The organism is Streptomyces sp. H27-D2 (assembly GCF_035828615.1).
Lineage (GTDB): Bacteria > Actinomycetota > Actinomycetes > Streptomycetales > Streptomycetaceae > Streptomyces.
Genome location: NZ_JAYMZR010000015.1, coordinates 9,489 through 64,257 on the forward strand (window position 1 = coordinate 9,489; position 54,769 = coordinate 64,257).

At 71.2% G+C, this 54,769-nt stretch carries 60 protein-coding genes and 2 pseudogenes (1 of these 62 running past the window's edge); 32 read left to right on the forward strand and 30 right to left on the reverse strand.

The features are described from left to right. Positions 1-20 precede the first annotated feature (20 nt). The 8 genes from QMK28_RS08755 to QMK28_RS08790 form a co-directional block, all read right to left on the reverse strand. Positions 21-281, reverse strand: a complete 261-nt coding sequence (locus QMK28_RS08755) for a hypothetical protein (protein ID WP_326436464.1) — start codon at positions 279-281, stop codon at positions 21-23. Positions 282-283: 2 nt separating this feature from the next. Further along, on the reverse strand, positions 284-505 hold the full coding sequence (locus QMK28_RS08760; RefSeq protein ID WP_326436465.1) for a hypothetical protein: 222 nt from the start codon (positions 503-505) through the stop codon (positions 284-286). A 12-nt stretch (positions 506-517) separates the two neighbouring features. After that, a complete protein-coding gene (locus tag QMK28_RS08765; protein ID WP_326436466.1) occupies positions 518-1,366 on the reverse strand; it encodes a peptidoglycan-binding protein in 849 nt (282 codons plus the stop codon). Positions 1,367-1,475: 109 nt separating this feature from the next. Then, on the reverse strand, positions 1,476-2,090 hold the full coding sequence (locus tag QMK28_RS08770; protein ID WP_326436467.1) for a hypothetical protein: 615 nt from the start codon (positions 2,088-2,090) through the stop codon (positions 1,476-1,478). Next, positions 2,090-4,513 carry a hypothetical protein gene (locus tag QMK28_RS08775; RefSeq protein ID WP_326436468.1) on the reverse strand — a complete coding sequence of 808 codons (2,424 nt, stop codon included), beginning with the start codon at positions 4,511-4,513 and terminating at the stop codon, positions 2,090-2,092. The genes QMK28_RS08770 and QMK28_RS08775 overlap by 1 nt, the downstream gene beginning before the upstream one ends. Further along, positions 4,500-5,354 (reverse strand): hypothetical protein, encoded by an 855-nt coding sequence (locus QMK28_RS08780; RefSeq protein WP_326436469.1) that lies wholly within the window; start codon positions 5,352-5,354, stop codon positions 4,500-4,502. Before QMK28_RS08780 ends, QMK28_RS08775 begins: the two co-directional genes overlap by 14 nt. A gap of 4 nt (positions 5,355-5,358) precedes the next feature. Next, positions 5,359-6,603 (reverse strand): hypothetical protein, encoded by a 1,245-nt coding sequence (locus tag QMK28_RS08785; protein WP_326436470.1) that lies wholly within the window; start codon positions 6,601-6,603, stop codon positions 5,359-5,361. 32 nt (positions 6,604-6,635) lie between these two features. Next, positions 6,636-7,379: a hypothetical protein gene (locus tag QMK28_RS08790; RefSeq protein WP_326436471.1), complete on the reverse strand. Its 744-nt coding sequence runs from the start codon at positions 7,377-7,379 to the stop codon at positions 6,636-6,638. Positions 7,380-7,460: 81 nt separating this feature from the next. Between QMK28_RS08790 and QMK28_RS08795 the strand changes: the two genes are divergently transcribed. After that, on the forward strand, positions 7,461-7,868 hold the full coding sequence (locus QMK28_RS08795) for a hypothetical protein (RefSeq protein ID WP_326436472.1): 408 nt from the start codon (positions 7,461-7,463) through the stop codon (positions 7,866-7,868). A 27-nt stretch (positions 7,869-7,895) separates the two neighbouring features. Here the strand turns inward: QMK28_RS08795 and QMK28_RS08800 are convergent, their stop codons facing one another. From QMK28_RS08800 to QMK28_RS08830, 7 genes are all read right to left on the reverse strand, one after another. Then, positions 7,896-8,234 (reverse strand): hypothetical protein, encoded by a 339-nt coding sequence (locus QMK28_RS08800; RefSeq protein ID WP_326436473.1) that lies wholly within the window; start codon positions 8,232-8,234, stop codon positions 7,896-7,898. A gap of 47 nt (positions 8,235-8,281) precedes the next feature. Continuing rightward, positions 8,282-8,590, reverse strand: coding sequence for a hypothetical protein (locus tag QMK28_RS08805; protein WP_326436474.1), 309 nt, complete (start codon positions 8,588-8,590; stop codon positions 8,282-8,284). A 77-nt stretch (positions 8,591-8,667) separates the two neighbouring features. Then, positions 8,668-9,237 (reverse strand): phage tail tube protein, encoded by a 570-nt coding sequence (locus tag QMK28_RS08810; protein WP_326436475.1) that lies wholly within the window; start codon positions 9,235-9,237, stop codon positions 8,668-8,670. A gap of 94 nt (positions 9,238-9,331) precedes the next feature. Next, complete coding sequence (locus QMK28_RS08815; protein ID WP_326436476.1) at positions 9,332-9,733, reverse strand: hypothetical protein; 402 nt, start codon at positions 9,731-9,733, stop codon at positions 9,332-9,334. Positions 9,734-9,947: 214 nt separating this feature from the next. Then, positions 9,948-10,130, reverse strand: a complete 183-nt coding sequence (locus QMK28_RS08820) for a hypothetical protein (RefSeq protein WP_326436477.1) — start codon at positions 10,128-10,130, stop codon at positions 9,948-9,950. An 8-nt stretch (positions 10,131-10,138) separates the two neighbouring features. Further along, positions 10,139-10,810, reverse strand: a complete 672-nt coding sequence (locus QMK28_RS08825; RefSeq protein WP_326436478.1) for a hypothetical protein — start codon at positions 10,808-10,810, stop codon at positions 10,139-10,141. After that, positions 10,807-11,142, reverse strand: a complete 336-nt coding sequence (locus tag QMK28_RS08830; RefSeq protein ID WP_326436479.1) for a WhiB family transcriptional regulator — start codon at positions 11,140-11,142, stop codon at positions 10,807-10,809. The genes QMK28_RS08825 and QMK28_RS08830 overlap by 4 nt, the downstream gene beginning before the upstream one ends. A 238-nt stretch (positions 11,143-11,380) precedes the next feature. Between QMK28_RS08830 and QMK28_RS08835 the strand changes: the two genes are divergently transcribed. The 3 genes from QMK28_RS08835 (at position 11,381) to QMK28_RS08845 (ending at position 12,991) form a co-directional block, all read left to right on the forward strand. Next, a complete protein-coding gene (locus QMK28_RS08835; RefSeq protein WP_326436480.1) occupies positions 11,381-11,845 on the forward strand; it encodes a helix-turn-helix transcriptional regulator in 465 nt (154 codons plus the stop codon). A 43-nt stretch (positions 11,846-11,888) separates the two neighbouring features. Further along, positions 11,889-12,254 carry a hypothetical protein gene (locus tag QMK28_RS08840; RefSeq protein WP_326436481.1) on the forward strand — a complete coding sequence of 122 codons (366 nt, stop codon included), beginning with the start codon at positions 11,889-11,891 and terminating at the stop codon, positions 12,252-12,254. Between the two features lie 215 nt (positions 12,255-12,469). Next, positions 12,470-12,991: an FBP domain-containing protein gene (locus QMK28_RS08845; protein WP_326436482.1), complete on the forward strand. Its 522-nt coding sequence runs from the start codon at positions 12,470-12,472 to the stop codon at positions 12,989-12,991. Positions 12,992-13,015: 24 nt separating this feature from the next. On the opposite strand, the pseudogene QMK28_RS08850 reads toward QMK28_RS08845, so the two are convergent. The 3 genes and pseudogenes from QMK28_RS08850 to QMK28_RS08860 form a co-directional block, all read right to left on the reverse strand. Beyond that, positions 13,016-13,147, reverse strand: a pseudogene (locus QMK28_RS08850) (threonine synthase); the annotation flags it as partial. Next, on the reverse strand, positions 13,143-13,343 hold the full coding sequence (locus tag QMK28_RS08855; RefSeq protein WP_326436483.1) for a DUF397 domain-containing protein: 201 nt from the start codon (positions 13,341-13,343) through the stop codon (positions 13,143-13,145). The gene QMK28_RS08855 and the pseudogene QMK28_RS08850, both read right to left, overlap by 5 nt. A gap of 2 nt (positions 13,344-13,345) precedes the next feature. Continuing rightward, positions 13,346-13,660: a Scr1 family TA system antitoxin-like transcriptional regulator gene (locus QMK28_RS08860; protein WP_326436484.1), complete on the reverse strand. Its 315-nt coding sequence runs from the start codon at positions 13,658-13,660 to the stop codon at positions 13,346-13,348. A gap of 44 nt (positions 13,661-13,704) precedes the next feature. Here QMK28_RS08860 and QMK28_RS08865 point away from each other — a divergent pair, with 44 nt between their 5' ends. After that, entirely contained in the window at positions 13,705-13,998 is a 294-nt protein-coding gene (locus tag QMK28_RS08865; protein WP_326436485.1) for an ATP-binding protein, read from the forward strand. 138 nt (positions 13,999-14,136) lie between these two features. Then, positions 14,137-14,760 (forward strand): Uma2 family endonuclease, encoded by a 624-nt coding sequence (locus QMK28_RS08870; protein ID WP_326436486.1) that lies wholly within the window; start codon positions 14,137-14,139, stop codon positions 14,758-14,760. Between the two features lie 33 nt (positions 14,761-14,793). Here the strand turns inward: QMK28_RS08870 and QMK28_RS08875 are convergent, their stop codons facing one another. Both QMK28_RS08875 and QMK28_RS08880 read right to left on the reverse strand, forming a co-directional pair. Further along, complete coding sequence (locus tag QMK28_RS08875) at positions 14,794-15,366, reverse strand: Uma2 family endonuclease (protein WP_326436539.1); 573 nt, start codon at positions 15,364-15,366, stop codon at positions 14,794-14,796. Positions 15,367-15,665: 299 nt separating this feature from the next. Further along, positions 15,666-16,070 carry a pyridoxamine 5'-phosphate oxidase family protein gene (locus QMK28_RS08880; RefSeq protein ID WP_326436487.1) on the reverse strand — a complete coding sequence of 135 codons (405 nt, stop codon included), beginning with the start codon at positions 16,068-16,070 and terminating at the stop codon, positions 15,666-15,668. 268 nt (positions 16,071-16,338) lie between these two features. Between QMK28_RS08880 and clpB the strand changes: the two genes are divergently transcribed. From clpB to QMK28_RS08895, 3 genes are all read left to right on the forward strand, one after another. Next, positions 16,339-18,990, forward strand: a complete 2,652-nt coding sequence (gene clpB / locus QMK28_RS08885; protein ID WP_326436488.1) for an ATP-dependent chaperone ClpB — start codon at positions 16,339-16,341, stop codon at positions 18,988-18,990. Between the two features lie 108 nt (positions 18,991-19,098). Beyond that, a complete protein-coding gene (locus QMK28_RS08890; RefSeq protein WP_326436489.1) occupies positions 19,099-19,641 on the forward strand; it encodes a YbjN domain-containing protein in 543 nt (180 codons plus the stop codon). 266 nt (positions 19,642-19,907) lie between these two features. Further along, a complete protein-coding gene (locus QMK28_RS08895; protein ID WP_443050587.1) occupies positions 19,908-21,116 on the forward strand; it encodes an aminotransferase class I/II-fold pyridoxal phosphate-dependent enzyme in 1,209 nt (402 codons plus the stop codon). A 46-nt stretch (positions 21,117-21,162) separates the two neighbouring features. On the opposite strand, the gene QMK28_RS08900 is transcribed toward QMK28_RS08895, so the two are convergent. Then, complete coding sequence (locus QMK28_RS08900) at positions 21,163-21,294, reverse strand: hypothetical protein (protein WP_443050588.1); 132 nt, start codon at positions 21,292-21,294, stop codon at positions 21,163-21,165. 63 nt (positions 21,295-21,357) lie between these two features. Between QMK28_RS08900 and QMK28_RS08905 the strand changes: the two genes are divergently transcribed. The 9 genes from QMK28_RS08905 (at position 21,358) to QMK28_RS08945 (ending at position 31,651) form a co-directional block, all read left to right on the forward strand. Beyond that, positions 21,358-21,546, forward strand: a complete 189-nt coding sequence (locus QMK28_RS08905) for a hypothetical protein (protein WP_326436548.1) — start codon at positions 21,358-21,360, stop codon at positions 21,544-21,546. Between the two features lie 953 nt (positions 21,547-22,499). Next, positions 22,500-23,018 carry a DUF2617 family protein gene (locus QMK28_RS08910; protein WP_326436490.1) on the forward strand — a complete coding sequence of 173 codons (519 nt, stop codon included), beginning with the start codon at positions 22,500-22,502 and terminating at the stop codon, positions 23,016-23,018. A gap of 673 nt (positions 23,019-23,691) precedes the next feature. Beyond that, positions 23,692-25,359 carry a polyamine aminopropyltransferase gene (locus QMK28_RS08915; protein WP_326436541.1) on the forward strand — a complete coding sequence of 556 codons (1,668 nt, stop codon included), beginning with the start codon at positions 23,692-23,694 and terminating at the stop codon, positions 25,357-25,359. 183 nt (positions 25,360-25,542) lie between these two features. After that, complete coding sequence (locus QMK28_RS08920) at positions 25,543-25,980, forward strand: STAS domain-containing protein (protein ID WP_326436491.1); 438 nt, start codon at positions 25,543-25,545, stop codon at positions 25,978-25,980. Continuing rightward, the gene (locus tag QMK28_RS08925; protein WP_326436492.1) at positions 25,970-26,989 is read left to right on the forward strand and encodes an SRPBCC domain-containing protein; all 1,020 of its coding nucleotides are present in this window, start codon (positions 25,970-25,972) and stop codon (positions 26,987-26,989) included. Before QMK28_RS08920 ends, QMK28_RS08925 begins: the two co-directional genes overlap by 11 nt. Before the next feature lie 116 nt (positions 26,990-27,105). Beyond that, positions 27,106-27,978: an aldose epimerase family protein gene (locus QMK28_RS08930; protein ID WP_443050589.1), complete on the forward strand. Its 873-nt coding sequence runs from the start codon at positions 27,106-27,108 to the stop codon at positions 27,976-27,978. A 201-nt stretch (positions 27,979-28,179) separates the two neighbouring features. Then, complete coding sequence (pyrE, locus tag QMK28_RS08935) at positions 28,180-28,719, forward strand: orotate phosphoribosyltransferase (protein ID WP_326436493.1); 540 nt, start codon at positions 28,180-28,182, stop codon at positions 28,717-28,719. 252 nt (positions 28,720-28,971) lie between these two features. After that, a complete protein-coding gene (gene fbaA / locus QMK28_RS08940; RefSeq protein WP_326436494.1) occupies positions 28,972-29,994 on the forward strand; it encodes a class II fructose-bisphosphate aldolase in 1,023 nt (340 codons plus the stop codon). A gap of 106 nt (positions 29,995-30,100) precedes the next feature. Then, positions 30,101-31,651, forward strand: a complete 1,551-nt coding sequence (locus QMK28_RS08945; protein ID WP_326436495.1) for an MFS transporter — start codon at positions 30,101-30,103, stop codon at positions 31,649-31,651. On the opposite strand, the gene QMK28_RS08950 is transcribed toward QMK28_RS08945, so the two are convergent. Continuing rightward, the gene (locus tag QMK28_RS08950) at positions 31,648-32,088 is read right to left on the reverse strand and encodes a PIN domain-containing protein (RefSeq protein WP_326436496.1); all 441 of its coding nucleotides are present in this window, start codon (positions 32,086-32,088) and stop codon (positions 31,648-31,650) included. The genes QMK28_RS08945 and QMK28_RS08950 overlap by 4 nt on opposite strands. Further along, the gene (locus QMK28_RS08955) at positions 32,085-32,339 is read right to left on the reverse strand and encodes a type II toxin-antitoxin system Phd/YefM family antitoxin (protein WP_326436497.1); all 255 of its coding nucleotides are present in this window, start codon (positions 32,337-32,339) and stop codon (positions 32,085-32,087) included. The genes QMK28_RS08950 and QMK28_RS08955 overlap by 4 nt, the downstream gene beginning before the upstream one ends. A 105-nt stretch (positions 32,340-32,444) precedes the next feature. On the opposite strand from QMK28_RS08955, the gene QMK28_RS08960 reads away from it, so the two are divergent. From QMK28_RS08960 to QMK28_RS08995, 8 genes are all read left to right on the forward strand, one after another. Next, positions 32,445-32,858: a DUF3151 domain-containing protein gene (locus tag QMK28_RS08960; protein ID WP_326436498.1), complete on the forward strand. Its 414-nt coding sequence runs from the start codon at positions 32,445-32,447 to the stop codon at positions 32,856-32,858. A gap of 290 nt (positions 32,859-33,148) precedes the next feature. Further along, complete coding sequence (locus QMK28_RS08965) at positions 33,149-34,006, forward strand: tryptophan 2,3-dioxygenase family protein (protein ID WP_443050591.1); 858 nt, start codon at positions 33,149-33,151, stop codon at positions 34,004-34,006. After that, on the forward strand, positions 33,999-35,396 hold the full coding sequence (locus tag QMK28_RS08970) for a kynureninase (protein WP_326436500.1): 1,398 nt from the start codon (positions 33,999-34,001) through the stop codon (positions 35,394-35,396). The genes QMK28_RS08965 and QMK28_RS08970 overlap by 8 nt, the downstream gene beginning before the upstream one ends. Before the next feature lie 154 nt (positions 35,397-35,550). Next, on the forward strand, positions 35,551-36,477 hold the full coding sequence (locus QMK28_RS08975) for an alpha/beta hydrolase family protein (protein WP_443050599.1): 927 nt from the start codon (positions 35,551-35,553) through the stop codon (positions 36,475-36,477). A gap of 252 nt (positions 36,478-36,729) precedes the next feature. After that, positions 36,730-38,169: a sensor histidine kinase gene (locus QMK28_RS08980; RefSeq protein ID WP_326436501.1), complete on the forward strand. Its 1,440-nt coding sequence runs from the start codon at positions 36,730-36,732 to the stop codon at positions 38,167-38,169. Continuing rightward, positions 38,166-38,864 (forward strand): response regulator transcription factor, encoded by a 699-nt coding sequence (locus QMK28_RS08985; protein WP_326436502.1) that lies wholly within the window; start codon positions 38,166-38,168, stop codon positions 38,862-38,864. Before QMK28_RS08980 ends, QMK28_RS08985 begins: the two co-directional genes overlap by 4 nt. A 270-nt stretch (positions 38,865-39,134) precedes the next feature. Further along, a complete protein-coding gene (locus QMK28_RS08990) occupies positions 39,135-40,949 on the forward strand; it encodes a hypothetical protein (RefSeq protein WP_326436504.1) in 1,815 nt (604 codons plus the stop codon). Positions 40,950-41,350: 401 nt separating this feature from the next. Next, complete coding sequence (locus QMK28_RS08995) at positions 41,351-41,551, forward strand: hypothetical protein (RefSeq protein WP_326436505.1); 201 nt, start codon at positions 41,351-41,353, stop codon at positions 41,549-41,551. A gap of 69 nt (positions 41,552-41,620) precedes the next feature. Here QMK28_RS08995 and QMK28_RS09000 read toward each other — a convergent pair whose 3' ends face one another. Then, positions 41,621-42,691, reverse strand: a complete 1,071-nt coding sequence (locus QMK28_RS09000) for a hypothetical protein (RefSeq protein ID WP_443050592.1) — start codon at positions 42,689-42,691, stop codon at positions 41,621-41,623. Between the two features lie 175 nt (positions 42,692-42,866). Between QMK28_RS09000 and QMK28_RS09005 the strand changes: the two genes are divergently transcribed. Beyond that, on the forward strand, positions 42,867-44,150 hold the full coding sequence (locus tag QMK28_RS09005) for an adenylosuccinate synthase (protein ID WP_326436507.1): 1,284 nt from the start codon (positions 42,867-42,869) through the stop codon (positions 44,148-44,150). A 271-nt stretch (positions 44,151-44,421) separates the two neighbouring features. Here the strand turns inward: QMK28_RS09005 and QMK28_RS09010 are convergent, their stop codons facing one another. Next, entirely contained in the window at positions 44,422-46,365 is a 1,944-nt protein-coding gene (locus tag QMK28_RS09010; RefSeq protein ID WP_326436508.1) for a protein kinase domain-containing protein, read from the reverse strand. A gap of 733 nt (positions 46,366-47,098) precedes the next feature. On the opposite strand from QMK28_RS09010, the gene QMK28_RS09015 reads away from it, so the two are divergent. Next, entirely contained in the window at positions 47,099-48,349 is a 1,251-nt protein-coding gene (locus tag QMK28_RS09015; protein WP_326436509.1) for a hypothetical protein, read from the forward strand. A 417-nt stretch (positions 48,350-48,766) separates the two neighbouring features. Here QMK28_RS09015 and QMK28_RS09020 read toward each other — a convergent pair whose 3' ends face one another. From QMK28_RS09020 to QMK28_RS34230, 4 genes are all read right to left on the reverse strand, one after another. Next, positions 48,767-49,732 (reverse strand): alpha/beta fold hydrolase, encoded by a 966-nt coding sequence (locus QMK28_RS09020; RefSeq protein WP_326436510.1) that lies wholly within the window; start codon positions 49,730-49,732, stop codon positions 48,767-48,769. A gap of 70 nt (positions 49,733-49,802) precedes the next feature. Next, positions 49,803-50,372: a MarR family winged helix-turn-helix transcriptional regulator gene (locus tag QMK28_RS09025; RefSeq protein ID WP_443050594.1), complete on the reverse strand. Its 570-nt coding sequence runs from the start codon at positions 50,370-50,372 to the stop codon at positions 49,803-49,805. Between the two features lie 50 nt (positions 50,373-50,422). Next, the gene (locus QMK28_RS09030) at positions 50,423-51,061 is read right to left on the reverse strand and encodes a DJ-1/PfpI family protein (protein WP_326436512.1); all 639 of its coding nucleotides are present in this window, start codon (positions 51,059-51,061) and stop codon (positions 50,423-50,425) included. Beyond that, on the reverse strand, positions 51,058-51,687 hold the full coding sequence (locus QMK28_RS34230; RefSeq protein WP_443050595.1) for a DUF7848 domain-containing protein: 630 nt from the start codon (positions 51,685-51,687) through the stop codon (positions 51,058-51,060). Before QMK28_RS34230 ends, QMK28_RS09030 begins: the two co-directional genes overlap by 4 nt. On the opposite strand from QMK28_RS34230, the pseudogene QMK28_RS09035 reads away from it, so the two are divergent. Then, positions 51,665-52,030 (forward strand): annotated as a pseudogene (locus QMK28_RS09035) (VOC family protein); the annotation flags it as partial. The gene QMK28_RS34230 and the pseudogene QMK28_RS09035 overlap by 23 nt on opposite strands. 39 nt (positions 52,031-52,069) lie before the next feature. Here the strand turns inward: QMK28_RS09035 and QMK28_RS09040 are convergent. Then, a complete protein-coding gene (locus QMK28_RS09040; RefSeq protein ID WP_326436514.1) occupies positions 52,070-52,312 on the reverse strand; it encodes a hypothetical protein in 243 nt (80 codons plus the stop codon). Positions 52,313-52,424: 112 nt separating this feature from the next. Between QMK28_RS09040 and QMK28_RS09045 the strand changes: the two genes are divergently transcribed. From QMK28_RS09045 to QMK28_RS09055, 3 genes are all read left to right on the forward strand, one after another. Next, positions 52,425-52,622 (forward strand): hypothetical protein, encoded by a 198-nt coding sequence (locus tag QMK28_RS09045; protein WP_326436515.1) that lies wholly within the window; start codon positions 52,425-52,427, stop codon positions 52,620-52,622. Between the two features lie 219 nt (positions 52,623-52,841). Then, on the forward strand, positions 52,842-54,206 hold the full coding sequence (locus QMK28_RS09050; RefSeq protein WP_326436545.1) for an aspartate aminotransferase family protein: 1,365 nt from the start codon (positions 52,842-52,844) through the stop codon (positions 54,204-54,206). Positions 54,207-54,388: 182 nt separating this feature from the next. Next, positions 54,389-54,769 carry the 5' portion of a GntR family transcriptional regulator gene (locus tag QMK28_RS09055; RefSeq protein WP_326436517.1) on the forward strand. The gene runs 324 nt beyond the window's last position, so the window shows 381 of its 705 coding nt (coding positions 1-381); the start codon lies at positions 54,389-54,391; the stop codon falls past the right edge of the window.

Genomic DNA, 54,769 nt, shown 5'->3' on the forward strand with positions numbered 1-54,769 from the left:
CGCCCCCACGCCGCTTTCGGTCACCCTCCCGAGGACTGCCACAGCGCGACGCCTAGCGCCGCGCACGATGTGACCGCCGCGATCGACGGCAGTGGCCAGCGGGTGCGCTCCAGGGTGTCGAGGCGTTCCTCGTGCTCGCCGAGGATCTTGTCGGTCTGGTCGGCACGCTGGAGCAGCAGTGCCAGATCCCCGCGGGTCGTGGCGAATCCGACGTCCACGGACCGGCGCAGCCGCTCCAGCTCAAGGGCGACGCCGCCCGCTCCCTCCAGTTCCCTTGTCATCCCTATCCTTCCCGTCGCAGCCAGGAGGGCAGTACGCGCTCCACCGCCGGTGCGGACATCAGCCGGCTGAGCGCGGCGGCCACGGCCACCATCGCCGCCAGCGCGGGCACATCGGCCACGCCCGGCTCGTCGGCCAGCAGCGGCAGCGCGGCGAGCAGCGCGAATACGGTCTGTAGGGCGGTGCGCAGCAACCTGCGCGTCGGTTCCTTCACTGGTTCCCTCATCGGTCGTTCCTTTCACGCGCGCGGGACGCGCAGCTTGTCCCAGCTGGCCTGTCCCGGTATGCCGTCGGCGTCGTCCCCCCGATAGCCGAGCTTGCGCTGCCAGGCGGCGTACGAGGTCTGGTCGGCCTGTGTCCAGACTGGTCCAGGGCCCTGCGTGTACCGGCCGCAGCCCTCGGCGGCCAGCCGCTTGCCGACGGCGGTGACCAGGCCGCTGCGGCGCCCTGCGGCGAAGAACGCGGCTCCGGGGAACGGCTCGTACCCAGGCTGCGGCTGCGGCCGGGTGCCCAGCCGCTGGGCTATCCGGGACCGCATGCCCGGCATCGAGAACGACGGGTCGGGCTTGCGCCGGGTCCATTCCTTGTGGCCGATGACGCTGCCCGAACCCCAGCCGTGCGCCCGGCAGATCGCGGCCGAGACGCGCTCAGCGGCGTCGAGCTGGGCCGATGGGTAGGGGTCACCGGCGTCGCCGGTGTTCTCGATCTCGAAGCCGTAGAAGCGCGCGTTCCCGTCGATGGCGTCGGGGCCGGGACTGGCCGGCAGGGCGGATTCGGCGAGGACCGCGTGGTAGACGGCCTGCGAGCCATTGCCCGCATGGTTCGTGCGGCCGTAGCCGATCAGATGGACCCGGCCGTGCTTGGTGAGCACGCCGATGCACAGCGGACCCGGCAGCTCGGTGTAGCCGGCGCGGCAGAAGTCGACGCTGCTGGTCCCGGCGGTGTGGTGCAGCATCACACCACCGACCGGGCCCCAGGGGCCCTTGTGGTTGCGGTTGTGCGTACGCCAGTTGTCGTGCTCGACGACCTGGACGCCTTCGGCGCGCAGGGCGCGGACGAACGCGTCCGCGGATAGCGGAGTGGCCATGGTGAGGTGCCTCCTCGGCAGGGGTACGGGATGGTTCGAGGGCAGTGAGAAGCCCCGGGCCGCTGGAGTGCGGCCCGGGGCTCGGTGGTGTTCTTCCTCTGGCAGTCGGTCAGTCGAGGAGGAAGAACGCGTTGTCCGGCAGCCCGATGTGGGTGTATCCGGCGACGGTGTTCTGGCCGAGGTTTTTCACCAGCCCGGTGGAGGTGATCTCCAGTCGGGTGGTGCCGTGCTCGTTGTAGTTGGCGGTTGTGGCGTCCTGGCAGACCGCGGCGAAACTGACCGTGGCCGGCGGGCGGAAGCCGGCCGGCAGGGTGAGGATCGTGGTGGAGCGGGGGATGACGGTGGCCGCAGTACCGTGCGAGACCCAGCCGCGCAGGTGGACCCGGTTATCGATCCTCCGGTACTGCGGTAGGGCCGAAGCCACGCCGGTGATCCCGCCCACGTACCCGGTCGACGGGGTGAGGGGGAGCCAGCCGGTGTCGGTGGGTGAATGGACACTGACCCAGGCGCTGCCGTTGTAGACGGTCAGCACGCCGGGAACCACGAGGTAGGCGACCATGCCGGCTTGCGGCGAGACCACCTTCGCCGTCCGGTCGGCGGCGTCGGCGAAGCGCAGCACGGTGCGGCCGTCCACCGCTGTCGCCAGTGACCGCAGATGGGACGGCAGGTCGGCGGAGTCGGTCGACTGTGGGTAGGGCAGCGCGCCGAGCGGGGTGGTGAGCATCAGACGTACTCCTTCAGGGCGCGATAGGTGATGGTGGCGAGTTCCTCGAGCGTGGAATGGCCGGCGGTGACCTCCGCGTACGTGCGCGAGCGGCTGCAGTCCGGGTCGGTCGGCGGGTCCGTGCTGAGCCAGTAACCGAGCGGCACGCCGTTGGGCTCGTAGCCGCGCAGGGTCAGGCTCTGCTGCACATCGCCGCCAGCCCCGGCGGTGGTTCGGATGCCGATCACCCAGGTGAGGGTGTCCAGGGCGGCGCCGGTGGTGTCCACCACTCTGACGACATCACCGAGTTGGATGCGTGGGTCGTACAGCACCTCGACATCGGACAGGACGGGGACCGGGAACTTGCCCGCCTGGAGCAGCACATCGGCCAACTGACCGGCGACGGCCGCGCTCTGCACCCATTCACCGGACTGCGCGACGTACTGCTGCAGTCCGTAGTACTTCTGGCTCTCGGTGTCCCACTTGGCCTTGCTGGGCTGCGCTGGGGCTTCGAACACCTTGAGCGGTGCGACGACGATGGACGGCTTTCCGTCCTTGGTCGTGGTGTAGAGCGTTTTGGTGCCGCGGTTGGTGAAGCGCAGCACCATCTCGGTAGCGACGCGGCGGACCGAGACGAGCACAGCGCCTTTGACCGCGGTGCCACCCGATACGTCCTTCACCCAGGCGTCGCCGAAGCGGACGCGGCTGCCACCGCTCAGCGGGGCCGCATCGTCGTAGGGGGTCGGCGGTCCGACCTCGAACCCCTCGTCGGGGATGGGATAACTGACCTCCTTGCTCTGTCCCGCGGGGATCTCGATGACTCCGGCGGGGGTGAACTCGCCGGTGAGGTCGAAGAGCCGCTTCCTCCAGTCCAGATACGGCTGTTCGCAGTAGTTGCGGCAGGCGTCGATCTCCTCGGAGACGGTGAGGGCGGCGATTTCCCGGCGTGACGTGACGATGAGATCCGCGGCCACCGGCCGTTGCTGGAAGCGCCGGAAGCTCCGCCAGCGGAAGACGCCCCGCTCGTCGAACTCGGCCGTGGAGATGCTCGCACGGGCCATCTCGCTGATGACGTCCCACTGGGAGCCGGAGACCTTGGGGATCGTACGGAGCGGCAGGACCGGGTCTCCGAGCTCCACGGCCTTGGCGCGCTTTCCGTGCTCCGCGAAGTCGTTGAGGGTGAAGAACGGTGAGACGCGAGTGGTGACCTGCAATGCCTCCACGGCGATATCGGTGGTCAGCTGGATGGTGTTCAGTTCGGCTGCGGGCTGGTTCGCCGACGGATCGACGTAGGTACCGATACCTCCGAGCATCCTGGTCCCGTCGGGGGCGACGAGCAGTGGCTGAACGGTGGGCAGCGTGCCACCAGAGGTCCCGGAGGGGGTGACGAGCATGCCGATGTGCCATGCGCCCTTGAGCGCGGCGAGCTTGGGCCACGACCACTTGAAACCCCATGCGGGGCCGCTGTCCATGTCTGCCCCGGTGCCCGAGTAGATGGTTACCCGGCCGGCGGCGAAGTCGACGTTGAGCGAGATGCGTCCCGTTCCGGTGCCGAGCCGGTCCAGCAGGAGTTTGATCTCGACCGTGTTCCCCGGGCCGATCGCGCTGTTCATGTGTGCTTCGGCCAGCCATACGTCGGCGCTGGGGGTCAGGACGCGGCTGCGTGGCATCCAGGCCATCGACAAGCCGCGCGCCTTGGGCACCAGCGCCATGGTGTGCGGGGCTTCTTCGTGCACGTAGCTGTAATCCGCCGGATTCGGGACGGATTCCGGCTGACCGTAAGTCGAGTTCACCCCTCCGTGGAGAGAGGCATACAAGATGGTGAACGCGTCGTAGTCCCCGGCCCCGTCCGGGCCCACCGTGTCCGCTTCGGGTGCGCGCGGCGGCGGGCAGCTGTGCACCCCGCCCTGGCGCAGCAACTCGTCCACGCACCAGACCTCGGAGGCGATCGGATTTCCCGTGCTGAAACCGGTGTACGGATTGTTGAACTGCGCCGGGCCTCGCAATCGCTCCGCTCCGTCGAGCACGCTCACCTTGACGGTGCCGCTCCCGGATGTGGCGGTACGGGACCGGACCGTGCCCCGGAAGGCGGGCAGGTCGTGGCCGTTGATCCCGGCCGAGTGCACGACGGTTTGGCCGGGCCGGACCAGGTCGCCGGTAACACGAGGGGCCCACGGTGAGTAGAGCTGGGGCGCGGGCAACGCGTCCGTACCCGAGATCTCCAGTTCCAACTGGGCCGAGGCGCTGCCCGCGAAGGCCCGCATGGCCCCGGGGAGGTCGGTGTTGTAGGAGCGTTCGACGGACCAGGACTGGAGGCGGGACCCTCGGCTGGTCTCCTCGGACACCACCTCTCCGATGTTGAATCCGCCCAGACGGGTGGTATGTGTGGGGAACCGGTCGCCGGAGGCGAGGGCCTTCGGCAGTTCGGAGTCACCGGATTGCACCGTTCACCTCCACCAGTTCGAGCGAGACATTGCGGTAGGGGAGTCGCGCGGAGGGGACATCGGTGTAGGCGGTGACGGCCATCGGCGGGCAGCCGTCGCCGGGCAGGCCGGCCACGGCGGGCTCGCCGATCGTCAGGCAGGCTTCGTAGAAGCCCGCCTGGGCATCGGCCATTCCGGGAATGCCGACGGGCGTGACGAACGCGGCGCCGAACGGAGCGGTTCCGGTGGCGGTCATGCCCGCAACGGTGGTGCTGGACAGATATCCGCCGGCGCCGTCCTTCCAGTCGAGCCGGGCGACCGGTGCGCTGAACGAGGTCGCCCAGTGCGACGGCAGCAGCCAGGACACCACCATGTCCTTCGCCACCGGCCAGCCGGGCCAGGTGCCGTGCCGCCAGCCGATGGCACTCGTGGCTGTCTTGGCGGTGCCTATGGACCGTTCTTCCCACCGCTCGAAGGTCACTTCGCCGGAGGCCGCGAACCAGCCGCGTTCGACATCGGACGGACCGCAGCGGCCGTCGGACTGGAGGGAGCCGAGGAGGTTCCCGGCAGCGGGGTCGATGAGGGCGATCGGCCCCGGAGCGCTCTGGGAGGCGTCCCACGGGCCGTAGCTGGTGATCCGACGGGCCAGTCCGTCCAGGTGACGGGCGTCCTCCGGCTCCAGCCACTCCCAGGCCAGTTTCGTACGGCGCGGTGTGTAGCGGGTACGCGACAGCGTCACCGTGCCGTCGAGCGACCGGAACTCGGTCACCCCCAGGTCGGCTGTGCGGTCCCAACTCTTGGCGGCCTGTTTGATCTCCCGCAGGTTCCTGCCGGGGGTTCCGATCCAAAGGTTCCTGGTCATACGCTCACCTCCGTGCGAGCTGGCGCTGTCCGACCAGGACAGCGCGGGCGATGGTCTGGGAGTCCACCTGTACGTGGACGGGACGCTCGGCGAGCTTCTCCATGGCCTGAGCCATCCGGTGCAGGGCCGCACCGGATGGGGCGCCGCCCTGGCTGAGAATCCGGTTCAGCTTGCTGAGCGGGATGACGGCCTCGGGCTCGCCGGCCTCGGCGAGCAGCGCCAACTGGCCGCCGTTGCGCGGCTGGACGACGCCGCCTTCGGCGAGCGCCGGGACATTGGGCAGCCTCGGGATGTTGAGCCCGAAGTGCCTGCCGCCGTAGACGGGGACCCAGCCGGGGATGTCCACACTGATGCCGTTGATGCCGCCGATCGCCGCGTTCAACATGCCGATCAGGCCCCGTATCGGGGTGGTGTAGAGGTTGACGATCCCCTTGAGCAGCGGCATCAGGAAGTCCTTGGCGGACGAGGTGGCCGACTTGATGCCCTTCCAGGCGATTTCCATACCCTTCTTGAGGACGGCGGTGACCTTGTCCATATTCACGAACTGCGCGATGAGCGGCGCGAGCAGCGTCATGATCAGCCCGAACGGACTCGCGGCCATCGCCAGGTTGAGCCCCTTCTGCGCCAGGCTCGCCCCCTTGAGTCCCTTCCCGAGCCCGCCCATCGACTTGCCGGTCCCGTCAGCGTTCTTGCCGGCCTTCCCGACGGACTTCTCGACGGCGTCGGCCTGCGACTTCACGTCCTTCAGCGCCGTCTTTGATCCCCCCGCGGCAGCCTTCAACCGGTCCAGCGAAGCCTTGAGCCTGTCCGCCCCGCCCCTGGCCTTCCCGAGCGACCCATCGGTCTGCCCGACCATGCTCTTCATCTGCCCGAGCCCGGTCCCGCCCTGGGACGCGGCGGTCCGCAGTTTCCCGAGGGACGTGCTGACCTTGTCGGTCCCGGTCTTCATCTGCTTCAGCGCCGGGTCGGTCTGCCCGGCCGATGCCTTGATCTTTCCGAGCCCGGTCCCACTCTGCGTAGCCGCTGTACGAAGCTTGCCGAGGGAGGCGCTGGCCTTGTCGGTGCCGGTCCGCATCCGGTTCAGCGCCGGGTCGGTCTGCCCGGCCGATGTTTTGATCTTCCCGACAGCGCTGGCCGTTACGCCACTCGACTGCCCGAGGCGCGCCAAGGTGGAGGTTGTCTGGACGATCGCTCCACGAAATTTGCCCAGTCCGGCGGTCGCGCCATTGAAAGCCTGCTGCAAACCCATTTCGATATCACTCCAAAATCAAGTCCTGAAATTTAAAGCCAGTGCTTGATGGATTTGAGTTCCTTTTCAAAGGAAGACAGTGTGTTCATTGCGTTCGAATAGTCGTCTTTTAGGCGCTTTTCGGAACTGGCGGAAAGTTTGGCGAGGTCTTTGATTCGATCGCGCATGACCTTCGCGTTGCTGGTGTGTTTGGCGATTTCGGCTTCGGCTTTTTCGGCTGATTGGCTAATTTTTTTCAGCTTGGAAAGGTCTTTTTCTGCTTCCTCTTTTGCTGCCGCCAGGCGAGGCGTCAGCATTCTTACGGAGGAATCTCGTTTCAGATTCTCCGCCTTCTTCTTCTTTGATTCCAAATCACGCACAGCCTTATTGGAATCCTTCAGGGATTCCCTGGCCTCTGCGAGTTTAGTTATACGCGCTTCGGCTGCCTGGATCTTCCTGACTGCACGCCGTTCTTCCCGGGCAATCTTTTCTCCGAGGTGCTTTTTTTCGTCAGAGCTCTTCGTTGTGTAGAGCGACTTTCCTCTCCAGGAGATGCCCTTCTCGTCGACCTTGAGGAAGCTGTAGTCGACCTTTATGAAGTTCACGCCGGCGACGACTGCGGCGAGCCCGGATATCTCGGCCTTGAGGAACGTTATGTCGCCCTTGAGGCCCGTAATTGTGCTAGCCGCTAGAAAAGCCTTCTCTTTTACCCTCTCGTATTCCCCCCTCTCTATCCAGGTGACGGTCTCGATGGCTCCAGATTCTGGAGGGTAAGGTCCTCCGCTACTACCCGCCATAATTCCTCCTGCCAAGCATTGAATTGCTTAAGATCGGCTGATAGGATTAGTTGTCCGAAACTAAATGGGAGGCTAATCATCATGGGTCTTGCACCGACGGTTTGGCTCATTGTGGGCGTGCTATTATTTTCTCCGTTGCTCGCATTCGCGGCTCACCCATTTTTTCTCAGGATCATCCTGCGACGCAGGGGCGTTAGCGTGACGGGAGTGTGTACGGGGTATAGTCAAGTCGAAGGAACATTCTTCTGCTGGTACGAGTATCGCAATGAAGAATTCGACTTGAGCATATCCAGAAGGGGTAATCCAGTCAGCGATCCTGTGGTTTTCGATGGTGACGACGTCGAGGTAATTTACGATCGCTTTAAGCCGCACAGGGCGCTCATGAAGCACGAGATGAAAATTCCGTCATGGGCCTGGGGGATACTTTCCGTTGTGCTCGTCCAGCCCATGTTTGTGCTCCTTTTTGTTGTGGCGTTTAAAGGCTCCTAGATTGCTCCTACGATTTGACTCAATTCCTCATGAAAAGAATCCGGTGAGCTGTGCAGCGCTGGGTTTGGAAGGCGCCGATCCATGGGAGGATGGTGCCTCCTTCGGTCCTTCTTCCATTCCTGGCCGGAGGATAGGCACCGGGAATTCCAGCGCTTCGGACTCCTCGTCCCGGTTGACGGTGGCGAACATCCAGTTGGCCTCGGCGAGATGGTCGACGACGGCGGCCAGGAGGTGGTCGGTCACCGACCAGTCGGCGGAGTCGCCGTGGAGTTCGTGGAGGGTGGCGCTGTCGGGTGGGAGGTGCGCGACCAGCACCGAGAGCCGGCGGCTGGAGAGCCGGCCCCGGTGCCAGTCGAGCAGGTCCACGCCGTAATGGCGGAGCAGGTCCGCTTCGAGGGCCTCGGCGTGTTCGGTTACGAACTCGTCGAGGCTGAGCCTTCCCCCAGGCCGAGCCCGGTCTCCTTGCCGTAGGCCTCCAGAATGGCCCCGATGTCCTGCATGGTGATGTCGTGCTCGTTGAAGCGGCTGTACTGCTGATCGCCCAGCATGAGCCGGAGCAGCCCGTCGACGTCGTTGTCGTCGAGGTCGCGCAGCTTGCGGGCGGTGGTGCGGTTCAGCTCGGTCGGCAGCTCGAAGCTGTCCTCGTCGAGCTGGAAGGTCCAGGTGCGGCCGAGCGCTTCGAGGCGCTGGGCGCGGGCGGCGTTGACGTCGAATCCGGCCATGGGTGATGTGCTCCGTTCGGGATGCTGGGGCAGGGCGGCTGCCCGGGGCGTTCGCGCCCCGGGCAGCCGTAGAGCGGCTAGAGGTAGGAAGCGTCCTTCATCAGCCAGGTGGCCAGCGGCTTGACGTCGTCCACCGCGATCGCGGTGAAGGTGACGCCGAGCTTGATGGCACCGGAGCGGGTGAGGGTGATCTCCTCGGTATCGGTGACCTGGCCGCGCGGGATGATGAAGCGGTATGTGGCGAGCGTGCCGTCGGTGAATTCGATGCCCAGCGCCCGCTCGTCCGACTTGGGGCTGGTGGACAGGTTGAACTTGTACTGGCCCGCCGCGGCCCCGGCCTCGATCGGGTCGCCGCCCATGAAGAAGGGCAGCGTGTCCTTGTTCATCTGGAGCAGCTGGAACTTCACGGTCAGGTCGCGGTCGGAGTAGATGAACCGCGCCGGGCTCACCGACTGCCAGGTGTCGACCGGGTCGAGCTTGTCCTTCTTGTTGAACTTGATGCCGTCGGTGGTGGTGAAACCGAGGTCCTTCCACTTCACCGGATCCCACGCGACGAGAGTGTCGGCCGGGGCGGCCGTTCCGGCCGGGGCGACGAGGATCTTGCCGGTGCCTGCTACGCGGATTTCGCCGCCGTTGGTGCCTGCCATGAGAACTCCTGGGAATGGTGGGGCTTGGATGGGTACGACAAAGGCCCCGCCGAGGTCGGCAGGGCCCGTAGATGGGGTGAGCGTGAGGTGCGGCTCAGTTGGCGTGGATGAACAGCCGGACCGTGGAGAGGTAGCGGCTGCTCGCCGGATAGTTGTAGTCCGGCAGCCAGCGCGGCCCGTCGGCCTCGACGACATCGGTGACGATGGCGCCGCCGTACGAGGTGCCGCGCGCTTCGAAGAGCGCGGAGCGCGCCGCGAGGGCCACGCCATGGGCGGCGGTCTTGTCGGGCCCGTAGACCTCGAGGTCGACCAGTGGCTGGTCCAGGCGCAGGTCGTCGACCCAGGCGCCGCCCACGCGGGATACGAGGACGGCCTTCTGGGTGCCGTTGAAGCCGGCGGGCGGCCGGTTGTCGACGATCACTCCGGCCAGTTCGGCGCGGTTCTTGAGGTGGTCGACGACGAGTCGTTCGACGTCGGGAAAGCTGATGGCGGTCACATGGACGCTCCCGTCGGAAGAGGGAAGTGGACAGCGAAAAGCGGCAGGTCCGCCGCCTGGTCTCCCGGGCGTAGCTCTGCCGCTGCTGTAAGTGTGATGGAGGTTCTCAGATCCCGCAACTTGCTTGATGATGAGCGGAGTTGAGCCATGCAACGCCCAGTGCCCCCGATGCGCGCAGGCGCTTCGGGGGCACTGGGGAGGGTTGGACCGGGGACTATGTGGTCCGCCGGCGGGTGTGCCGCTCGGCGGCGAAGACGTCCTCCAGCCGGAAGAGCTGGGACCGTCCCTGCTTGCCCGCCGGGACCAGGTGCTTGAGCTGCACCCACTTGCGGATGGTCGACGGGGCTACGGCTACTTCCGTGGCGGCGAGGGTCGCGGTGATGAGCGGCGTAGACATCGTGAGCATCAGGACCGGGCTTCGATCGCTACGGTTGCGACCACTGGGGGCTCGGCCCAGCAGTGCCGGTATGCCGGATCGTCCGAGCACGGGCATTCGGGGTCACTGCACCGGCAGGCCGGATTGATGCAGAGCACCGCTTGGCGTTCGGGGAAAGCCCGCAGCGAAACGGAGTCGCACCAGGGGCACCGCCCGCCGACCCGGACGATCTGCTCGGAGTCGCCGAGTGCCCGTGCGCAGCGCCGGGCCATGCGGCGGGTCTCGTGTTCCATGTGGGTGGCGAGCCCGGTGAGCTCGGGCCGCGCATCGATGAGCTCGAGGAGTGCGGCGATCCGCCGCAGCCGCATCGGAACGGGGGCCGGGCGGTTCCGGACCAGGCCGAGCCGTTCCCGTACCGCTTCCTCAAGCTCGGCGACGCCGTCGGTGATATCGCGGATGGTGTCGGATATGAAGAGCCGTACCGGTGCGGAGCCACCGCCGATGGGTGTCGTCCCGTGGCGCTGCTCGTTCCACAGTGCGTCCTGACGTTCCTGCCGGTGGCGGGTGCCCTGCGCCTCGAGTGCGGGCCGGCCGAGGTCGGGACGGGCGGCGGGAGACCGCTTGCCGGGGGCCAAGTCGTGTATCAGCTCGGGAAACTGGTGGATCAGAGACTGGATCGACAAGGCGGTAGCAGTACTCATCGCGATTCCTCTGCCTTATATGCGCCATCGGCGCCATCTGCGTCATCCGGGCGGGATACGGCGACCTCGCGGCCGTTGCGCCACAGGCGTCCGCCGCTGACTCCGTCGAACCAGGTTTTGGCCGGGGCGACGACGGCCTCGCACTGTTTCCGTACCGGGCATTGATTGCAAGCGCGCAACGCCGATCCGGCCTCGGAGGGAAGCGTGGTGAATACGGAGCGTGGCGGGAGGTCGGCGCAAGCCGCCGACATCCTCCAGTCCGCCTCTGCGCGATTCGGCGCAAAATTGGTATCAAAGGTAGATTTATGGGCAATTATTCTCTGCTGCATCATGATGCACACCCCCCACAGGATGGAACGCGTGTTCGATCTTTGCGCCCCGAAAGAAGATTCTCATGTTGCGATCGCGCGCGCAAGCTGTCGATCTTGGCGTCCGCCCGAACTCCTCCGGCTGGGGCAGAAGTTACTGGTGGGGTGACTCCGTTGGATCTCCGCATCTGTGTGCGACCCCGCGCTGATAGCGTGCGCGCGCGAGCGGTAGCCTTCCGTGAGGACCGAGGGGAGCAGGAAGATGGGATTCAGTGCACAACTGAGCAGCGCGCATAGCCCGGAAGCCGAAGAAGGCGCCGGACTCGACACGTTCGCGGCCTGGATCGAGATCCTGATGCGCTCGCGCGGCTACGACATCGACAGCCCGCGCGGCGGCGGAAAATCCCGGCTGGCCGACGATGCCGGGGTGCACCGGGCTGCGGTCAGCCGGCTGCTCCAGCGCCAGAGCATGCCGGACCTTGACACGATGCGACGGCTCGCGCGGGTCCTTGATGTCCCGCTTCGGGACATGCTGATCCGGTCAGGGCGGCTTTCGGAACAGGACCTTCCGATCCCGTTCTACTACTCTGCTACGGGTGATCAGTCGTACGCGCCGTTGACTCCGGAGGAGGCGGCGCTACGGATGGGGATTCCACCGGACCTGCGCGAGATGTTCGTCAAGATCGTCAAACAGTTCCTGCCGGACAACCCTCCGGAGGAGGCCTGACAGCGCGGGGAGCCGCAGCGGAGCGGGGAGCGGGGGAGCAGGCATGGCGGAGCTGGGCGACGCCTCGGTGTTGGCCGAACTCCTGCTCGCGCTCAGTGAGAAGGTGCGTGAGGCCGGGGTGGACGACGTGCACATCTTCACCACTCAAGAGCTGGAGGACCGCGACCTCGGCTGGCTCCGCACCGGCTGGGACGAGCGCAGTCGGACTGACGGCCGGCCCTCGGGCATCCGCGTCCCCCTCCGTCCGGTGCCCGATGCCCCGGCCGCGTCTGACACTTCGGACAGCTCCGAAGGGGCCACTCGGTCCCACCCGCTGCCCATTGTCGGCGCCGAGGGAACGGGCGTCCTGCGCGACCTCATGCCGCATCGGCTCCGCGGACGCCGTGTCCCCGGGGCCCGGGGTGACTGACCCGACCCGGCCGCGGAACCCGAGCCGGGCGCCTTTCAGGCGTTGGCCACGTTGCCCTGGTCGTCTGGCCGTCTGGCGCCCCAAACAGGATGGCTGACCTGACCGTGTGTATGGGCCCGGTACTCTCCAGGGCCGGCCGGCCGGGCTCTCGCGCGGTGTGGCTGGGCGGGAAAACCGGGCGACACATCAGGACCCGGCTGTTAGCTTCATACACCATGGAACCGCTCGTCGAACAGCAGATCCGTGCCTCCTTCGTGAACTGCTCCAAGGGAGAAGCACGCCGCCTCAACCTGCCCCGGAAGCTGGACGAACTGCCCTGGGCCGACCTCGACTTCCTGGGCTGGCGCGACCCCGGAGCCCCTGACCGCGGCTATCTGGTGGCGCCCTCGCGGGGACAGCTCACCGGCATCACCCTGCGCATCGCCCCGGGCGCGCGCCGCAACCTGCTGCGCAGCAGCCTCTGCTCGATCTGCATCACCGGCCACGCCAGCGGCGGCGTCGATCTCCTCGTCGCCCCGAAGGCCGGCCCGGCGGGCCGGCAGGGCAACACGATCGGCACGTATATGTGCGCGGATCTCGGGTGCTCGCTCTATGTCCGGGGCAAGAAGAAGACGGCGCTCGCCCAACGGTTGGAGGAGTCCCTCACCCTGGAGGAGCAGATCGCCCGGACGGTGCGGAACCTCGACGCGTTCCTGGCCAAGGTCATCGTCGGCGCCGAGGCCGACGCCGCGCTTTAGGGATCATTGATGGTGGGGGTTCTCGGCGCTCACGCCGAGGGCGGCGCTGACCGAGCAGCGGTTCAGCCGGTCCTTGTGGCTCCATGTGGGGTTGCGGGACTCGTCCTCGACGAAGACTCCGCCGCCGATGTCCACGAGGGGCGTGCCGTCCTCACCTGGTGGTGAGGTGGTCGAGGTTCCCGGCCTTGGCGTCGTGCATGAGGGCGCGGAGCGCGTTGGGGCTGGTGGTGAGGATGGCGTCGGGGGTGTCGCTTTCGCGGAGTCGGATGGTGCCGTCGGGGGCGGCGGCGAGGTAGAGGCAGTTCGCCTGGTCCTCGCTGTAGGAAGTTTTCTGCCAGGTGAGGTCCGACATGGTCAATGCTCCTGCAGGGTGGAGAGGATGTGCTGGATGAGTCCCAGCGAATCACGGGAGTCGTGGGCGGAATGGGCGACAGCTGTATCCAGTGTTGGCAAGGCTGCGGCCCGGAGTCGGTCGAATCGGGTCCGGTAGTTGGCCACCGACGCGGTGTCGTGAAGGAAGAGCGAGCTGGCGGGCGTCTCCACGAGCGTCGTCTCCAGCGTCGAGCCGTGCGACTCGGCGTAGAGGAACGGCGTGCTGAACGCTGACAGGCCTTCGGCCGTGAACGGCAGGATCTGGATGCTGATGTGCGGCAGTTCGGCCATGTGCATGAGATGCAGGCTTCGTCCGCTCCGTACTGCGGGCGCTCGGGCATGTGCAGCTCGTCGCGCCCGCTGTGCTGTGCACCTCGGAGTTGGTCACCAACGTGCATCTCCACACCAAGGGCGAGGCGATGATCAGGATCGTCTTCCGGCCGGTGCATGTCCGGGTCAGCGTCTTCGACGAGAGCCCGGCGTTTCCGGTGCGGCGCACGACGGTCGAAGTAGGGGACTGCTACGGGCGGGGCCTGGGCCTGGTGGCTGAGACGGCGCATCGGTGGGGTGTGGCGGGGGAGCGGGGCGGCCGGCATGCGAAAGGGGTGTGGTTCGAGCTGATGACGGCGCGGTGACGGACCCGCCCTGCTCACTCTTTGGGGTGAGGGACTGCCTCTCCGGAGATCTGCCGGGGCTTTCCGGTGGCACGGTGGCGAGGCCGCTTGTGCCGTGTGTGCACTCACGGCCACACTTGAGGAGGAGGTGCTGCCGCCATGACCGCTCTCGCTCACGAGTCGCCCGAGACCGTGCCCGGACCTGATCTCGATGAGGTCCTGTGGCAGGCGTGGAAAGCCATGGAACTCCCCGAGGGCTTTCACGCCGAGATCATCGAGGGGTTCATCGAGGTGTCTCCTACCGGCCGTCACGCTCACGGCCAGATCGCCAACCGTTTGCGGGACGCGCTCGTACTGTTCCTCCTCGACAGCGGTTACGCGGCCTACCAGGACATGAACGTCCTGCATGGGCTGAAGCCGTGGATCCCGGACTTGTTCATCGCGCCGCAGGACACGTCGGAGATCGTCGTCGAGGACGGTCTCGGTGTTGCCGCCTCCGGCGTGCAGCTGATCGTTGAGGTCGTTTCGCCGGGCCATGAGGACAAGAAGCGCGACCGGGTCCGCAAGCGCCGTGCGTACGCCCGGGCCGGGGTTCCGGTCTATGTGCTGGTCGACGACTATGACGCGCACGGCACCGTCACCGTGCTGACCTCTCCCTCCCCCGGGGAAGCGTCCTACGCCGCAGAGACCCGGGTCCCGTACGGCACCCATGTGACGATCCCCGAAGGCCCGGCGAAGGGGTTCGTGATCACGGAGGCGGTCACGGGACCGCTGCGCGCGTAGCCGGGGCGACCCCGGGGGCGGGGGGACCGGGCGTCAGGCGAAGTCCGACGTGTCCAGGTCGAAGGCGAACGGCTCGGGCAGCGTGACGGGTTTGCCGAAGACGACGGAGTGCGTCTCGGTGTAGTCCTCGCCGGACGGCTCGCTGAGCAGGGTGACCGTGCCCTGCTCGCGGTCCACGAGGAGGTAGAGCGGGATGCCGCCGAGGGCGTAGCAGTGGCGTTTGGCGATGCGGTCGCCTTGCGGCTTGCTGCTGGTGACTTCCACCACCATGGCCACGCCGTCGCAAGGCATCCACGGCGGAGCGCCGCGGAAGAGGCGCAGTTCGCGTGGTGCGAAGGTGATGCCGGGAATCGCGCGGTTCTTCGGGCAGAGGCCGCCCCGGGGGAGGAGCAGCCCTGTGTTCCCGGACTGCTGTATGGCGACTGTCGACCGTCCGTACACCTGCATGACGATGAGGTCGATGGCGTCCTGGTGGTCGCCGTCAGGCGTTGGTGACACAACGATTTCCCCATTGATGAGCTCGGCCCGGAAGCCTTCGGGGGTCTCCAGGGCCAGAAAGCTCTCCAGGAGGAGGTCTTCCTGCGTGGGCAGCGGCTCGTATGCCATAGCTGTCATGCTGCACCCCCCATGTGGTGAATGGCCAGTGTTACGGGCCGTGCGGCGGGGGCTGTGGGGTTTCCGGGCGCTTCACCCGCAAGGGGTGCGGGGGCCGCAGAGGTGACGGCTTCCCCGGCCCGGAGGGTGGGGGCTGAACTGGGCCGGGCTGTCGGGCCCGAGGGTTTCGCTCATGGCGTGGCCTGCTTGCCCTGCGCCGCCTCCCGAGCCTGCCGGCTTGATCGACACGGGCACGGACACGGACACGGACACGGACACGGACACGGACACGGACACGGACGCGGACTTCGTCAGCCCCGCCCCAGCGCCCTCGTAACCGTGATCTCGATGCACACCCGGTCCGGGTTGAACGCCGGAGTGCGCCCGTAGCGCTCGGCGTAGCGGCTCACCGCGTCGGCGACGGTCTCCGGGTCGGTGCGCAGCACCGCGCGGCCCTCCAGCGTCGCCCAGCGTCCGCGGTCGACCTGGCAGACCGCGACCGGGGCGCCCTCCGGGCCGGCGGCGCGGACGTGGGCGGCCTTGTGGCTGGCCTTGTTGGTGATCACGCGCGCTATGCCGGACTCCGGGTCCCAGGTCACGCCGACCGGCACCACGTGCGGGGTGCCGTCCGGGCGCAGTGTGGTCAAGGTGCAGAGGTGGTACTCGCGCCAGAAGCTGAGGTACGTGGGGTCCGGGTCGCGCGGGTTGATCGTCATGGAAAGTGAGACTAACGGGCGGGGAGGCCGGGTCCCAGCGGTCTGGTTTCACATAGTTGAGTGGACTGGACTCAACTTGTTGTAGGTTAGTTGAATCAAGGTGGGGCGAGCGGCCCAACCGGCCCCAGGCCAGGGCGGCGCGCCAGTCGATGAGGCGGCCCCGAGCCGGCCCGCGGGACGAGTCCCCAGGCCGAGCCGCAGGGCGAGCCCGCAGGACAACGGCAAGAAGGACAACGGCAAGAAGGACAAGAGGGAGGAACGCACACACGTGGATGCCGAGCTGACGAACAAGAGCCGGGACGCGATCAACGCGGCCAGTACCCGGGCCGTGTCCGACGGGCACCCCGATCTGACCCCCGCGCACTTGCTGCTGGCGCTGCTGGAGGGCCAGGACAACGAGAACATCCAGGACCTGCTCGCCGAGGTCGAGGCCGACCAGGCGGACATCCGGTCGGCGGCCGAGCGGCTGCTCGCCGCGCTGCCGAGCGTGCAGGGCTCCACTGTCGCGCCGCCGCAGCCGGACCGGGAGCTGCTCGGGGCCATCGGGGACGCCACTCAGCGCGCCAAGGAGCTCGGCGACCAGTACGTTTCCACTGAGCATCTGCTCATCGGCATCGCTGCCAAGGGCGGTCGCGCCGGCGCGCTGCTCGACCAGCACGGCGCGAGCGCCAAGAGGCTGCTCGCCGCATTCGAGACCAGCCGCGGAGGACAACGGGTGACCACCCCCGACCCCGAGGGCACCTACAAAGCCCTTGAGAAGTACGGCACGGATTTCACCGAGGCCGCCCGCGAGGGCAAGCTCGACCCGGTCATCGGCCGGGACCAGGAGATCCGCCGGGTCGTCCAGGTGCTGTCCCGCCGTACCAAGAACAACCCGGTGCTCATCGGCGAGCCCGGCGTCGGCAAGACCGCCGTCGTCGAGGGGCTCGCGCAGCGGATCGTGAAGGGCGACGTGCCCGAGTCGCTGAAGAACAAGCGGCTGGTCTCGCTGGACCTGGGCGCGATGGTCGCGGGCGCGAAGTACCGCGGTGAGTTCGAGGAGCGGCTCAAGACCGTCCTCGCCGAGATCAAGTCCAGCGACGGCCGGGTCATCACCTTCATCGACGAGCTGCACACGGTCGTCGGCGCGGGCGCCGGCGGCGACTCCGCGATGGACGCGGGCAACATGCTCAAGCCGATGCTGGCCCGCGGCGAGCTGCGGATGGTCGGCGCGACGACGCTCGACGAGTACCGCGAGCGGATCGAGAAGGACCCGGCGCTGGAGCGCCGCTTCCAGCAGGTGCTGGTCGCCGAGCCCAGCGTCGAGGACTCCATCGCGATCCTGCGCGGGCTCAAGGGCCGCTACGAGGCGCACCACAAGGTGCAGATCGCGGACGCCGCGCTGGTCGCCGCCGCCGCCCTGTCCGACCGCTACATCACCTCCCGCTTCCTGCCCGACAAGGCCATCGACCTCGTCGACGAGGCGGCCTCCCGGCTCCGGATGGAGATCGACTCCTCGCCCGTCGAGATCGATGAACTCCAGCGCTCCGTCGACCGGTTGAAGATGGAGGAGCTGGCGCTCAAGAACGAGACCGACCCGGCGAGCAGGCAGCGGCTGGAGAAGCTGCGCAAGGACCTCGCCGACCGCGAGGAGGAGCTGCGCGGCCTCACCGCCCGCTGGGAGAAGGAGAAGGAGGGCCTCAACCGGGTCGGCGGGCTGAAGGAGAAGCTCGACGAGCTGCGCGGCCAGGCCGAACGCGCCCAGCGCGACGGCGACTTCGACGCCGCCTCCAAGCTGCTCTACGGCGAGATCCCGGCCGTCGAGCGCGAGCTGGAGGCCGCCGCCGAGGCCGAGCAGGAGGCCAAGGTGTCCAAGAAGGACACCATGGTCAAGGACGAGGTCGGCCCGGACGACATCGCCGACGTCGTCGGCGCGTGGACCGGCATCCCGGCCGGCCGGCTGCTGGAGGGCGAGACCCAGAAGCTGCTGCGCATGGAGGACGAGCTGGGCACCCGGCTGATCGGCCAGAGCGAGGCCGTACGGGCCGTGTCCGACGCGGTCCGCCGCACCAGGGCCGGCATCGCCGACCCGGACCGCCCGACCGGCTCGTTCCTCTTCCTCGGCCCGACCGGCGTCGGCAAGACCGAGCTGGCCAAGGCGCTCGCGGACTTCCTGTTCGACGACGAGCGGGCCATGGTCCGCATCGACATGAGTGAGTACAGCGAGAAGCACAGCGTCGCGCGGCTGGTCGGCGCGCCGCCCGGCTACGTCGGCTACGAGGAGGGCGGCCAGCTCACCGAGGCGGTCCGCCGCCGCCCGTACAGCGTGATCCTGCTCGACGAGGTGGAGAAGGCCCACCACGAGGTCTTCGACATCCTGCTCCAGGTGCTGGACGACGGCCGGCTCACCGACGGCCAGGGCCGGACGGTGGACTTCCGCAACACCATCCTGATCCTGACCTCCAACCTCGGCTCCGGCTACCTCATCGACCCGCTGCTCAAGGAAGAGGAGAAGCGGACCCGGGTCATGCAGACCGTCCGGGCCTCCTTCCGGCCCGAGTTCCTCAACCGGCTGGACGACCTGGTCATCTTCCACGCGCTCGGCGACGAGCAGATGCGGCGCATCGCCGGCCTCCAGATCGAACACCTGGCCCGCCGCCTCGCCGACCGCCGGCTGACCCTCGACATCACCGACGAGGCCCTGGACTGGCTCGCCCGCCTCGGCCACGACCCGCGGACCGGCACCGGCCCGGACGTCTCGTACGGCGCCCGGCCGCTGCGCCGCCTGGTCCAGACGGCGATCGGCGACCAGCTCGCCCGCGAGATCCTGGCGGGCGACGTCCTGGACGGCGACACGGTCCGGGTCGAGGTCGCGCCGGACGGGGCGGGGCTGTCGGTGGGGCCGCTGGGCGGGCCGGATCGCGAGCGCGATACGGCGTGATCACGGGCCCGGAGAGCTGACCCGATCTTGTTCGCGCCCCGTCCGGGCTTGCCAGGACGGGGCGGGGATGGGAGAGGATGGCGGGAACCGTACGAAGGGAACTCCACGGTGACTATCGACCCGTCCTCGATTCCGAATTTCGGGGGCCAGCCCGAACCCCAGGCGGCCGGTCAGGCGGGGCCTCTCATCCCCGACCAGGACCTGGTCAAGCAGCTCCTTGAGCAGATGGAGCTGAAGTACGTCGTTGACGACGAGGGAGACCTCGCCGCCCCGTGGGAGCAGTTCCGCACGTACTTCATGTTCCGCGGCGACGAGGAACAGGAGATCTTCTCGGTTCGGACCTTCTACGACCGGTCGCACCAGATCGAGGAGAAGCCGAAGCTGCTGGAGGCGATCGACGACTGGAACCGTCGGACGCTGTGGCCGAAGGTCTACACGCACACGAACGACGACGGCACGGTCCGCCTCATCGGCGAAGCGCAGATGCTGATCGGCACCGGCGTGGCCCTGGAGCACTTCGTGTCCAGCACGGTCAGCTGGGTACGGGCCTCGATCGAGTTCGACAAGTGGCTCATCGAGCAGCTCGGCCTTGAGGCCGAAGTCGACGCCGACGCCGACGGGAAGCCGGACGACGACTCGTCCAACGGCTGACCGACGCGCGGCTGACTCGTAGGCGGCCGACCCGCACCCGGCGGGCGCACCACGTACGGACAGCTCGGCCCCGGATCGTGGCTTCGGCCGCGGACCGGGGCCGCGTTGCGTTCGGGGGCGGGGGTGGCTGTCTGCCGTCGCGCGGCCCGTAGGCCCCGTAGGCCGAGCTTGCCCTGTGCGCTTATCGTGAGGCCCGAATCGCCCGGCAGGGACCGCTGAGCAGGGGTCGCCCGGGGCGTACGGACGGACGCGGAAAGCGGGATCGCATGAATACGAGGGGGACGGCCGACGCGCGCGGCGCGGTGGGCTCGGCGAGCTGGGGGCCGGCGGCGCGGGTGCATGGCATGGGCACGTCGATCTTCACCGAGATGACCGAGCTGGCCCGCAGCACCGGGGCGGTGAACCTCGGCCAGGGCGTGCCGGAGCTGGAGAGTCCGGCCGCGCTGCTCAAGGACGTCGCGGACGCGGTGCTCGCCGGCAACAACCAGTACCCGCCCGCCGTCGGCTTCCCGGCGCTGCGTGAGGCGGTCGCGGCGCATCAGCTCCGGCGCTATGGGCTCGACTACCGGCCGCAGGGCGAGGTCCTGATCACCACCGGCGCGACCGAGGCCCTCGCGGCGGCGCTGCTGGCGCTCTGCGATCCCGGCGACGAGATCATCGCCTTCGACCCCTGCTATGACGCGTACGCGGCGGACGCCCGGCTGGCCGGCGCCCGGCTCGTCGGCGTGCCGCTGGTCCTGGACGGCGACGGCTTCGCCCTCGACGCCGACGCGTTGCGGGCCGCGGTGTCCCCGCGCAGCCGGGTGCTGCTGCTGAACACCCCGCACAACCCCACCGGCAAGGTCTTCACCGCCGGGGAACTCGCGCTGATCGCCGAGGTGTGCGTCGAGCACGCGCTGACCGTGGTGACCGACGAGGTCTACGAGCACCTGGCCTACGACGGAGCGCGCCACCTGCCGATCGCCGCGCTGCCCGGCATGCGGGAGCGCACAGTGGTCATCTCCTCGGCGGGCAAGACCTTCAACGTGACCGGCTGGAAGGTCGGTTGGGTCTGCGGGCCGGCCCCGCTGGTCGCGGCGGTCGGCGCCGCGAAGCAGTTCCTGACGTACGCCTCGGGGACCCCGTACCAGGAGGCGCTGGCCCGGATGCTCGGCTCGGTCGAGGAGTGGGCCGGCGAACTGCGGACCACCTTGAGCAGCCACCGCGACCTGCTGACCGACGGCCTGACCCGGGCCGGGCTGCGCCCCTTCCGTGCGGAGGCGGGGTACTTCGTGCAGGCCGACGTGCGGCCGTGGGGGTACGAGGACGGTGTGCGGTTCTGCCGCGAACTGCCCGAGCGTGCGGGCGTCGTCGCCATCCCGACCTCGGCCTTCTACGTGAGCGCGGACGCTCCGGCCTGGCTGGTCCGGTTCTCGTTCTGCAAGCGCGAGGAGTCGATCCGTACGGCGGTGGAGCAGTTGATCAGCGCGGAGTGACGGGAGGGGCGGGGCGGTTCTGGGGGCGGGGAGGGGCGGTTCGCGGCTACTCAGCCGCCTCCGCGACCAGCGCCGTCGCGATGCGGCGGAAGCCCAGCCCCGCGTAGATCCGGGCGACGTCGTCGTCCCCGGCCGACAGGAAGAGCGTCCGTACGCCCCGCGAGCGCGCGTCGGCCACGAGCGCGGCGGTGACCGCGAGCCCGTCTCCGTCGCCGCCGACCGGCGCTCCGACCGGGTCTACGTGGCGAACCGGGGCACCGGGACCACCACGGTCGTCGACGGCCGCAGGGGCGCCGTCCTCGCCGACCTGCCGACCGGGGTCAACTCGCAGCACGTCACGCTCGCGCGCGGCACCGCCTTCGTCCTCGACAAGTCGGCCGCGGGCGCCGAACTCGCCGACTCCGTACACCGGATCCGCACCGGACGCTGATCCTGGCCAGTCCGGCCAGTCCGGCTGTCCGTCCGTCCGCTCGACCGGCCCGGCGCTGTTGCGTGTGCGACATGTGCGTCCGAACCTCTGGACTTGCTCAACTCTGCTTTCGGCGGCGATCTGCCGGGGCATCAGCTCCTCACGCACGTGAACGCAGCCTCGCTGCGGGGGACGAACGGAGAGTGGGGACCTATGGGTTTCGCGATAGTGATCGGTGTTGCGGCGATCGTCCTGCTGGTCGGGTACGCCGTGTCCAAGGCGTCGGGCAGCGGCAGTGGCGGCGGCAGTCACAGTAGTAGTGGCGGCAGTAGTAGCTGGTGGGCCGGCGACAGCGGCCAGGGTGGCGGCTCGTCCTGTGGCGGCGGGTCGTCGTCGTCCTGCGGCGGCAGTTCCTCCTCCTGTGGCGGAGGCGGCGGAGGCGGCGGAGGCGGCGGGGGCTGTGGTGGCGGTGGAGGCGGTGGTGGCGGTGGCGGCGGCAGCTGACGGACGCCGGGCCCGGCTGTACGGCCGGTATTAGGCCATCTGCCGGGCCCTCCGGACCCCTCCGGGTCTCTTGCGGGCCCGGTCCGCCGCCGCACTGATCGGCGCCGGCGGACCGGCTCATCGCCTCGCTGGCGCGACGGTGCGCGGGTCGGCTGACACGGGGCAGCTGACCCGCACACTTGCTGCTGTCCCATGCTTGACCGCATATGTGCTCGACGGCTCGCCCTCCGTCGGGTGCTTTTGTGTTGAACAACTGAACTGTGGGGCCCTCGGGGGGATGGAAACCCGGCGAAGATGGGTAAAAACGCTGTGGGTGCCGCGCGTTTCATGATTCCCTCTCTTTCGTAACAGCAGCCCTCGGGTCCTCTGCGGCCATGAGACGGCGAACGAGAACCCCCCTGGTCCTCCCCCTGGTCCTTCCCCGGGGCCTGGCCGGCCCACCCTTCACTGCGTGCTTGCGGAGCCGACCCATGCTCACCACCCTGACAACGGCCTATACCGACACCCGCGCCGCCGACCTAGCCTGGTGCCTGGACAAGGAGCCACTTCCGGCCCTCGCCGTCCGTGATCTTCAACTCGGTGACGCCAGAGTCCAGTTGCGTCTGTTGGGCGCATCCCATCAAGTGATCCTCGAAGAAGAGAACGGCCGTTGCTCCGAAACGGTCGCCTGCATGCCGGGCAGCAGCACCCCGCTCCCGCTGGGGGTGTCCACGCGCATCGGCGAGTGGGAGTACGAGTTCGCCGCGCACGTCGAGACGCTCTCGCGCGGCTCGTTCGCCGGGCGCGCGCAAGAACTGCTCGCGCTGGTGGCCGAACACCCGCACGGTCTCGCCGGCCGATTCCCCGGCAGCCCGCACGCCTTCACCGCGCTGCTCGCGCAGTGGTACGACGGCCAGGTCCGATGGCGTACCTGGCACGCGTATCCACAAGAGGGCCGACTCGTCTCGACCCGCACCCGGTTGGGCGTGCGGGCGACGGTTCCCTTGTAGCGCCTGGCGGCCGACGGGTGCCTGGCATGGCCCAAGTCGGCTATGGCTGCGGCATATTGCACCCTTGTGGGTGACAAGGGTGATGATGAGAGTGACGTAGCGTTCCCTCATGATCGACCCGACCGAGCCCTCCGACTCCCGCGCTGCGCCCCAGTCGGCGGTGCCGTCGGACCGGTCGGAGCACGCGGGCCGGGCCCGCTGTGCGAGCCACCCGGACCGGCAGGGGCGGTCGCACCCGCCGGTGCGGAATCCGGCTCCGGCGCAAACCCCGGCTCCGGCGCAAACCCCGACTCCGCCGCAACCCCGGAACCAGCCCGCGGCTCGACCGCAGCCCGCGGCCCAACCTCAACCCCCGGCTCAACCCCCGGCTCGGCCCCAGCCCCAGCCCGAACCGCGGCCCCAACCTCCCCCCTCGACACCGACACCGACACCGGCACCGGCACCGACACCGACACCGGCACCGGCACCGACACCGGCACCGGCACCGGCACCGGCACCGGCACCGGCACCGGCACCGGCACCGGCACCGGCACCGGCACCGGCACCGGCACCGGCACCGGCACCGGCACCGGCACCGGCACCGCCCCAGCCCCAAGCGGAGTCCCGGACCCCGGCCGAGCCCGTCCAGTGGTCCGACGCCTCCGACGCCTCCGAGGCGCACGTCCCCGCGCGGCTGCCGGTTCCGGCCGGGCTCGGCAGGCTGCTGCTGCTCTCCGTCGTCTTCATCTGCGCCGCGTGCGGGCTCGTGTACGAACTCGAACTGGTCGCCCTGGCGTCCTATCTGGCGGGCGACTCGGTGACCCAGGCGTCCGTCGTGCTGTCCGTCATGGTCTTCGCGATGGGCATCGGCTCGCTGCTCGCCAAGCGGCTGCGCTGCCGTGCCTCCGTCGGCTTCGGCGCGATCGAGGCCGGGCTCGCGCTCGTCGGCGGCACCTCGGCGATGGCGCTGCACGCCTCGTTCGCCTGGTTCGGGCAGTCGCGCTCCGCGCTCGTCGCTTTCTCGCTGGCGATCGGCGTGCTCATCGGCGCCGAGGTGCCGCTGCTGATGACCCTCATCCAGCGCATCCGCCGGCAGGACGCGGGCGGCGCCGTCGCCGACCTCTTCGCCGCCGACTACGTGGGCGCGCTGGTCGGCGGCCTGGCCTTCCCGTTTCTGCTGCTGCCGCTGCTGGGGCAGCTGACCGGGGCGCTGGTGACGGGCGCGGTCAACGCGGTGGTGGGCGGCGCGCTGGTGCTCTGGCTGTTCCGCCGGGATCTGAGCACCCGGGCCTGGTGGTGGCTGCTCGCCGCCAACATCGGCGTCCTCGCGCTGCTCGCCACCGCGCTGGCCTTCACCGGCTCCTTTGAGCGGGCGGCGCGCGACGCGGTCTACGGCGGACACGCCAGGGTCGCCCTGCACACCGACGTCCAAGAGGTCGTCATGACGGGCGGCGGGGCGGACGGCGCGCCGCTCTCGCTGTTCCTCGACGGGCGGCTGCGGGTCTACGGGCGCGACGAGTTCCGCTACTACGAAGGGCTCGTCCACCCCGCGATGGCCGGCGGACACCGGCGGGTGCTGATCCTGGGCGGCGGCGACGGGCTCGCGCTGCGCGAGGTGCTGCGCTATCCGGACGTCGAGTCGGTCACCGTCGTCGAGCTGGACCCCGGGGTCGTCCGGCTGGCCCGCACCGACCCCGGGCTGACCGGGCTCAACCGGCACTCCTACCGCGACCGCCGGGTGCGGACGGTGACGGCGGACGCGTTCGGCTGGCTGCGCCGGCACCCCGGGGGCCACCCGTACGACGTGGTGATCTCCGACCTCCCCGACGCGGGCATCACCCCCAGCACCAAGCTCTACTCGCAGGAGTTCTACGGGCTGGTGCGGCGGGTGCTCGCCCCGGACGGCCGCCTCGCGGTGCACGCCGGCCCCCCTCGGCAGCGCCCGCGGCCGTTCTGGACGGTGGACGCGACCATCCGGGCCGTGGGGCTGCGCACCGTCCCGTACCAGGTGGGCGGCCGGCTCTCCGGTTTTCCCGGCGGGCCGGACCGGGCGATCGGGGAGGGGTCGGGCGGAAAGGGGACGGACGGCGGAAGCGGGAAAGCCACCGCCGGACCGGCCGGTCGGTGGGACGGCGTCGGGCGCGAAGGCGGTAGCGTCGGCACGCCGGGGGTGCGAGGCCAAAACGACTGGGGCTTTCTGCTGGCGGGCCGCGCCCGGCCCGTGCTGCGGCTGGCCTCCGACGCCCCGCCCCTGCGTTCCCTCACGACAGCCGAGCTGCGCGCGGGGGAGCGGGCCGCGCTGCGGACGCGGATTCGCGGGCTGCCGGTCTCGACCTTGATGCACCCCAGGTATCTGGACTGATATCCGGACCGACCTCCGGGCTGATATCCGAAGCGGCATCCGGACCGGCATCCGGACTCACATCCGCGGTGAGGCGATACCTCGGCCGAGGCTCCGGCCGGTCGGCTTCCCTCCCCGCCAGGCTCCCCCCTTCGTCCTCGTTCCCCATCCGTCACCACGATCAGAGAAAGCCCCCGGTCCACCATGGAAACCTTCACCTGCCCGGCCACCCTGTCCGACGGCGTACTCGTCCTCTCGCCGCGCGGCGAGATCGACATCGCGGCGCTGCCCGCCCTCGACGCCGCCCGCACCGAGATCGACGCCCGTGCCACGGCGGTGTGCCTGGACCTGAGCGGGGTGCCGTTCATGGACACCGCGGCGCTGCACTTCCTGGGGCCGGTGCAGGATCACTGCGCCAGCCTCGGAGTGCCGCTGCGGGTGTCCGGGCTGCGATCCCAGCACCTCCGGCTCTTCCGGCTGACCGGTTTCCGGCTGCTCGCGGCATGCAGCACGGCGGAGAGCAGACGGATGGGCTCCATCAGCGGACGGCGGGCCCCCGCTTCAAGGAAGTGCGGCCGATCTCGTGCAGAGACGGGTGCCGATCAGGTGCGGCTGGGTAGGCTCGGCTGCTATGGAGCATGAGGTGTTCGTTCCGTTTCCCGTCGAGACCGTGCGGCAGGCGCTCGCCGAGCCGGACCGCGTCGCCCGTTGCGTCCCCGGGCTCCAACAGGACGCGGACGACGCGTCGGGGCCGGTCGCGGGCCGGCTGAGACTCCGTATCGGCGGCTCGACCATCACGTACCGCGGCTCGCTCCGCGTCAGTGAGCAGGACGGCGGCGACTTCGCGGTCGAGGGCCAGGGCGTGGAGGCACGCGGCGGCGGGTCCGTGAAGATCGCGCTCACGCTGCGGCCGGCCGCCACTGACGCCGGCACGGTCGTGGGGTGCAGCGGCACCGAGATCAGCGAGGGGCGGCTCGCCGAGGCGGACGCCGAGGTCGCCGCGTCCACCGGGCGACGCCTGCTGGACCGGTTCGCCGCGGCGCTCACGGCCGACCTGCGGGAGAGTCCGACCGGCACACCGGCTGCCGACAGCGTGGCAGTGGTCGAGATCATCGAGCCGGGGCCGGGGGAGGACGAGCCGGTCGAGTCGTCCGCGCCGGACACCGGCCGCAGCGATGACGACGAGCCGGTGATCCCCGGCATCCCCGCCCCGGATACGGCCTCCGTGTTCGAGACGGAGATCCCGCCGCCGTCCCTCGACCCGCTCGCCGACGACCCGCTCGCCGACGAGGGGCTCTCCGGCGACGAGCGCCCCGCCGACGAGGGGCTCTCCGGCGACGAGCGCCTCGCCGACGAGGGCTCCGGCGATGAGCGCCCTGCCGACGGACTCGCCGAGGAGGGCCTCACGGACGACGGCCTCACCGACGACCTCGTGGACGAGCCGCCGGCCGAGGCCGCGCACGCGCGCCGCACGATGATCGGCCGCAGCGCCGAAGAGGTCGACCACGCGCCGCCGCGAGGCCGCTACGCCCCGGTGCCCGCCCCCGCCACGACCTCCACCACCGCGACCCTGCGCTGGGCGGCTCCGGCCGCGGCGGCCGTACTGGCGTCGGCGGTCGTGGTCGGCCGCGTGCTGCGGCGCAGGCGCTGACGGGAAGCGGGCGCTGACGGGACGCGGGGGCCGAAGCGCCGGGCTGGGCTCGCCCCGGCCCGTACCGCCGGCGGACGCCGTGCGGCATCGCCCCGTACCGCCGTAGGGTCGGTGTCGTGAGCACTCATGAGACGACGGAAGCGGCGGCCTCCGGGGCCGGAGCGGGAACCGGCGAGCGGGCCGGGACGGGGAGCGGAGCGGCGGCCGGCGTACGGCTGGCGGTCGGCGACGCCGAGGTGAGCGTCCATCCGGAGAACGGCTGCCGGATCGGCAGCCTCCGGGTCGGCGGCGTCGAACTGCTGCGGCAGGGCGCGAAGTACGGCGCGTTCCCGATGGTGCCGTGGTGCGGCCGGACCCAGAACGGGCAGTTCCGCAACGGCGGCCGGATCCATCAGCTGCCGGTGAACTCGCCGCCGCACGCGATCCACGGCACCGGCCGCGACGCGGCCTGGAAGACCGTTCGCGCCGACGCGGTCTCTGCGGCCTTCACCTACGACCTCGCCGAGCCCTGGCCGTATCCGGGCCGGGTGACGCAGCTCGTCGAACTGACTCGGGACACGCTCACGCTCACCATGGGCGTGGAGGCGACCGCCGACTCGTTCCCGGCCCAGGCGGGCTGGCACCCCTGGTTCCTGCGCAACCTCGGGACCGGCGGCGCGGACGTCGAAGTCGACTTCGTGCCCGGCTGGCAGGAGGAGCGCGGCGCGGACCACCTGCCGACCGGACGGCGCATCGACCCGCTGCCGAGCCCGTGGGACGACGCCTTCGGGATGCCCGACGGGGTGGACGTGACGCTGACCTGGCCGGAGCAACTGGAGCTGAACGTCGCCAGCCGCGCCGAGTGGGTCGTCGTCTACGACGAGCAGGCGGAGGCGGTGTGCGTCGAGCCGCAGTCCGGCCCGCCCAACGGCCTCAACAGCGCGCCGCGCCTGGTCACCCCGATCGACCCGCTGGAGATCGCGACGACGTGGAGCTGGCGTCGCTTCTAGTCGCCGCGAGCGGCAATGTCTGCCCCGTAAAGAGCGTGCGCGCTGGACGACGCGACGGGGCGCAGCTTGCGGGGAGGGGCACCGGCTTGTGCGGTGACCGCACGGACGGCGCCCACCCGAAGGTCGCGTCACCAGGGGCGCCCCCGGACGGAGTCCGCCTCGCGTCGCTTTCCGCGCGCGAGGGCGGATAACCTCCTTCGTATGAGTGACGCGCGTGACGCCCTGCTGCGGCAGATCAAGGACAAGGCCGTGGTCCACGGCAAGGTGACTCTTTCCTCCGGGCTGGAGGCCGACTACTACATCGACCTGCGCCGGATCACCCTCGACGGCGAGGCCGCGCCGCTGGTCGGCCAGGTCATGCTGGACGCGACCGCCGACCTCGACTACGACGCGGTCGGCGGGCTGACGCTCGGCGCCGACCCGGTCGCGACCTCGATGCTGCACGCCGCCGCCGCGCGCGGGCAGCGGATGGACGCCTACGTCGTACGCAAGACGGGCAAGGCGCACGGCATGCAGCGCCGCATCGAGGGCACGGACGTGAAGGGCCGCCGGGTGCTGGTGGTCGAGGACGTCTCCACCACCGGCGGCTCGCCGCTGACCGCGGTCGAGGCGGTGCGTGAGGCGGGCGGCGAGGTCGTCGGCGTCGCGGTGATCGTCGAGCGCGGCGCGGCTCCGAAGATCGCGGAGGCCGGGCTGCCCTACATCCAGGCGTACTCGCTGGCCGATCTCGACCTGGTCTGAGCCGATCCGGGCCTGGTCCGATCCGATGCGGGCCCGGCCCGATCCCGGCCCGGGCCCGATCCGGCTTGAGTTGGACGTTTCTTCGAGGGGCGGCATGTTTCACGTGAAACATGCCGCCCCTCAAGCATGCCCGTTCGTGCGACCGCGAGTGCGCTGTGTGGAGCAATCGGCCGAGTCTGGGAAGATGGGCGCGACGATGACGTCGCCCCCAGGTCAGGGTCCGAACACCCGCACATCACAAGGAGCGGACAGATGCCGATCGCAACCCCCGAGGTCTACAACGAGATGCTCGACCGGGCCAAGGCAGGAAAGTTCGCCTACCCGGCCATCAACGTGACCTCGACCCAGACTCTGCACGCCGCCCTCCGCGGTTTCGCCGAGGCCGAGAGCGACGGCATCATCCAGATCTCCACCGGTGGTGCGGAGTTCCTGGGTGGCCAGTACAGCAAGGACATGGTGACGGGCGCGGTCGCGCTCGCCGAGTTCGCGCACATCGTCGCCGAGAAGTACCCGTCGACGATCGCGCTGCACACCGACCACTGCCCGAAGGACAAGCTCGACGGCTACGTCCGCCCGCTGATCGCGATCTCGCAGAAGCGCGTGCAGGCCGGCATGGGCCCGCTGTTCCAGTCGCACATGTGGGACGGCTCGGCGGAGAACCTGGACGACAACCTGCGCATCGCGCAGGAACTGCTCGCCGAGGCCGTCGCGGCGAAGATCATTCTTGAGGTCGAGATCACCCCGACCGGCGGTGAGGAGGACGGCGTCTCGCACGAGATCAACGACTCCCTCTACACCACCGTCTCGGACGTCGAGCGGACCGCCGAGGCGCTGGGCCTGGGCGAGAAGGGCCGCTACCTGCTGGCCGCCTCCTTCGGCAATGTGCACGGCGTCTACAAGCCGGGCAACGTCGTGCTCCGCCCCGACCTGCTGCGCGACCTCCAGGACGGCATCGCGGCCAAGTACGGCAAGAAGGAGCCGTTCGACTTCGTCTTCCACGGCGGCTCGGGCTCCACCAAGGAGGAGATCGCCACCGCGCTGGAGAACGGCGTCGTGAAGATGAACCTCGACACCGACACGCAGTACGCCTTCACCCGCCCGGTCGCGGACCACATCCTGCGCAACTACGAGGGTGTGCTGAAGGTCGACGGCGAGGTCGGCAACAAGAAGCAGTACGACCCCCGCACCTGGGGCAAGCTCGCGGAGGCCGGCATGGCCGCCCGCGTCACCCGGGCGTGCGGCGACCTGCGCTCCACCGGCACCAAGATCAAGTAACACCGCGCGTACGTCGGGCCGACGCCCGGCGTACGCGCGCAGGAAGGGCCCAACATCCCGGCCGGGGTATTGGGCCCTTCGGCGTGCCGGGTGCAGGATCGCCCGTATGACCGACTCCGCGCCCGGCAGCGTCCGGCTCTCCGAAGCCCGTGGCCGCTGGATCGTGCTGACGACCGTGCTCGGCTCGGGCATGGCGATGCTGGACAGCACCGTCGTCAACGTCGCGCTGCCCCGGATCGGCGCGGATCTGGACGCGGACCTGGCGGTGCTCCAGTGGACCGTCAACGCGTACATGCTCACGCTGGCCGGGCTGATCCTGCTCGGCGGATCGCTCGGGGACCGCTTCGGGCGGCGGCGGGTCTTCGTGATCGGCGTGGTCTGGTTCGCGCTGGCCTCGCTGCTGTGCGGGCTCGCGCCGAACGCCGGCGTGCTGATCGCCGCCCGCGCGCTCCAGGGCATCGGCGGCGCGCTGCTCACCCCCGGCTCGCTCGCGCTGATCCAGGCCACGTTCCGCCCGGACGAGCGGGCGCGGGCGGTCGGCGCCTGGTCCGGGTTCGGCGGGGTGGCCGCCGCGATCGGGCCGTTCGTGGGCGGCTGGCTGGTGGACGGTCCCGGCTGGCGCTGGGTGTTCCTGATCAACCTGCCGGTGGCGGCCGTCTGCGTGCCGGTCGCCCTGCGGCACGTACCGGAGACCCGCGACCCGCGGGCGCACGGCCGGTTCGACGCGCTGGGGGCGGTGCTGGCCGCGCTCGCGCTGGGGTCGCTGACGTACGCGCTGATCTCGGCGTCCGGGAAGGGCGCGTCGGCGGGCGTGATCGGCCCGGCGGTCGGCGGGGTGCTGCTGGGCGCGGCGTTCGTGTACGTGGAGCGGCGGCGGCCCGACCCGATGCTGCCGCCGTCCATCTTCGCGTCCCGGCAGTTCACGGCCGTCAACCTGGTGACGCTGTGCGTGTACGCGGCCTTCGGCGGCTTCTTCTTCCTGACGGTGCTGCAACTCCAGGTCGTGCTCGGCTACACCGCGCTCCAGGCCGGCACCGCGCTGCTGCCGACGACCGTGCTGATGCTGCTGCTGTCCGCCCGTTCCGGTGAGCTGGGGCAGCGGATCGGGCCGCGCGTCCCACTGACCGTGGGGCCGCTGCTGTGCGCTGCGGGCATGCTGCTGATGATGCGGACCGGGCCGGGGTCGGTGTACTGGCGGGACGTGCTGCCCGCGCTCGTGGTGATGGGCATGGGCATGGTGTCCCTGGTCGCGCCGCTGACCTCGACGGTGCTGGCCTCGGTGGACGTCGGCCGGGCGGGGCTGGCCAGCGGGGTCAACAACGCGGTCGCGCGGGCGGGCGGCCTGGTGGCGGTGGCCGCGCTGCCGCTGCTGGCCGGGATGGGCCCGGAGGCGTACCGCTCGGCGTCGGAGTTCGGCGAGACGTTCCGGCGGGCGATGCCGATGTGCGCGGGGGTGCTGCTGGCGGCGGCGGTGATCGCCTGGTTCACGGTGCGCTCGGACGTGCTGGCCGGCACACGGGACGAGAGTCGCGGCGAGATCCGCGAGGAGTGCCGTCCGTCGTCCCGGATGCACTGCGCGGTCTCCGCGCCGCCGCTCGATCCCGGAGAGATCAGCCGGAAAGGTGATCCTTTGCCCGGCCGGCGTCCTGGGATTTAGAGGTCGTCGGGCAGCAACCGGAAACCGCCGTGCCCGGTGAGCGGGCGGATCGTGCGGAAGTGCCGGCGGTCGAGGGTGAAGACGGCGTCGGTCCGGAACTCTGCGGCCAGGGCCGCGTTCATCGCGTCGGTGAGGCCGATCTCCAGGTCCTGGTGCCGCGCCATCAGTGCACGGGCGCTGGCCAGGTGCGGGGAGACCTCCGGCACTTCGTACCGCCGCAGAGCGACCTTCTCCATGATGTGGTCGAGCACGGTCAGCGCGGCCTCCGCGCTGACACGGCTGGTGACCAGACAGTCCAGCTCGGCCAGCACCATCGGCGAGATCACCAGATGCCCGATCGCGGCTCTGGCCTTGCGGCAGGCGGTGTGCTCCGCGTCGTTGCGGTTGAAGACGGCCAGCAGCGCCGACGTGTCGGCGATCGCCACGGGGACGGTCACTCGCCGAACCCTCCGGCCAGGAACTCCTCGGTGCGCGCGGACAGGTCCGCCGGGCCGTCGAGCAGCGGCAGGTCGTCCTCGTCCCCCATGGCGTCGGTGGGGAACGCGGGCACCGGCTCGGCTTGGCCTACCGGCACCAAGGTCGCGATGTGACGCCCGTTCTTCGTGACGGCTATGGGTCGTCCCTGCTCCGCGGCCGCGAGAATTTTCGCGGACTGCTGGTTGAACTCGCGAGCGGTGGCAGTCTCCATGGCACCCAATGTACTACGGATGTCCTACATGGCCGGGCGGGTGGTTCCGGCATCCCCGTACCCCGGAGGTCCCCGAGTGGCCGTGGGCCAGGCAGACTGGAACCCATGGCCATTCACCAAGACCTTCTCGGGGGACCGCCCCCGACCCACCTGCCCGACGACCCGGAGCCGCGCGAGCTGCTCGCCGCCGGCACTCCGCCGGCCGAGGTCGCCGCGAAATATCCGACCTCCTCGCTCGCGTGGGCGCAGCTTGCCGACGACGCCTTCGAGAACGGCGGCGTCATCGAGTCGTACGCCTACGCCCGCACCGGGTACCACCGCGGCCTCGACTCGCTGCGCCGCGCCGGCTGGAAGGGCCACGGCCCGGTGCCGTTCGAGCACGAGCCGAACCGCGGCTTCCTGCGCGCGCTGCACGCGCTCGCCCGCGCCGCGCAGTCCATCGGCGAGGAAGAGGAGTACGAGCGCTGCGCGTCCTTCCTGCGCGACAGTTCGCCGACGGCGGCCGACACACTGGGCTGACCCGGCCCGGCGGGCCCGGCCCCATGGGTCCGTCCCGCTGATCCGGCCGCCTCGGCAGGTGCCGGGCTGATCGAACCGGCCCGGCCGGCCTCCGGCTGACAGAACGCCCGCGCGGCGATAGCGCGGGCGTTCCGTCGTTCGCGCCCCGGCGTACGCCCCCCGTGCCCCCGCGCCGGGTGGAGCTCCGGGGCGCACGCCGGAGCGCCCTACTCTTGCCGTACGAGCGCACTCCGCAGATGATCTCCGGAAAGCCCAGTGACCCTGGGCGAGCCGTCGAGGAGCCAATGCCAATGATGTCGCAAGAGTCCGAAGCCGCTTCCGGTCCGGAGACCCCGAACCTCGACTTCGCGGGTACCACCCCGTACGAGGATTACGTTCAGGCGTCCGTCCTCACCCACCTTCAGCAGCCGCTCTCCGACGACCCCGGCGAGATGGTCTTCCTGGTCACCACCCAGGTCATGGAGCTGTGGTTCACCGTCATCGTCCACGAGTGGCACACCGCCGCCGAGGCGCTGCGCAAGGACGACCTGCCGACCGCGATGGCCGCGCTGAAGCGCTCCACGTACGAGCTGGAGTCGCTCAACGCCTCCTGGAAGCCGCTCGCGCACCTCACGCCGGGGCAGTTCAACGCGTACCGCTCCGCGCTCGGCGAGGGCTCCGGTTTCCAGTCCGCGATGTACCGCAGGCTCGAATTCCTGCTCGGCGAGAAGTCCGCGTCGATGCTCGTCCCGCACCGGGGCGCGCCGCGCGAGCTTGCCGAGCTGGAGAAGGCGCTCACCGAGCCGAGCCTGTACGACGAGGTGGTGCGCCTCCTCGCGCGGCGCGGTTACGAGATCCCCGCCGAGGTGCTGGAGCGCGACCCGAGTCAGCGCTACGAGTCACACCCCGCCGTCGAGGCGGCCTGGCAGCGGATCTACGCCGTCCCGGCCGACCCGCAGGGCCAGGAGACCGAGCTGACGCGGCTGGGCGAAGCCCTTACCGAGGTCGCCGAGCTGGTCTGGCGCTGGCGCAACGACCACCTCGTCGCGACCCGTCGGGCCATGGGCTCCAAGGTCGGCACGGGCGGCTCGGCGGGCGTCGCCTGGCTGGAGAAGCGCGCGCAGAAAAACGTTTTCCCCGAGCTGTGGACGGCGCGCAGCCATGTCTGACGTCTCTGCCGGCCACGCCTCGACGGCTGCCGCGGCTGCCCCGTCGGCCGCTGCCGCGGGGCTTGCGGTCGAAGCGGCCAAGCTCGACGCGGGCGACGAACTCGCTTCGATCCGCGACCGCTTCGAGCTGGACGAAACGATTTACCTCGACGGCAACTCGCTCGGCGCGCTGCCCAGCGGCGTCGCCGACCGGCTCGCCGACGTCGTCCGGCGCGAGTGGGGTCAGCTGCGCATCCGCTCCTGGGACGAGAGCGGCTGGTGGACCGCGCCGGAACGGATCGGCGACCGCGTCGCGCCGCTGATCGGAGCTGCCGCCGGGCAGGTCGTGGTCGGCGACTCGACGAGTGTCAACGTCTTCAAGGCGGTCGTGGCGGCGGTACGGATCGCGCAGGCGGACGGGGTCGCCGGCGCCGCTGAGCCCGTCCGCCCGGTCGCGGGTACGGACCAGGTGGCCGGCCTCGCCCGTCTCGCCCGCCCCGCCCGTACGGACCAGGCGGCCAGCCCCGCCCGCCCCGCCCGTACGGTCATCCTCGTGGACGAGGCGACCTTCCCGACAGACGGCTACATCGCCGAGTCCGCCGCCCGCCTGACGGGTTGCCGGATCGAGCCCGTACCGGCCGGCGGGATGGCCGCGCTGCTGGCCTCCCCGGCGGGCGCGGAGGTCGCCGTCGCGCTCGTCAACCATGTCGACTACCGCACCGGCCGCCTGCACGACCTGCCCGGCACGACCGCCGCCGCGCACGCGGCCGGGGCCCGGATCGTCTGGGACCTCTGCCACAGCGCGGGCGCGCTGCCCGTCGGACTCGACGCGCACGGCGTCGACTTCGCGATCGGCTGCACGTACAAGTACCTCAACGGCGGCCCCGGCTCGCCCGCCTACCTGTACGTGGCGCGCGAGCTGCAACCCCGCTTCGACTCCCCGCTCCCCGGCTGGAATTCGCACGCCGACCCCTTCGGCATGGACCCCGCCTACACCCCGGCGGACGGCTCCGCCCGGGGCCGGGTCGGCACGCCGGACATCCTGTCGATGCTCGCGCTCGACGCGGCCCTCGACGCGTGGGACGGCGTGTCCATCGAGGCCGTACGCGCCAAGAGCCTGGCTCTGACGGACTTCTTCCTGCGGGCCGTCGCCGAACTCGTACCCCCCGGCTACGTCGAGCCACTCACCCCGGCCGGTCACGCGCAGCGCGGCAGCCAGGTCTCGCTGCGGTGCGGTGGCGAGGGCGCGGCGGCGGGGGACGTCATGGCGGAGCTGATCCGGCGCGGCGGCGTCGGCGACTTCCGCCGGCCGGACGTGCTCCGTTTCGGCTTCACCCCGCTCTATACGAGCTTCACCGACGCCCAGCGCGCGGCACGCGTGCTGGCGGATGTACTTCTGGACGCGAGGTAGTTCCATGCCCGAGGAACAGCGGGAACGCGAGCGGCCGGCGGCCGGGAGGTCGGCCGGCGCGGCAGCCCGGAGCCGGGCTCAGGCACCGGGCCAGGGTCCGGGTCCGGGTTCGGCTCCGGGGCCGGCTGCGGCCGTAGCCCCGGCCGCAGCCTCGATCTCATCATCATCGGCGGCGATACCCGCCTCGGCCGCCGTGACGGCGAGCTCCGAGGCCGAGGAGGCGGCTGTGTTCGCGCACCCGCCCGTCGCCCCGGACGCGACCGCCGCGTACGGCGAGCACCCCGACCAGGTGATCGACTTCTACCGGCCGCGCGCCGGAACCGGGATCGGCGGCGGCGGGCCGGTGCCGCTCGTCGTGCTGCTGCACGGCGGCGCGTGGCGCGCCCCGTACGACCGTGAGCACATCTCGCCGCTCGCCGCGCACCTGGCGGGGCACGGCTTCGCCGTCGCCTCCGTCGAGTACCGGCGCGGGGCCGACCCCTCGACCCCTACGCCCAGCGGCGGCCCGCCCCTCGCGGGCCGCTACCCCGAGACGCTGGACGACGTCGCCGCCGCGGTGGACGCCGTACCCGCGCTGGCCCTCCAGGCGCTCGGGCCGGGTGTCGTGGACCCGCGCCGGGTGGTGCTCAGCGGCCATTCCGCCGGCGGCCACCTCGCGCTCTGGGCCGCGGCGCGCCAGGAACTGCCCGAGGACCTCCCCTGGCACCTGGCCGTCCCGACGCCACTGCGAGGCGTCGTCGCGCTCGCCCCGCTCGCGGACTTCGAATCCGCCGTCCGGCTGGGCGTCTGCGGCGGGGCCGTGCAGCAGTTCCTCGGCGGCCCCGAGACCGGGCCCGCCCGCCTCCGCCACGTCGACCCGCGGGCGCTGCTCCCCTCGGGAACCGCGACGGCGATCGTGCACGGCCGGGCGGACATCGCCGTCCCGCTGGAGATCTCGGAGCGCTTCGCCGACGGGGCGGCGGTGCACGGCGAGGTGGTGCAGCTGACCGTCCTGGAGGGCGTCGGACACTTCGCGCTGATCGACCCCGGCGCGGACGCGTGCGCGATCGTGGTCGAGGAGATCGCGCAGCTGGCTTGGTAGGCGGGGCGGGGTGGCCGGGCTTGGTGGAGGGGCTTGGTGGCCGGGCCGCGTCGGCGGGCCGGGTCGGCGGGCCGGGTTACGGGGCATGGCTGCCCGCAGCCCGCAGTGGTGCCGAGCACCCACCGGCATCCGCCGCCACCCACAATCCGCAGGTCATGGCCCCTGGACCCGCTCCGTAGTCCTTGAGTAGGACCAGCGGATATCCGCACCACTGGTGACGCTGTCGACCCCCGCGCTGCTTACCGTTGACCCATGACCGACACCAGCCCCATCAGCGACCCGCGGACCGAGCTCCGTATGGTCCGCAGCGCGATCCTGGGCCTGAAGCAGGACCTCTTCACCGACGTCTTCGCCTTTCGGCCGCTGCCGCAGAGGCGGACCGACGGCCCGGTGCTGCGCCGTCTCTCGGAGCCCGCCCGGGGGTTCGCGGAGTGGCTTCCGCACGCGGCCATCGTGTTCTTCGCCCTCATGCTGCTGATGGTCGAGGTGACGAAGTCGAACTTCGGGGGCGTCGGGAGCCTCCTGAAGCTGATCCTCGGGATCGTCGTGGCGGTCCCGGTCATCGTCACGCTGTTCCGGCCGGTCGGGGCCTGGTGGCTGTCGCTCGCCGCGACAGCCTTCATGGCGATCGTCCCGAACTTCGCCGGCAGTTACGGCGGCCTCGACCTCTGGCCATGGTCCGCCGCCGGTTTCGTCTCGCACCTCACCGTGATGTTCCTGGTGGCGCTCCGCTCCCGGCCGCGCGTCGCCGCCGAGATGTGGCTGATCACCCTCGCCTTCGGCGTCTGCGTACAGACGCTCAGCGGCTCGTACGACTCGAACGTGGCGCCCATGGCGATGTTCAGCGCCTGGGCGCTGCTCGCCGTCGTCGCCTCCAGGGGCTGGCTCTACGCACGCCAGCAGGTCGTCGAGAAGGAGGTCGTCACGGCTGAGGAGCGCTCCCGCCGCACGCTCCTCGAAGAGCGCGCGACCATCGCCCGCGAGCTGCACGATGTCGTGGCGCACCACATGTCCGTCATCGCCATCCAGGCCGAAGCCGCCCCGTACCGGGTGGACAACCCGCCCCCGGAGCTGACCCGGAGCTTCGCGACCATCCGGGAGAACGCGGTCGCCGCCCTCACCGAGCTGCGCCGGGTGCTCGGCGTCGTACGGTCCGAGAACCCGGACGGCTTCGCCGACGACGGCCCCGAAGCCCCTCAGCCCACCCTCGCGACCCTGGACACGCTGCTCGTCAACGTCAGGGCGGCCGGGCTGAGCGTCGACTCGGTGACGACCGGCGCGGTCCGGCCGCTGCCGCAGGGCGTCGAGCTGTCGGCGTACCGGATCGTGCAGGAGGCGCTGAGCAACGCGCTGCGGCACGCGCCGGGCTCCGAGGCGCGGGTCGAGATCTCGTACGTACTCGGCGGCCTCGGGCTGCGCATCGTCAACGGCGCGCCCACCGGCGAGGTCCAGCCGTCGCCCGGCGCCGGGCACGGGGTGCTCGGCATGCGGGAGCGGGTGGCGATGCTGGCCGGTGAGATGACGGCGGAGTCGACGCGGGACGGCGGCTTCGAGGTCGCCGTGTTCATCCCGGTCGTCCCCGCCCCGGCCGCCTCGCCCGACGACGCGGTGCAGGACGCTCCGCGCGAAGCGCCGCGAGAGGCGCCGCGCGCTTGGCTGTCGAAGGACGACTCGAACGGGGCCGGCGCATGACCACGACGCCATCCTCCGCGACCCCTACGACGACACCCTCCATCCGCGTCCTGATCGTCGACGACCAGATCATGGTCCGCGAGGGCTTCTCCGTCCTGCTCGGCGCTCAGCACGACATCGAGGTCGTCGGCGAAGCCGTGGACGGCCGCGAGGCCATCGCCCAGGTCGCCGCGCTGCGCCCCGACGTCGTCCTGATGGACATCCGGATGCCCGAGGTCAACGGCCTGGAGGCGACCCGCGAGATCGTGGCCGCCGACGCCGCCGCGAAGGTCCTCGTGCTGACCACCTTCGACCTGGACGAGTACGTCTACCAAGCGCTGCGCGCCGGGGCCAGCGGCTTCCTCCTCAAGGACGCGTCGGCCCGTCAACTCGCCGACGCGGTACGGATCGTGGCCGCCGGCGACGCGTTGCTCGCGCCGACCGTCACCAAGCGGCTGATCGCCGAATTCTCCCGGCTGGGGGAGCCGCGCCCGCCCGCGCAGGACCGCATCAGGGATCTCACCGAGCGCGAGACGGAAGTCCTCGTCCTGGTCGCCCAGGGCCGTTCGAACCTGGAGATCGCCGGGCATCTGGTCGTCGCCGAATCGACGGTGAAGACCCATGTCAGCCGGGTCCTGGTCAAGCTGGGGCTGCGGGACCGCACGCAGGCGGCCGTCTTCGCGTACGAGGCCCGGTTGGTCACGCCGGGCGGGTGAGGGCGGGCGGGTGACGCCGGGTGAGGGACGGCGGGCGGCTGAGGCCGGGCGGTTGAGGCCCGGCGGCTGGGACCGGGCTGCTGAGGCCCGGGTGGCTGAGGCCCGGGTGGCTGGGCGGAGTTCGGGGGACCAGGGGGAGTCCAGCGGGAGTTCACGGGGAGGCGGCGGCGGGTCGTCCTGCCGTCGTCCCGCCGTCGCCCCGTCGCCATCCCGCCGCCCGCCTCCCGACGGGGCAGCGGCGGCGCGCGCCGCAGCAGATACCGTGGGGCCATGGGCAGCTATGGCGCGGACGCGGGCGGGCAGGGGTACGCACTGCTCATCGCGGCGGCCCCGGTCGGCAGGCACCGGCTGATGGACGCCGTCGCCGCACTGCCCGCGCTCGCGGCCGTCCCGCCGGGCGTACTGACCGGGAACACCGAGACGGGCGCCGGCGCGAGCGTCGTGCAACTCGTCGACCCCACCGACCCGAACGCGGTGCTGACCCACCTGCGGACCGCCGCCGCCACCCCGGGACCGCTCGTCGTCCACCTGGCCGGACAGCTCACCGTGGACCCCAGGCAACTCCGCCCGCACCTCGCCCTCGCCCGGACGACGCCCGCCACGACGCGCTACACCGCACTGCCCTGGCACTGGCTGGCCGCCGAGCTGCGCGAGCGCGCGCCCGGCAGCACCGTGGTGCTGGCGGACCTGGTGGCCGACCCGGCCGTATGGAAGCGGGTCGGTGAACTGCGGCTCGAAACGGAGCTGCTGGAAGCGGGCGTGGCGGTGTACGGGGTGCTGTCGCCGCCGCCGGTCAGACGCCGTATAGCGGCTCCCGAGTACAGCCGTGCCCTCGCCCGCTCGCTGCGCGGCGCGTCCGCGCGGCCCCCGCTGGAGCGGCTGCACCAGGAGGCGGTGGCCGAGGCGGGATTGGCCGACACGGACGCCCTGCTGCTGGCGGCGGAGCCTTCGCCGGCTGGGGGTAGGGGACCGGGGTGGGGCGATCACTGCGACGCGGCCGGCGACGCGCCGGGAGGCGCTGACGGCTACGACAGCAGTAGCCGCAGCCGCAGGACTGAGCACGCGGACGGGCATACGGCCGAGCGCCGGTACGGGTACTCCGATCAGGCCGATCACGCTGATCAGGGTGAGCGTCCGCCCCGGAGCCCGGCTTCGGCTGAGGTTCCGGCCCTGGCCCCCGGCTACGTCCGGGCGTCAGCCCCGACCGCCCCCCTCCCGGTCCCGCTCCCGGTCCCGCTCCCCCTCCCGGCCCCCCTCCCGGTCCTGCTCCCGATCCCTGCGCCGGCCCCGGTACCGGCCGACGAAGTGCGCCCTCCGGCACGGGATGCCGAGCCCGCGCAGCCGCCTGTACGTACGCCCGAACCGGCCTCCTCCCTCGCCGGCGGCAGCCCCTCATCCGTACCTGCTCCCGCCCCCGCCCCGACGTCCGGTGCCGCCGTAGGCGCGGCACTCGCCGCAGTCCGAGCCGCGCCCCCGGCCCCGTCCCGAGCCGCATCCCCGCCTCCGCCGCCCGCCCCCGTACAGGCAGTTCGCCCGCTGCCGCCCGTCCCCCTGCACGCGCCCGACGTGGCGTCCCCGGCGGCCGGGCAGAGCGCGCGCGGGCAGCGCGTCCCGCGTGCCGCGCCGGAGAATCCGCTGACGGCGATCCTGGCCACGGCACGGGCCGGGCGGCGCAACGAGGCGGCCGACATGGTCTCGGCCTGGGAGCAGCAGGCGCTGCGCCGGCACGGGGCGAACTCGCTGGAAGTGGCGCTGTGGATCGAGGTGCGGGCCGAACTCGCCCGGCTGGCGGGGGAGACGGCCCGGTCGGCGGAGCTGTGGGCGGCCGTGGCCGCCATACGGCTCAGTTGCGGGCAGGCGCCGGGCGATCCGGATGTCGAGGGGGCCGTGGACCGCGCGCACCATCAGTGGCAGCAGGTGACCGACCCGGTCCGGGCCAGGGAACTGGCCCCGGATCTCATCGCGTTGCGCCGTCGCGTCCCGGGCCGCAAACAGGGCGCGCTGGAGGCCGCGCAGCGCCGCCTCCAGGCGCTGCGCACGGCGGGCGCGGCGGGTACGGCAGCGGGTACGACCGGCGCGGTCTGAACCGGCAGCGCGGCTGCCGGCCGGTTCCTCCTGCACCTACGTGGCTTACGACCGCCGCGCTGCGCCGCGCCGTCCGCGATCGCGCCGAAGATCGCGCCCGCGACCGCGAAGCCGATGGTCCAGCCCAGCAGGGTGCCGCGCTGGAGCCGCCAGGCGAGTCCGTACGGGCCGCTGAGGGCGGCGGAGGCGGTCGCGGGCCCCGGGCGGTCCGGCAGGAAGCCGGCGGCGATGTCGCGGCGGCCCGCCAGGGTGTACGCGGCGGCGGTGGCGAGGGCGGTGAGGGCGAGCGGCAGCAGCAGGACCCACCAGCGCTCGTCAGCGAAGGCGCGGGTGTTCTCGGCCCAGCCGACCGGCGAGAGCCAGCCGACCGGCGAGCGCCAGACCAGCGGCGAGCTGGGGCCGTGGGACGCGTCCCGCGCCGCGTCGCCCGCCGCGCGCAGCACGAACGCGAGGCCGAGCACGGCGGCGGCGAGGCCGGCGCCGACTCCCCGGCCGGCCGCCGGCTGTCCGAGACCCTCGCCTTCTTCGAGTTCCTGGACAAGGAACTCGAAGGCGTGATGGAGCGCTGGCGGGTGCACCGGGAGCAGGTCTTTCCGGACTGACGGGCAGGGCTCCCCGGGCGCCCGGCCCCCGGAGGCCGCCCCGTCAGCCCTCAGGCCGGCAGTCAGCCCTCAGCCCTTGGGCAGCGTGAGCCGCCAGGCTCCCGGCTGGACCGTCCAGGTACGGGCGCGGACCGGGCCGCCCACTATCGCGTCCGCCCGGTAGTGGAAGTCAGGCCCCGAGACGGTGAGGGACCGGGCCCGCGCGGTCATCGTCTGCGCGATGCCCGCACGGTCGCCGTCCGGACGCCACCGGATCGAGACGTGGACCAGCCCGCCGCCGCTGCCGTCAGCACCGCTCGCGTCATCGCTCCCGCCGCTGCCGTCGCCGTACCCGTCGCTCCCGCCGCGCATCGCCGGGGCCAGCCCCGAGGTGGAGACCGCGATGTCCTCCACCGCCCGGTCGAGGTCGATCAGCAGCACGCCGTCCGCCTCGATCCGCAGCCGCTGCGACGACGGGCCGTGGCCGTTGCGCTCGGGCCCCGCGGGGGCGGGCAGCCCGGCCGGCCCGCCCGGCCGCTCCTCGCCGCCGCCGTCGTCCGCGGCGCGCCGTACGCCCGGCAGTGAGCCGAGCACCGGCACCGGGCCAGACAGGGTCCGCACGAGCGTCCGGTAGGTCCGTACGGACGGGGCCCACCAGGGCTGGTGCGCGGTCCGGTCCGCCGACGACGGGGGCAGCGCGGGGATGCGCAGCCCGCCGAGGACCACTCCGCCGCTGTCGTCCACCAGCAGGTCGAGCTGCTTGTCGACGCCGTCGAGTACGGCGCGCGCGGCGGCCACCGCGCCGGTGGGCACGCCGAGCGCGCGCGCCAGCGCGACCGTCGGCGTCGCGCCGATCGGGATCAGCGCCAGCGTCGCGTCGGTCAGCGCCCGGTCCCGGTGCAGCAGCGCCACGGCGCGCAGCAGGGCGCGGTCGTCGCCGATGACCACCGGACGGCGATTACCCCGGCGGGCGAGAGCCCGCGCGGCCTCCTCGGGACCGTCCGGCAGACAAATTTTCGCGGACGCGCCGGCGCACAGCACATCCTTCGCGATCCGCACGGATTCGCCGTCCGTACGCCGGGCGACCGGGTCGATGACAACGAGCAGGGGGCGCCCCTGATCGGAGTCCGGCGGAGGTTGCCCATGATGCTGAGCCGACACCTCGGTCCTTCCTCAGGTAATCTCTCGGTGCAAGAGCCCCTGTCGCTATTGCGCCAGGGGCTTCGTCTATCCGGGGCACCGGTTCGACGCGCTTATTGGCGATGCGTACCGCTAAACGCTGTGCGCGCGCCGCTTCGCACGTTGGACATGCCCCCTCCGGAAGGGGTGTACGCCTGTGCCCGCACTTGTGCTGCTCGGTGCTCAGTGGGGTGACGAGGGTAAGGGAAAGGCCACCGATCTGCTCGGTGGCTCCGTGGACTATGTCGTCCGTTACCAGGGCGGCAACAACGCCGGCCACACGGTTGTCGTAGGTGACCAGAAGTACGCGCTGCATCTGCTCCCTTCCGGCATCCTCTCGCCGGGGTGTACCCCGGTCATCGGCAACGGTGTCGTGGTCGACCCGGCGGTCCTGCTCTCCGAGCTGAGCGGACTGAACGAGCGCGGCGTCGACACGTCCAAGCTCCTGCTCAGCGGTAACGCGCATCTGATCACGCCGTACCACACCACGGTCGACAAGGTGACGGAACGCTTCCTCGGCAAGCGGAAGATCGGCACCACGGGCCGCGGCATCGGCCCGACGTACGCCGACAAGATCAACCGCGTCGGCATCCGGGTCCAGGACCTGTTCGACGAGTCGATCCTGCTGCAGAAGGTCGAGGCGTCCCTCGACTTCAAGAACCAGGTGCTCGCCAAGCTCTACAACCGTCGGGCCATCGCGGCCGAGCAGGTCGTGGAGGAGCTGCTCGGGTACGCGGGGCAGCTCAAGGGCTTCGTCGCCGACACGTCGCTGATCCTGAACGACGCCATCGACGACGGGAAGGTCGTCCTCTTCGAGGGCGGTCAGGGCACGCTCCTCGACGTCGATCACGGCACGTACCCCTTCGTCACCTCGTCGAACCCGACCGCGGGCGGAGCCTGCACCGGTGCCGGCGTCGGCCCGACGAAGATCAGCCGGGTCATCGGCATCCTCAAGGCATACACCACGCGCGTCGGTGCGGGCCCGTTCCCGACGGAACTGTTCGATGATGACGGAGAGGCGCTGCGGCGCATCGGCGCCGAGCGCGGCGTCACCACCGGGCGCGACCGGCGCTGCGGCTGGTTCGACGCGGTCATCGCGCGCTACGCGACCCGGGTCAACGGCCTCACCGACTTCTTCCTGACGAAGCTCGACGTGCTGACCGGCTGGGACCAGATCCCGGTGTGCGTCGCGTACGAGATCGACGGCAAGCGGGTCGAGGAACTCCCGTACAGCCAGAGCGACTTCCACCACGCGAAGCCGATCTACGAGATGCTGCCGGGCTGGTCCGAGGACATCACCAAGGCGAAGACCTTCGCCGACCTGCCGAAGAACGCGCAGGCGTATGTGAAGGCGCTGGAGGAGATGTCGGGCGCGCGGATCTCCGCGATCGGCGTCGGCCCCGGCCGCACCGAGACGATCGAGATCAACTCGTTCATCTGAGGTGACGGGTTGGGGTCGCGGTGTGCGGCGGCGGGCTCGGCTTGAGTCGTGGCTGTCGCCGCACACCGCCGCACACCGCCGCACACCGCAGCCCGCCGTCGCCGGGCGGGGTGTGAGGCCGTACGGGGGTGTGCGGCGTACGAGTCCCGGTCCGCGGTGAGAGCCGCGGGCCGGGACTCGCCGTATCCGGCGGGGCACCCGCACGCGGCGGCCCCGCCGCATCCGGGAGCCCCGCCCGGCCGCTCCTGAGCTGTTCCCTGATCCGCTCCGCTCAGCTGCTCCGGGCGTACGTCAGCGGCGGCCGGTCGCTCCCGGTGAGCGTCCGGCGCAGCGAACCGCCCTCGGTCAGCTCCAGCGTGGAGCCGACGCCCGGCTTGCAGGACTCGTCGGACGTCTTGGACGTCACGGTCGACGGGCCCAGCTCGACCGGCGGCCCGACGGCCGTCAGATCGGCCTCGAACTCGCAGTGGTAGTTCGGCCCTTCGGCGACCACGGAGAGGACCGTGTCGCCGACCCCGCCCTTGGTGACCGTGAGCTGACTGGTGTCGGAGTCGGTGCTGCCGACGTTCGCCTGCCAGGTGCCGACGTACTCGGACGGCAGGCTGCCGTCCGCCTCGGGTTTCGGAGTCTTCGAAGCGTCATCGTCATTCGCCGACCCCGGCGCGCCGGAGGCGGCATTGTCCCGCTGCGCGGACTTGGGGGGCTTGGCCTGCGCGGTCTGCTGCTTGTCGCCGTCGCTCAGCAGCAGATACGCGACGGCTCCGCCCCCGAGCGCCAGCACGAGCGCGACCAGCACCATCAGCAGCGCACCGCCCCGCCGGCTGGGCTCGGGGGTGGGCTGCGCGTAGACGTAGCCGGGCTGCGGGGTGGGCGGCGGGGTCCGTATGCCGCCGGGGGTGCCGTAGCCGCCGGGGTTCGGGTAGCCGTAACCGGCGCTGGGCGGCATGGTTCCGTAGCCGCCGGAGGGCGTGGCCCCGGGCGGGTGCGGCGGGGTGTGCGCCGGGTTCTGCGACGCGGGTGCGGTGCCCGCCGCTCCCGCCGCGTACATGGTCGGCAGGTCGTGCAGGTCCCGCGGACCGGGATAGCGGGGCGGCCCGAACTGGCCCGGCTGTGCGGGGTGTCGCCCCTGCGGGCCCGCGCCGGTGGCGGCATCCCAGGTCAACGCCGATCCCGATCCGGCTCCCGACCCTGGTCCTGCTCCCGGTGTCGCGGGCTGCCCCGCTCCGGCGAGCGCCGCGCCCCCGGAGGCGGACGCCGGGCCCGCGCCCTGCGCGAGCGGTGAACCGGCCCCGTCCGTATCGCTCCTCGGGTTCTCCGCCTCCAGCAGCTCGACCGCGTGCCGCCCGAGCCGCGCGATCAGCGTGCCCGGCAGCCACGGCTCGTCGCTCGGATCGGCGTCCGGCCTCGTACGCTCCAGCACCTGAGCGGGCGTCAGCCGGACGCCCGGCTCCTTGGTGAGGCACGCCGCGATCAACTCCCGCAGCCCTTCCGGCAACGCCTCCAGGTCCGGGGTCTCCTGCGCGATGCGGTACATCAGCGCGTGCACCCCGCTGTCGACCGTCCCGAACGGCGTCCTGCCCGTCGCCGCGTACGCGAGGACGGAGCCCAGGCAGAACACGTCGCTCGCGGCCGTCAGCGGTTCGCCGCGCACCTGTTCCGGCGACATGAAGCCGGGCGAGCCGACCGCCGCTCCGGTCGTGGTCAGGCCGCCGTCCGCGGCGGACACCTCCAGGGCACGCGCGATGCCGAAGTCGATGACCCGCGGCCCGTCGATGGTCAGCAGCACATTGGACGGCTTGAGGTCGCGGTGGATGATCCCGGTGCCGTGAATCGCCTGCAGGGCGCGCGCGAGACCGGCGGCCAGGATGCGCACGGTCCGTTCGGGCAGCGGCCCGTGGTCCGCGGCGACGACCTGGTGCAGCGACGGGCCCGCGACGTATCCCGTCGCGACCCAGGGCACGTCGGCCTCGGTGTCCGCGTCGAGGACCGGCGCGGTCCACTCGCCGCCGACCCGCAGCGCGGCCCGCACCTCCTGCCGGAACCGGCTCCGGAACTCCTCCTGCCGGGCCAGTTCCTCGCGGACCAGCTTGACCGCGACCGTACGGCCCCGATCGCTCCGGGCCAGGTAGACCCGGCCCATGCCGCCCTCGCCAAGCCTGCCGAGCAGCCGATACGCACCGAGTTTGCCTGGATCTCCAGGTCCCAGTCTGTCCATTCCGTCGCCACCCCTTCCCCCGAGTCGCACACGGCGGAGAATATCCGTCGGTGCGGACGAAAGTGACGACGCAGCCGATCTGTTACCCGGTTCCGATGTTGGGCACTCCGGCCCCGAACGAGTGAACGGCGGGGTGGGGTGGGCCGGGAGGCCGCCGAAGGTCTGGGAATCGCGACTGAGTTGCGCTGGTTCGCCCCGATCGAGACGATGGAGCGAATCGGGGAACTGAGCGAGGACCTGCTGCTGCAGCTGCCGGATGGCCGAGCGGGCGCAGGTGAGGGCGCCGGTGCGGGCGCAGCGTGATGTCAGCGCAGGCGGCGGAGGCGACCGGCCGGCTGGTGTCCACACGGAGCGAGGAGACAGCCAGGTGGGGGGAGAATCTCCCTCAGACCGGGGCCCGAATGAAAACCGGCGGAGCTGAGCCGGCCCTGATCGTCTAGACGCCCGTCAGTGGTAGTGCCTCCTGGCTGTGCCGTCGGCCACACGCCACGAGCGGCCGTCCGCGCAGGAAGCCCGCTGGGACGACAACGCCTGCGCCAGGCACAGGTGCCGAGTTCACCTTTGCTGAACTTGCTTGCCGCACCTCGCTGCACTGGGATGGTGCCTGGCTTTGGGACCGTTTTCAACGGTGCTGATGGCCCATAACGCAAGGGATTCCATGAACCACTCGCACATACCAAGCCGGCCGGACGCCCCGGACACGCACGTCGCGTCCCCGGTCCGCGCGCCATGGATGCTCCCGGACCGCGGAAGCCGCCCGCGCAACGTGGTCAACCGGCTGCTGTGCGCGCTCGCGGTGGCGGGAATCGGCGCGGCCGGCTGGGGGTTCTGGCTGGAGTACGCCGAGCACCGGGATGTGGCGGAGAGCCGGAAGGAGATCGAGAGCGGGTGCGCGGGGCTGGCGGACCCGGACGCGGTCCTGCGGCTGAACGGCGGGATCTACCGGGTCAAGCGCAGCAGCGACCCGGATGACACCATCGACCGCGAGCAGCAGAACGGCAGTTGTGTCATCTATCGGGTGGGCGATCCCGGCACCACGTACGCGCACTTCGCACTCTCGCTCACCCCACACCCCTCCGACCGGTACGCCAATATCATCTCCGATGAAACGGAAGAAGTCTTCCACTGGCACGACCGTCCCCAGGGTGAGGAGCTCACGGCACGCGCCGACGAAGCGCCGCCGCACCCGCTCGGCGACGGCAGGCTCGGCCACTACGACGAGTCGACCGCCACGGCGAAAGCAGTGTGCGCGAACCCGGCCGAGGCGAAGGGCCGTGTGACGTCCGTCAAGGCGTTGGCTATGGCGCAGTACGACGAAGATGTCACCGCGGCGGACCGTAGAGCGCTGGCCGGCATCGCCCGGCACGCCGCGGACAAGGCTGCCGACCGGCTGGACTGCGAGGCCGCACTGCCCGAGGTCCCGAAGCGGCTGGACGCCGCCGAGCTGCGGTTCGGCAAGGCCGGTTCGGCCACCGGGACCTGCGGCTGGTACGCGCGGTTCACCGCCGTGCAGGGGCGCGGTGAGCTGCCCGACCGGGCACTCGGCGCGCCTGCCGGTTCCGCGAGCTGGGAGGAACGGTGCCTGCTTGCGGCCAGCGCCGACGAGACCCGCAGGGTCTGGCCACACCACGCTGACGGGGAGCTCAAGGACCAGCGCCTGCGCGACGCGCTGCGGTTCGCGCCCTGGTGGATAAGAACGGAGTCGTACTTCGGCGACGAAGCGGCCGAGGTCGCGGCCGACAGTTTCGGGACCGACCGGACCGCACTGGCGCCCGGCACAGCGGGCAGGATCCGTGGCCCCGGGATCTGGTGGGCCTCCTCCGTCTGCGACGGACAGCCCGCCGTGCACACGATGACAGCGAGCTATCCGTACGACGACATCGTCAAGGGGCGCCTGAGCGAGCTGTTCCGGGCGTACATCGACGATGTCGCCGAGCGCCGCGGCTGCACGGACGTGCGGTTCCCCAAGATCGTTACTCCCTGATCGCATCGGCATCACCAACAGCGGCCTTCCGCCGTGCCGGCATTCGAGTTCACCTTCCGTTCGGCCTCGGGGAATAGCCCCGGAGGAGCCCCCGCACGCTCATCGCGCGGTACGAGAGCGGCGACTGCGCCTTCGCCGGGGGCCGCCTCCGCGACGATCTGAGTGGCCATCACCTGATGACCGCCGAGCAGGTCCGCGAAGTGATCACACCGCTTCGACTCCAGCCGGTCTCCGAGGCACTGGCCGATCTCCGCGCGCTACGGACCTGAGGAGCGTGCGGGAAGAGCGCTCAGGCCGCAGAGCCGGCCGCAAGAACCAGTCGAACGGGCCGGCCGCGCGAACCAGTTGAAGGAACTGGTCGAACCAGCCGCGCGAACCGGCCCGGCCAGCCGCACGCGTCAGCCGCTGGACCAGCCCCTAGAACCAGCCGCGAGGGTCGCCCGAGCCCGAGCCCGAGCCCGAGGCCGCAGCCGCCGCCGCGCGGGAAACCCGTCGATCGCTCGGCTCGCCGTGAGTGCCGCCCGTGTGCCGCAGGATCGTCGGGACGACCGCGTTCCAGGTCGTCTCCGGGAGCATCTGATGGCCGACGCCGGGCAGCGGCAGCAGCCGCGCGTCGGTGATCTCGGCTGCCAGCGCTTCCGCGTGCCCGTACGGGAAGACGGGGTCCTCGGTGCCGTGGATGACGAGCGTCGGGGCGGTCACTTCGGAGAGCCGCGGCCGGATCGGGTCGCCCGCGTCGAGGAGCCCGTGGTTCATGCCCGTCGCCATGTCGGGCGTGCGGTCGAAGACGAGGCCCGCGAGCTCGCGGGCCCGCGCCTCGTCGAAGCCGGCCGAGCCGACGAGCCGTCGCAGGCTCTCGACGCGGTAGTCGATCACGGCCGTACGGTCGGACCAGTCCGGCGCTGGAGGGCGCTGCGCGAAGTGGGCCCGCAGCTTCTCGGACATCGGCGGCAGGCCGGAGTCGTCCGCTGTGCCGGGCCTGCCGGGGCCGCCGGGGCTGGTGGAGATCAGGGTGACCGAGGCGACGCGGCCGGGCCGCTCGACGGCGAGCCGCTGGGCGATCCCGCCGCCCATCGAGATGCCGACGATGTGCGCGCGCCGCACGCTCAGGGCGTCGAGCAGCCCGACGGCGTCCGCCGCCAGGTCCGGGACGGAGTAGGGCGGGGCGCCGGGCTTGTAGCTGGTCGAACGCCCGGTGTCGCGGCTGTCGTAGCGGATCACGTACCGCGTCCCGGCGGCCAGCCGCTCGCAGAACCTGTCCTCCCACGAGTCCATGGACGAGGCCGCGCCACTGATCAGCAGAATCGCCGGATCGGTGGGATCGCCGAAGGTCTCGACGCAGAGATCAACGCCGTTGGCGTGGACGATCTTTTCGTTGTCCATGGCACCTCGATATCTCGTGGGCTGAGACCCTGCCGTCAGGCCGTCAGCCGCGTTCGCGTTCCCGTTCGTGTCAATCTTCGTGCACGGCGGGCTCAGCGGACGGATCGGGCACGTCCGCCGCATCAGACACATCGGACACATCAGATTCATCGGGCACAGGAACATCCGCCGCGTCGAGCATGTCGAGCGCGCCGGACAGCCGTTCCAGCGCGGTCAGCACCCGCCGGAACCCACCCGCCCCGCCCAGCTCCCGCGCCAGTCGCGCCGCGAACTCCGCGTGCCCGGGCCCGATCTCGCGCACCGCCGCGCGGCCCCGCTCCGTCGGCGCGAGCAGCTTGGCCCGGCGGTGCGCCGGGTTCGGCCGGTAGTCGGCGAGGCCGCGCTCGACCAGCAGATCGGCGATCCGCTGCACGCTCTGCCGGGTGATGCCCATCGCGCGGGCGATCCCGGAGACCGGCAGCGGCTCCCGCAGCACCGCCCCGAGCACCTGCCACCAGGCGGCCGTCAGCCCGGCCGGCTTCGCCAACGCCTCCGCGACGGCGAGGAACTGGCCGTTGAGCCGGAAGACGCCGAGCGCCGTTCCGCTGAGCAGCGCGGGTGCCTCGTCGGCAGTCGGCTCGGGTGCCGGCGTGGGTGCCACGGTCGCGGTGCTCCCCTCGGCCGCCGCACCGCTCGGCCTCGCGTCGCCCGTCACCGTCCGGCCGCCGCTTCGAGGGCCTCGAACGCGCTCGCGTCCGACTCCGAGAACAGCCGGAACCAGGCGTCGAGCACCTCCGGTTCCAGCAGGTCCAGCCGGGCCAGGATCTCCCGCGCGAAGGCGACCGGCTCGGTCGGTCCCGCCGTGATCAGCCCCCGGCTCCGGTCGGTGACGGCCGCCGCCTCGCGGTAGTGATCACCGCCCTTGTAGCCGGGCTGATGGGCGAGATACCCGGCCGCCCCGCTCGTGTGCTCCCGCTCGTCGAACAGCCCCTTCCGGGCCAGTCCCGCCGTGGCCCCGCAGATGGCGGCCACCGGCACGCCCGCGTCCAGGAACTCGGCCGCCTTGCGCGCGAAGGGAGCGAGCTCCTCGCCCCCGTCCCACAGCTGCGCCCCGGGCAGGATCAGCATCGCGCTGTCCTCGGGCCGCAGCCCGTCGAGCGCGCGGTCGGGCAGCAGCCGCAGCCCGCCGATCGTCGTGACGGGCTCGGCGCTCGCGGCGACGGTCACGATCTCGACGGGGGTGCGCGGCGCGCGGTGGAAGGTGGTGTCGCGGAGGTAAGCGGTGGCGTACCCGAACTCCCAGTCGGCGACGGTGTCGTAGAGGGCTACGTGCACGGTCTTGCGGTTCATGGCTGCTCCTCTGGCCTTCGGTTTCTGGCTTGGGTCGTGGCGAGCGCTATAGACAGCATGCTGTCAAAAAGGCAGTGTACTGTCAATGATGGGAGTGGCGTACGGACGGAAGGGTTCGGCCACTGCGCCGCGCGCGCTCCTGCGCGGCGGCCATCCGCAACACCGCGACGACCGCGAGCGCGCCCGCCGGCATCGTCACGAGGTCCAGCCGGACGGCGGCGGACGGCTTCGGCGCGGGCGCGCCCTGATGCGGACCGGCCGTCGCGCCCGCCCCGCGTTCCCTCTCGGCGCCGGGCCATCCACGCCCGCCAGGGCCGGGTGATCACCTCCCGGTAGGTGTGGTGCGAGGGATGCGCCCCCGCCGCAGCCTGGACCGCGTTCCTCGCCCACCTCGCCGCCTGACGCGCCGTCGCATCGGTCCCTGGGGACCGGCCTAGTCGCCAACCAGTGGCAGCGCGCGGTGCGGTCGGTGTTCCCGCGGAGGCGAGGACGGACGGGCGGATGGACGAGCGGTCGGACGGGCGGTTGGGCGGGGCGATATAGCCCCGGTGGACTCGTGAAATCGATGGACCCCGGGAATCCGGCGCGGGCATAGTGACGGCCATGGCCACCCTGGTGCGACACATGACGATCGACTGTTCCGACGCCTACCGACTCGGCGCGTTCTGGGCCCGCGTGCTCGACGCGCCCCTCTCCGACGAGGACCATCCCGGCGACCCGGAGGCGCTCGTCGAGGCCCCTGGCGTCGCGTTGCTGTTCGTCACCGTCCCGGAGCCCAAGACCGCGAAGAACCGCGTCCACCTGGACCTGCAGCCGCAGGACCGCACCCGGGACGAAGAGGTCGAGCGGCTGCTGAAGCTCGGCGCCACCCTCGTGGCCGACCACCGCCGCGCGGACGGCAAGGGCTGGGCCACCCTCGCCGACATTGAGGGGAACGAGTTCTGCGTGGAGCGCGGCGCGTCGGAGCGGGTCGGCTGACGCGGGGGCGGGCGAGTCCAGGGGCTGGTCTCAGCGGCCGGAGCCGGAGCCGGGGCCGAAGCGGACCGTGATGCGGGCGCCGCGCGGTGTGGCCGGTGCGCCCGCCGTCGGTGCGCCCGCGGTAGGGCTCGCGCCCACCCCCCACTCCACCGACCCGCCCGACCCCTCCGCCGCGCGCCGCACGATGTCCGGGCCCAGGCCCGTGGAGCAGCCGCCGCTGCTGCCGCGCTGCGGTACGTGACCGGCCGGGAAGCCGGGGCCGTCGTCCCCCACGCACTCCGGTGCCCCCTCCCGTTCCCCCTCCGCGCCGTCGGCCGACGCAGTCCGCCGCGGCACCGTCCACTTCACCGGCGGCAGCGCCACGGCCGAGTGCCGGCCACGCGGTGTGATCTACCTGACGTTCTGGAGCCCGGCCGCCGGCTATCACGTCGAGGAGGTCGCACGGGGTCCGGCCGCCACCGCGTCCATCGAGCTGGAGCCGATCAACGACGGCGACGACCGGTCGTACGCGATCGGCTGCGCGGACGGCCGCCCCAGGGCCACCGCGATCGAGGACGACGACGATGACGACGCGGACGACTGAGGGGAACCGGGGCAGCTGAGGCGACGCGGGCGACCGCCGGGACAGTCCCGCCCAGCCCTGCGCTCCCGCCCCCCTGATCGACAATCTGTCCACGCGCGTGTCGAGCGCCATACACACTGTCGGTTCCGCCGCCCGGAGGGTGATCCTTAGTCTGGAGGCGTCCGCCACCCCGTCCAGCTTCCTGGCGGACCCGAGTGATCCGAGGTTGTCGCCGTGAGCATGCCGTCAGCGTTCCCCGTGCCCGATCCCGCCACCGGGGCAGCCGTGAAGGCCGCCGACCGTGCGCACGTCTTCCACTCCTGGTCCGCGCAGGGGCTCATAGACCCGCTGCCGATAGCGGGCGGCGAGGGCTCGTACTTCTGGGACTACGACGGCAACCGCTACCTCGACTTCTCCTCCCAGCTGGTCAACACCAACATCGGCCACCAGCACCCGAAGGTCGTCGCGGCGATCCAGGAGCAGGCCGCGAAGATGTGCACGATCGCGCCGGGCTTCGCGGTGGACGTACGGTCCGAGGCGGCCCGGCTGATCGCCGAGCGGACTCCCGGGGACCTCGACAAGATCTTCTTCACGAATGGCGGCGCGGAGGCGGTCGAGAACGCCGTCCGGATGGCGCGGCTGCACACCGGCCGCCCGAAGCTGCTGTCCGCGTACCGCTCGTACCACGGGGCGACGGGGACGGCGATCAACCTGACCGGCGACCCGCGCCGCTGGCCCTCCGACACCGCCTCGGCGGGCGTCGTGCACTTCTGGGGCCCGTTCGCGTACCGCTCGCACTTCCATGCCGAGAACGAGGCGCAGGAGGGCGAGCGCGCCCTCGCGCACCTGGAGGAGACCATCGCGTTCGAGGGCCCGCAGGCCATCGCCGCGATCATCCTGGAGACGGTCGTCGGCACGGCGGGCGTCCTCGTGCCGCCGCCGGGCTACCTCAAGGGCGTCCGCGAGATCTGCGACCGGTACGGCATCGTCTTCATCCTGGACGAGGTCATGTCGGGCTTCGGCCGCACCGGCAAATGGTTCGCGGCGGACCACTGGGACGTGACCCCCGACTTGCTGACCTTCGCGAAGGGCGTCAACTCCGGGTACGTCCCGCTGGGCGGCGTCGCGATCTCCGCCGAGATCGCCGCGACCTTCGACCAGCGCCCCTTCCCCGGCGGCCTCACCTACTCCGGCCACCCGCTGGCCTGCGCCTCCGCCGTCGCGACGATCAACGCGATGGACGAGGAGGGCATCGTCGAGAACGCGGCCCGGATCGGCGAGCAGGTCATCGGCCCCGCGCTGCGCGAGCTGGCCGAGCGGCACCCCTCGGTCGGCGAGGTGCGCGGCATGGGCGTCTTCTGGGCGCTCGACCTGGTCAAGGACAAGCGCACCCGCGAGCCGCTGGTGCCCTACAACGCGTCGGGCGCGGCCGGCGCGCCGATGGGCGAGTTCGCGGCGGCCTGCAAGAAGCGCGGTCTGTGGCCCTTCGTCAACATGAACCGGACGCACGTCGTGCCGCCCTGCACGGTCACCGACGTCGAGGCGAAGGAGGGCCTGGCGGCCCTGGACGAGGCACTCTCGGCGGCAGACGCGCACACGGTCTAACGGGTCGCCGGAGACGTAGGTGTGGAGGATTCGACAACTTGAAGTTGTCGAATCCTCCACACCTACGTCTGTCGCTTCCGGTGCGCGCGGCGCGGCGCGGCCGGTCTCGCATATCTTGTGGCGACGGCCGCCCGCAATCAGCCCGCATTCGCGCGGCGCGGTCGCGGAAGGAGACCGAGAAGATGCCCGGCCCCAGCCCGGTCCCCAGGCCGGTCCAGCGCAGCACCCTGCGGCAGCAGATCGCCGACGCGCTGCGTGACGAGGCACTGGCCGGACGACTGCCGGCCGGACAGCCGTTCACGGTGAAGGAGATCGCCGAGCAGTACGGCGTCTCCGCCACCCCCGTCCGCGAAGCGCTGCTCGACCTGGCCTCACAGGGGCTGCTCGACGCCGAGCAGCACCGCGGTTTCCAGGTGCACGAGTTCACGCTCGACGACTACCGCTGCATGATCGAAGCCCGCACGCTCATCATCGAGGGCATCTTCCGCAGCTGCGCGGAGCGCGCGCTGCGCACCGCCTCGCCGGCGGCGCTGGCATCCGTGCGCCGCCGCGCGGAGGAGGCC

Coding starts and splice junctions, on each gene's coding strand:
- QMK28_RS08755 (WP_326436464.1), bottom strand. CDS start 281: ATGACAAGGGAACTGGAGGGAGCGGGCGGCGTCGCCCTTGAGCTGGAG.
- QMK28_RS08810 (WP_326436475.1), bottom strand. CDS start 9,237: ATGGCAGGCACCAACGGCGGCGAAATCCGCGTAGCAGGCACCGGCAAG.
- QMK28_RS08790 (WP_326436471.1), bottom strand. CDS start 7,379: ATGGCGGGTAGTAGCGGAGGACCTTACCCTCCAGAATCTGGAGCCATC.
- QMK28_RS08925 (WP_326436492.1), top strand. CDS start 25,970: ATGGAGCATGAGGTGTTCGTTCCGTTTCCCGTCGAGACCGTGCGGCAG.
- QMK28_RS08875 (WP_326436539.1), bottom strand. CDS start 15,366: ATGGCATACGAGCCGCTGCCCACGCAGGAAGACCTCCTCCTGGAGAGC.
- pyrE (WP_326436493.1), top strand. CDS start 28,180: ATGAGTGACGCGCGTGACGCCCTGCTGCGGCAGATCAAGGACAAGGCC.
- QMK28_RS08795 (WP_326436472.1), top strand. CDS start 7,461: ATGGGTCTTGCACCGACGGTTTGGCTCATTGTGGGCGTGCTATTATTT.
- QMK28_RS08825 (WP_326436478.1), bottom strand. CDS start 10,810: ATGAGTACTGCTACCGCCTTGTCGATCCAGTCTCTGATCCACCAGTTT.
- QMK28_RS08990 (WP_326436504.1), top strand. CDS start 39,135: ATGGGCAGCTATGGCGCGGACGCGGGCGGGCAGGGGTACGCACTGCTC.
- QMK28_RS08760 (WP_326436465.1), bottom strand. CDS start 505: ATGAGGGAACCAGTGAAGGAACCGACGCGCAGGTTGCTGCGCACCGCC.
- QMK28_RS08860 (WP_326436484.1), bottom strand. CDS start 13,660: ATGCACATGGCCGAACTGCCGCACATCAGCATCCAGATCCTGCCGTTC.
- QMK28_RS08845 (WP_326436482.1), top strand. CDS start 12,470: ATGGAACCGCTCGTCGAACAGCAGATCCGTGCCTCCTTCGTGAACTGC.
- QMK28_RS09010 (WP_326436508.1), bottom strand. CDS start 46,365: ATGGACAGACTGGGACCTGGAGATCCAGGCAAACTCGGTGCGTATCGG.
- QMK28_RS08830 (WP_326436479.1), bottom strand. CDS start 11,142: ATGATGCAGCAGAGAATAATTGCCCATAAATCTACCTTTGATACCAAT.
- QMK28_RS08955 (WP_326436497.1), bottom strand. CDS start 32,339: ATGGAGACTGCCACCGCTCGCGAGTTCAACCAGCAGTCCGCGAAAATT.
- QMK28_RS09015 (WP_326436509.1), top strand. CDS start 47,099: ATGCTCCCGGACCGCGGAAGCCGCCCGCGCAACGTGGTCAACCGGCTG.
- QMK28_RS08985 (WP_326436502.1), top strand. CDS start 38,166: ATGACCACGACGCCATCCTCCGCGACCCCTACGACGACACCCTCCATC.
- QMK28_RS08780 (WP_326436469.1), bottom strand. CDS start 5,354: ATGACCAGGAACCTTTGGATCGGAACCCCCGGCAGGAACCTGCGGGAG.
- QMK28_RS08980 (WP_326436501.1), top strand. CDS start 36,730: ATGACCGACACCAGCCCCATCAGCGACCCGCGGACCGAGCTCCGTATG.
- QMK28_RS08910 (WP_326436490.1), top strand. CDS start 22,500: ATGCTCACCACCCTGACAACGGCCTATACCGACACCCGCGCCGCCGAC.
- fbaA (WP_326436494.1), top strand. CDS start 28,972: ATGCCGATCGCAACCCCCGAGGTCTACAACGAGATGCTCGACCGGGCC.
- QMK28_RS08820 (WP_326436477.1), bottom strand. CDS start 10,130: ATGTCTACGCCGCTCATCACCGCGACCCTCGCCGCCACGGAAGTAGCC.
- QMK28_RS08770 (WP_326436467.1), bottom strand. CDS start 2,090: ATGCTCACCACCCCGCTCGGCGCGCTGCCCTACCCACAGTCGACCGAC.
- QMK28_RS08880 (WP_326436487.1), bottom strand. CDS start 16,070: ATGACGATCAACCCGCGCGACCCGGACCCCACGTACCTCAGCTTCTGG.
- QMK28_RS09050 (WP_326436545.1), top strand. CDS start 52,842: ATGCCGTCAGCGTTCCCCGTGCCCGATCCCGCCACCGGGGCAGCCGTG.
- QMK28_RS08895 (WP_443050587.1), top strand. CDS start 19,908: ATGAATACGAGGGGGACGGCCGACGCGCGCGGCGCGGTGGGCTCGGCG.
- QMK28_RS08870 (WP_326436486.1), top strand. CDS start 14,137: ATGACCGCTCTCGCTCACGAGTCGCCCGAGACCGTGCCCGGACCTGAT.
- QMK28_RS08765 (WP_326436466.1), bottom strand. CDS start 1,366: ATGGCCACTCCGCTATCCGCGGACGCGTTCGTCCGCGCCCTGCGCGCC.
- QMK28_RS08970 (WP_326436500.1), top strand. CDS start 33,999: ATGTCTGACGTCTCTGCCGGCCACGCCTCGACGGCTGCCGCGGCTGCC.
- QMK28_RS08960 (WP_326436498.1), top strand. CDS start 32,445: ATGGCCATTCACCAAGACCTTCTCGGGGGACCGCCCCCGACCCACCTG.
- QMK28_RS08920 (WP_326436491.1), top strand. CDS start 25,543: ATGGAAACCTTCACCTGCCCGGCCACCCTGTCCGACGGCGTACTCGTC.
- QMK28_RS08945 (WP_326436495.1), top strand. CDS start 30,101: ATGACCGACTCCGCGCCCGGCAGCGTCCGGCTCTCCGAAGCCCGTGGC.
- QMK28_RS08965 (WP_443050591.1), top strand. CDS start 33,149: ATGATGTCGCAAGAGTCCGAAGCCGCTTCCGGTCCGGAGACCCCGAAC.
- QMK28_RS09030 (WP_326436512.1), bottom strand. CDS start 51,061: ATGAACCGCAAGACCGTGCACGTAGCCCTCTACGACACCGTCGCCGAC.
- QMK28_RS34230 (WP_443050595.1), bottom strand. CDS start 51,687: ATGTGTCGCACCAGGGTGGCCATGGCCGTCACTATGCCCGCGCCGGAT.
- QMK28_RS08840 (WP_326436481.1), top strand. CDS start 11,889: ATGGCGGAGCTGGGCGACGCCTCGGTGTTGGCCGAACTCCTGCTCGCG.
- QMK28_RS08805 (WP_326436474.1), bottom strand. CDS start 8,590: ATGGCCGGATTCGACGTCAACGCCGCCCGCGCCCAGCGCCTCGAAGCG.
- QMK28_RS08855 (WP_326436483.1), bottom strand. CDS start 13,343: ATGTCGGACCTCACCTGGCAGAAAACTTCCTACAGCGAGGACCAGGCG.
- QMK28_RS09020 (WP_326436510.1), bottom strand. CDS start 49,732: ATGGACAACGAAAAGATCGTCCACGCCAACGGCGTTGATCTCTGCGTC.
- QMK28_RS08835 (WP_326436480.1), top strand. CDS start 11,381: ATGGGATTCAGTGCACAACTGAGCAGCGCGCATAGCCCGGAAGCCGAA.
- QMK28_RS08785 (WP_326436470.1), bottom strand. CDS start 6,603: ATGGGTTTGCAGCAGGCTTTCAATGGCGCGACCGCCGGACTGGGCAAA.